This is a genomic window from Mesorhizobium sp. M0500, from assembly GCF_040321165.1.
In the GTDB taxonomy this organism is placed as follows: Bacteria; Pseudomonadota; Alphaproteobacteria; order Rhizobiales; family Rhizobiaceae; genus Mesorhizobium.
Window position 1 is genome coordinate 1 of the sequence record NZ_JAMYRB010000012.1, and the last position, 55,232, is coordinate 55,232.

Here is a 55,232-nt window from a genome sequence, read left to right on the forward strand (position 1 = left end):
GAAATCATGTGCGATTTGCGAAGCCGCGCCATCCGTCATGCGGAGGCAGGCGCGGCCGGCACGACGATCGAGCGCACCAGGATCGCTTCGGCCTCGATCCCGAAACGGTTGGCCGCCGGCAGTGGCTACGCCTCGGCCGAGATCCCCTTTGGCTGGTCCACGAGCGCGCGATCGAGCCTTACATCGCGGCTTCGACAAGCAGCGGCGCGCGGACGGGACCTTCGAACGGCACTACACCTGCGACCCCAAGGACTGAATGTTGACCGACGGGAGCTGGGGAGGATCTCAAAATGATCATGTCAGTTGTTAAGTCCCTCGCGCCTGTGACGCTCGGCACCGTGCTGATCGCAATCAGTCCGGCTTCATTGTCGGCTTCTGACGCTCAGGACCTCGCGTTCGCTCACGCTGACATGCCAATCAAACAGCTGAAAGACGTCTATTTGGATTGCGAGCGGGGAGGCCGCCGGTGCGCTGGGGACGGAAGACGTGATGTACTGTTCGATGCGCGAGTTCCGACTAGGCGCGCGATAGCAGTTTGCGCATAATCAACGATGCATGGCCTTCTGCACCGTGCGACGCGGCCCTGCGATCGACCACTTCAAACCATGTTTGCGGTAAAAGGCCATTGCCCGTCGTTTCCCTCGAGCACTTCGAGTGCGATGCTCGGGATGCCGGAATGGGCGGCAAAGACAGCGTGCAATATATTAGCGGCTAGCCCGGTGCCGTACTCGCTTTGATCGATGTGGAGCCGGTCAAGCATGACGTCGCCGGCTTCATTCATCTTAGCCATCGCGTAGCCGGCAATCGAGCCGTCTGGCCGTTCTGCCACGAACGACATTTTGTTGGTGTCTGTCAGTTCCGCCGCAATCCGCTGCAGCGTGTGATCTTCATCCGAAATCCGGGCCGCGGTCTCGGCACCCATGATTGGCGAGTACGTCCTGCGCCAAGACTCTCCAATGAGCAGCGATACCGAAGGCACGTCCTGCTCAGTCATGGCTCTGATTTGCGTCATCGATAACGTCCCCTGCCGGTCAATTATGGCGTTGCCGGACGGGCCGCTCAAAATCGGAGCGGCGGCCTACCGCCGCTTCATCGCATGGGGGTCACGCCGTTCCCTTACACCTACCATCAAGCATGGTCCGCAGGTCGACTCCTACCGATGAGCTAACGTCCGCTCTGGCGAAGCACCGCGAATGTCTGAACATGGCGCTCTGTGCTCATTCCCGCCGACTAATTCAAACGGCAAGTTCCGCCCATCTGGGCCATTGGCGGCAGCCAGTCTGATTGAGTTTTGACCCTAATCCTCAAACGCCGCCCTTAGCGTTTCGAACGTCGCAAACACGCCCAATGCAGCGCCCTCGGGATTCTTGGTCGGTGGCAGAGCTTCAGCTATCCGGCGCACCAAGGTCGTCTCAGAACCGGCTGGAGCGTTCTTTCGGCTGAGGCGACTTCAAGCCGTGACAGGAGCATTCCGGATCAGCGGGAAGTCGCGCGGCGGTCTCCAGCGCGACCCGCGAGGCTGTCATGGAGAGACTGGGCAGCACGTCCTCCTGCAGCAATTTCTGGCGATTGCGATCCATATAGTCGTTGAAGCCCGCCGTCACGAACGCGCAAGGCACGAAACACGCGCCGATCTCGCGCGACAAGGTCGCCTCAGGGGCGATGGAATGGTTGAGTACATCCGCCCCCATGCCCCGATATGCCAAGGCTTCGGCAGGCGTTGTCAGCCGGGGCCCATAACAATGGGCAGCCACCAACTGCTGTTCGATGCCATAAACGCGGCATTCGGCTGGCCAATGACGGCGGGCCGTTTCGACCAGAACCGCCGCACATCTTGGACACACGATTTGCTTGCCCGAACAGTCAAAGCTCTGACGGTCAGGAAGCAGTGAAAACGGGGTCTGCGTCAGTTCAATGATATCGGCGGTCACCACCATGTCGCCCGGCTGGATCGCCTTGTTGACGGCGCCTACAGTCGAGCAGGCGAGAACTTGCCGTACACCCGCCCGCATCAATACCCAGAACGCGCGGCGATGGCAGGAATGGTCGATACGGTCGCGGGGATTGCCGTGCGAATACATGCACAGCGCGCGTTTTGCTCTCCCTTCCGCGGTGATCGACGCATCGAACTCGAGCAGCTTCCAGTTGTCGGTGCGACCGAAAGGTGTTTCAAAACTCATGTCGCGCCGCAAGGTGCGCACACCATCGAATTCGACATCTTCCGGGAAGGCAAGCCCCCAGTTTGCCGACCCGGTGATGATGGCCAACCCTACCTGAGGGATGTCCGTCGAATGATCCGTCAGATCGTCGGCTGCATGGTAATTGGTGGGCATGTTTCCAGTCTCGGTCAGGATTCTTGGCGAAGGGTCACAATCAGGACCACGGCCACGACGATGACGGTCCACAATGTCGAGATCGCCGCAATGGTCGGATCGATCTGATCGCGCAGCGACAGGAACATAAGCTTCGGCATCGTGCTATTGCGACCACTTGCGATGAAGATCGAAATCACAGACTCGTCGAGCGAAGTCAGGAACGCCATCAATGTCGCTGACAGCAAGCTGATCCGAAGTTGCGGAACGATGATTCCGCCAATGGACCTGGCCCAGTTTGCACCGAGGCTGCGCGCCGCCTGAACCTGGTTCCAGTCAAAGCGGGCGAGAGCGGGTAGCAACACAATGCAGGCGACCGGAACGGCCAGCACCACATGTCCGACCAGCACACCGAATAGCGTTCCGATCAGATGTTGTGCGGCCAACACAAAGAAGAGACCGATCGCAAGCAGGATACCTGGGGTGATCGAGGGGGTCAGCAGGACGCTCTGGATGGCCGCAGCGGTCTTTCCGCCCAGCCGATTCATTGAAATGCAGGCGAGCAGCGCGAAAGGCACCGCGATCAACGCCGTCAACGTCCCAAGGATCAAACTCGTTCTGAGCGCGGCCATCCACGTTGCCGAGCCGAAGAAGTTCTCGTACCAGCGCAACGAGTAGGCGTGCGGCGGAAACTCGAGGAGATTCGACGCCGAAAAGGAAAGCGGCACCACCACGAGCGTCGGCAGCATCAGAAATGCCATGACAAGAGCGGCAAAGCTCCAGAGCAAAATGCGGGCGAGCCTGTTTTGCGGATAGGCTTCAAGCATGGGAGGCTTCCATGGTGTTCTGGGCCACCAGACGGCGTGCCGCCAGCAACATCACACCGATCAGCGCCATAAGAACGAGGAGCAGAATGCCCAGGACGCTTGCCGACCCCCAGTCCTGAAAGGTCGATAGTGTACGCTCGATCCGGGTAGAGAGCGGATTTACCTTGCCGCCGCCAAGCACCGCCGGCGTGATGAAAAAACCTATGGCGTAGATGAGGACGATGATCGAACCCGAGAAGATGCCGCCCGCCGAAAGCGGCATAATGACTGTGCGGATGACCTGCCTGAGAGTGGCCCCCATGCTCGCAGCCGCGCGAATGAGATTTGGGTCGATATCGCGCATCGCAGCATAAACAGGCAGCAGAAAAAGTGGCAGCATGTAGTGCACCATGCCGATGAGCGTTCCCGTGAAGTTGTAGACCAGCGGCAATGGCTCCGCCGTCAGGCCTGAACCGGTCAAAGCCGCGTTGATCAGGCCGTCGCGCCGCAAGAGCACGAGCCAACCATAGGTACGCACCAGAATAGAGGTCCACAGCGGCAGCATGACGAATGCCATGAGCACATTGGCCAGCCTTGGTCTGACGCTGGCCAGAGCCAGCGCCAGAGGAGTGCCGAGGAGAATGCAGCCCGCCAGCGTACCCAAGGACAGTTCGAGGGTCGTGACGAGCGCCGACCACGTCAGTCCGCTCGAAAGGACCTTCTGGTAGTTGCCGACGGTGTACTCACCCCCGGTGGTCAGGAAGGATTGCCGGATGATCCAAAGGATGGGCAGTATCGCCGCCAGTCCAACGATGAACAGCGCCGGGAGCGAAAGTGAAAGAAAAAACCGCCGCTCGCGCCGCGCATCCGCCGCGAGCGCCGGGTCCCGGACGACGGTCACGCCATCGCTCCCGGTATCGCGTGAACCTTCGCTGCTGGTGCATATGCGGTCATCCGCTGACCGGCGGCAAGCTCTGCGCAGCCGCCGGCCAGCGCTGCCGGAATGCAGACAAGGACCTCTTGCCCGCCGTCAAGCGCCAGCGTCAAAAGCCAGTTCTCGCCGCGGAACGCTTTGGCGCGCAGTATTCCTTCGAGAGCCACTCCGTCTCCCCCGACGAGCTTCGCATCAAGATGGAAGCTTTCGGCGCGGATCATCAGGGTTTCGCGTGATGCTTCGGCGCCGTCGATTCTGCGCGCTGAGCCCGGGGCCACAATGTTGGCCTCGCCCATGAACTCCGCGACGAAGCGGGTCGATGGACGATCATAAATCCGCTGCGGCGTATCTATCTGCTGGATGCGGCCAGAATTCATCACCGCAATCCGGTCAGACATAATCAGCGCTTCGCGCTGGTCGTGGGTTACATAGATTGTGGTGATCCGTAGATGATCATGCAGACGCCGGATCTCATACTGCATGGTCTCGCGCAGGTTCTTGTCGAGCGCCGACAGCGGCTCGTCCATCAACATCACGCGCGGTTCGAAGACGATAGCCCGCGCCAATGCCACCCGTTGACGTTGGCCGCCGGATAGTGCGGCAATATTGCGCTCCGCCAGACCATCCAGCTTCACGCGGGCCAAGGTATCAAGCGCCCGCTGACGCGCCTCCGCTCTCGGCACCTTGCGCAGCACCAGCGGATACGCGACGTTCGCCATGACATTCATGTGGGGAAACAAGGCGTAATTCTGGAATACTATGCCGATGTCTCGTTTGTTGGGCGGCAGGCGGGTGATGTCTCGATCGCCCAAGAAAAGTTTACCGGAATCCGGCCTGACAAAACCGGCCAGAGCCATGAGTAACGTGGTCTTGCCCGATCCCGATGGTCCAAGCAGCGTGAGGAATTCGCCAGCCTGAATGTCGAGCGAAACATCATCCAGTGCGACGTAGGACCCATAAGCCTTGTGCACGCTTTCGATGGTGATCGCGAGCGACTTCATCATGTGCTCCAGCCTTGAAGCGCGTCGCGTTCGACGGGCTTCACGCGACGCGCTTTAGGTTCTTGTTTTCATGCATGTCGTTGTCGCGCGCTGCACATTTTTGCGCGACATGCGTTAGAGCTGAGAGTCAGCGGGCCATCATTTCATCGAAGGCTCTTTGGGCAGCCTCGCCATTCTTGACCCACCATTCTGAATTGGAAAACACCGAAGTGCCAGCATTTTCAGGCGCGGTCGCAAGGGTCTTCAGACGGTCCTCGGGAATAAGGCCACCCTCATATGCCGCAGGATTGACGGGGCCGTAGGCAATGAAATCGGTCAGCTTGGCAACCCGCGCGGGCTGCGTCATCGCTGCGATGAGCTTCATCGCGGCTTCCTTGTTCGGCGCTCCCTTCGGCACCCCAAGACAGTCCGTGCCGATGACCGAACCCTTGAACGTGTAGTCAGCCGCGCCGCCATCGGCTTTCACGGTTTGGGCCCGTCCGTTCCAGGTAATGACCAAATCCGCCTCACCATCTTTCAGCAACTGCGCGGACTGAGCCCCCGAGGTCCACCACACGGCGACGTTTGGTTTGATCGCTTCAAGCCGCTTGATGGCGCGCTCTAGCCCTTCCGGCGTGCTGAGCACGGAATAGACGTCCGCCGGTGCCACGCCATCGGAGAGAAGCGCGATCTCGATCGAGTCTTGCGCATTGGCGCGCAACGCGCGACGGCCAGAAAATTTGGCAACATCCCAGAATTCCGCCCACGTCTTCGGCGGGTTCTCGCCATAGGTCTTGGTGTTCCACGACATGACGGTGCCATAGGAGTCAAACGGATAGCAGTAGTCGGACTTTGCACCTACCGGCACGGATTTCGGATCGATGATCTTGTAGTCGAGCGGCTCCAGCAGCGATTGTGCGGCCGCCTGGGCACCTTCCGGTGAGCCCAGGTGAATGACGTCGGTCGTGACCGCACCCGAGGTGACCTGCATCTTCAAGGCGGCCAGGCCGTCGCTTAGGGTCTCCTCGCGGACATCATAGCCAAGCTCTTTTGCAGCAGGGCCCCACATGGCTTCCTTCATGGCGTTACCATAATCCCCACCTGCGGTCGTGATGGTGACTGTTTGCGCATGAACGGGCAGGGCAGCCGAGATTGCGAATGCTGTTAAGGAAATGCGTAGCCAAGACATAGGTTCTCCTCCCCAACTTTATCAAACATCGCTCAAAAGAGCCATTATTTTGTAATCGTAACGTTACGATTGCATCTCAATGCGCTGGAGTCAAGCTGCTTCCTACGGGAGTTTCGATTGACCGGGATGTCGAATTCGGTAACGTTATGGCGGTCAGCAAATCAGCCGGCGCTTTCGCAAATGAAGTCGGGCGAACAATGGCCAATCTAAAGCAGATCGCCGCGGAACTTTCCCTCTCGGTGACCACGGTGTCCCGCGCTCTGAAGGATGGGCCGGAGGTGCAGCCCTCGACCATAGCCCGCGTCAAGGAGGCGGCTAAGCGGGTCGGCTATTTACCAAATCATCATGGTCGCGCGCTCAAAACCGGTCGAACGCAGACGCTGACGGCAGTACTCCCGATGGAAACACGAGACCATCTGTCCGATTTGTTGAAGCTTCCTTTGATCGAAGGCATGACGCTGGCGGCGCGGCAAGCCGGTTATAGTCTGTCCATCTATTCCACCACTCCCGACGACGATCCCGTTGAGAGTGTGCAGCGCCAGCTTCAGGCGCGCAACGCAGACGGCCTGATCATCACGCGTCTGGTGTCGGCTGATCCGCGCGTCAAGCTGCTGCTGGACAAACGCATGCCGTTCGTCGCGTTTGGAAGAACCGACCTGGATATCGCGTATCCTTATGTCGATGTCGATAATGAACAGATTGCCTACGAGGCGACCCGGCGGCTCATGGATAAGGGCTGTCGACGCATTGCGCTGCAACTTCTCGTTCCGGAGGACCAGACGAGTGCCATGCGTCTTTCCGGGTATGGAAGGGCAATGGCCGAGGCTGGTATTCCGATCGACCAATCGTTGATCGGTCATGGCATGTTCACCATGGAATCGAGCGCAGGCTGGTTCGATCGCTTGCTGGCGTCATCAGATCCGCCAACGGGCTTGGCGTGCGCCAACGAACTGGGCCTTCTGGGAGCGTTGCACGCTCTCGGCAAGCGGGGTCTTACACCTGGCCGCGACGTCCACATCGTCACCCGTGACAGCACGCGGCTGGCACGCTTCCTGCCGGCAAAGATCGGAGTTCATTCCGTGGATATGGCGGGTGTTGGACGCAAACTTATCGAAGTCCTGGAGAGCCGGATCATCAATCCGCTTGGGCCGGTGGAGACAGTCTTGGTGCAAGGCAGATTCGAGCCGGCCGAATAATCCGGGCTGCCCTCAGGAGGCCACCTCGTCTTGAACCGGCCGGATCAGCGCCTTTGCGGCAGCTGCTCCCGCCGCTAGGATACGATCCGATAATTCCGTTCCTTCCACGGCGCGCGCGAGTTGGAGCGCGCCGATGAGCGTTGCAAACATGCCCAACGCAGCGCCCTCGGGATCGTTCGTCTGCGGCAGAGCTTCAGCTATCTGGCGCACCAGGGATTGAGCGCGCTCGGCATAGAGGGCTCGCGTTTCAGGCGGCTGCCGCGCGATTTCCGGCAACAACGCGGCCGAAGCGCAACCCTTTCCAGGATTGTCCCGGTGCTCGGCCGATAGATACGTCTCTATGGCCATTTCCGGACCGCCGGCGGCCAATGCTTCCTGCACTTCATGCGACTGCGCGTCCAAGGCCGCCGCCACGCTTTCACGGACGAGCTCCGCCTTCGACTGGAAGTGCGGATAGAAGGCGCCGTTCGTCAGCCCGGCGTCGCTCATGATGGTTGCCAGCCCGGACGCCGCGATGCCGTCAGATCGAAAACGTTCGGCGGCGACCTCCATGATCCGGCTGCGTGACGCGTCTTTTCGGCCCTTTTCGTAGCGCATGGTCTTTCTTTCCTGTCCTGCTATTGCATTATGCTCATAATCTGATATTACGACCATAATTCAATTTGTGGAAATAAGCTAGACCTCTCGAACCTGGAACATCAAAAATGAATGGGAATTCTGAAAAAACCGCAATCGTGACCGGAGCCTCCTCCGGCATCGGCCGCGCCAGCGCCGAGGCCTTGGCGCGGGCGGGTTTCACTGTCTTCGGGACAAGTCGCCGCAAGACCAGTAATGGTCCGGGCGGAGTGACCATGCTGGCATGCGACGTGACCGATGATGCGGCCGTCAATGCGCTCGTTGCCACCGTGCTCGCGCAGACCGGCCGGATCGACCTCCTGGTCAACAATGCCGGTGTCGGTCTGCTAGGGGGCGCCGAGGAATCCTCGGTCGCCCAGGTACAAGCCCTGTTCGACGTCAATCTGTTCGGCGTCATGCGAATGACCAATGCGGTGTTGCCGTCGATGCGGCGGCGCGGCGAAGGGCGCATCATCAATATCGGCTCCATTCTGGGACTGGTACCCGCGCCATACTCAGCTCATTACTCGGCGGTCAAGCACGCGCTCGAAGGCTATTCGGAATCGCTCGACCACGAGGTGCGCGCCTTCAACGTCCGCGTTTCCGTCATCGAGCCGGCATTCGTCCGCACCGTCTTCGACCAGAACGGCATCGAGCCGGATTCGCTGTTGAAGGAATACGATCGGGCTCGAGCCGGGCTCAAGGCGCTGCTGGGCGATGTGATGCCCAAAGCCGATCGGCCGGAAGTGGTGGCGGATGTGGTTGTCAAGGCAGCGACCGATGCCCGCCCGCGACGGCGCTATACCGCTGGCAACGCAGCGCGCCAGGTCAGCCTGCTGCGCCGCTTTGCCCCCGCGGGGATTTTCGACAAGAGCCTGCGCAAGCAGTTCCGACTGCCGGTCTGAACAACGGCGAGCCAGAGGATTTCACGCACATGCGACTAGCAACTACGACACATTTGGCCAGGCCCTACGAAACGGAGGCGCCAAGCATGACACATAGATCCAATCGGTCGCCGCGTTCACCGGCGTTGTTCCATGACGCGCCAACGCGCTCCGTCGATGTCGGCGGCATAGCTTTTGCGTACAGGGAACTCGGGCCCAGGACGGGCGTGCCGGTGATCCTGCTCAACCATCTGGCTGCTCAGCTGGACAATTTTGATCCGCGCATCGTCGATGGCCTCGCTGCGACCCGGCGGGTAATTGCCTTCGACAATCGCGGAATCGGTGCTTCGGGTGGCAAAACTCCGTCGACCATTTCCGGCATGGCGCGGGATGCGGTCGCCTTTGTCCGGGCGCTGGGGTTCGAAGAAGTCGATCTCTTCGGCTTTTCACTCGGCGGCTTCGTGGCGCAAGAGATTGTGCTGACCGAGCCCAAGCTTGTGCGCAAACTCATCCTGGCTGGCACGGGGCCGGCCGGTGGGCAAGGCATCGACAAGGTGACGCCGCTGACGATCGTGGACATGATCAAGGGCGCGCTGACTTTTCGGGATCCGAAGTACTATCTCTTCTTCACAAGAACGCCGAATGGGCGCCGCGCCGCAAACGCATTTCTGCAACGGCTGAAAGAGCGCCGGAATAACCGGGACAAGGCGATATCGCTGAGCGCGTTCGGCGCGCAACTCAAGGCGATCAAGGCCTACGGACTCCAGGCGCCACAAGACCTGAGCACCATCCGCATTCCCACTTTGGTTGCGAATGGCGACCAGGACAGGATGGTGCCGAGCAGCAATACCTATGATCTCGCCGGGCGTATCCCGGGGGCGCATTTGGTCATCTATCCGGATGCCGGGCATGGCGGGATATTTCAGAACCACGCCGATTTTGTCCCGAAGGCGCTGTCCTTCCTCGAGGCTGAGGCCTTGCCGCAAGGCGGCTATGCAGCTGAAAACGTTCGGCTTGTTTCGTCCCGAACAGCAACAGGCATTCTTAGAAAGTAACTGCCATGAAGGCATTCGTTGTCGATAAGTATAACAAGAAGGCTATTCTGCGGCTGGCCGAAATGCCGGAGCCGGAGCTCCAGGACAGCGATGTCTTGGTCGAGGTCCATGCCGCAGGGGTGAACCTGCTCGATTCCAAGGTCAAAACCGGAGAATTCAAGCTCATCTTGCCCTACCGCCGGCCCTTCATCCTGGGCCACGACGTGGCTGGGAAGGTTATCCGCGTGGGATCGAAAGTCAGCAAGTTCAAGGTCGGCGACGAGATCTATGCGCGGCCGCGCGATGGCCGGATTGGGACATTCGCCGAATTCATTGCCGTGAATGAGGCCGACGTAGCCTTGAAGCCCGAGAATCTCAGTATGGAAGAGGCGGCGTCGATTCCCCTGGTCGGTCTCACCGCCTGGCAGACGCTCATCGAACGGGCAAACCTGAAGAAGGGACAGAAGGTCTTCATTCAGGCTGGTTCCGGCGGCGTCGGGACATTTGCTATTCAGTTGGCCAAGCACCTCGGCGCGACCGTTGCGACAACCGCGAGCGCGGCGAGTGCCGATCTGGTCAAAAGTCTCGGCGCCGATGTCGTCGTCGACTACAGGAAAGACGACTTGGAGAAAGTTCTGTCGGGCTACGATGTCGTCTTGAACAGCCAGGACGCCAAGACACTGGAAAAATCCCTGAGGGTGCTGAAACCGGGTGGCAAGCTCATCTCCATCTCCGGTCCACTGGATGCCGAATTTGCCAGGGAAAAGGGACTGAACTTAATGCTGAGGCTGGTGCTCAGCTTCCTGAGTCGCGGAATTCGGGCCAAAGCCAAGCGCCGCGGCGTGCAGTTTTCGTTCCTTTTCATGTGGGCGCAGGGCGATCAGCTGAGCAAAATCACCGCTCTCATCGAAGCCGGCGCGATCCGCCCGGTTGTGGATCGGGTCTTTCCATTCGAAGCGACCAATGACGCCCTGGCCTATGTCGAAACAGGACGCGCTAAGGGCAAGGTCGTCATCAAGGTCAGATAGCAGTTGCCTCGAACGCTGCCCTCAGCGTCTCGAACGGCGCCAGGGCGCCGCGCACCTGCACGACGGCGGCGGCAACGCGATGGGCGCGCAGCACCGCCTCTGCCGGGGCATGGCCGGCAAGTCGGGCGGCGAGGTAGGCGCCGTTGAAGGAGTCCCCGGCGCCGGTGGTGTCGACCGGCGCGGCGACATGCACCGCCGGAACCGATTGCAAGGTTCCGTTTTGCGCGATCAGCGCCGGTTCCTCACCGTTCTTGACCACGACTTCGCCGGCCAGCTTTCGCAGCCGTTCAGCTGTTTTCTGCGGTGTCGTATCACCAAACAGCATCTGCTCGTCGGGAAAGGTCGGGAGCGCGATGTCGGCGACGGCGAGCGCCTCGAGGATCGCGGCCTGCGCTTCCTCGCTTTGGCGCCATAGCCGCGGCCGGTAATTGGGGTCGAAGGCAATCAGCGAGCCGGCCGCGCGCGCCTTGGCCACGGCCGTCAGCAGCACCGTGCGTGCGTCGTCGTCGAGGATTGCCAAAGTGATTCCGGAAAAATAGACAAGCGCCTGGTTTTCAAGGCTTTTCTGCAAAGCGGCTGGGTCCGAAGCCAACTGCCTTGCGGCCGCATCGGCCCGCCAATAGGTGAAAGAACGTTCGGCGCCGGTCAGCGTGATCGCATAGAGGCCGGGGCGGGCGCCCGCTATCACCGGGCTGGCGCCGATGCCGATGCCGCTCTCGGCCAGGAACTTGATCTGGTCGCGTGAGAACGGGTCGTCGCCGAAGGCCGACACATAGGTCGCCCGCCGCTCGCCGCTCAAGGCATGCAGCGCCCACAAAGTGTTGAACGTGTCGCCGGCAAAGCCCATGCGCCAGTTCGGCCCGGCCTGGCCCGAAAGCTCTAGCATGCACTCGCCGATCGAGGCGATGCCGTTTCCTGCCATGAAGCACTCCTCCATCCCTGCAATTGCGGTGCTGTAGCTTTTTGCAGCCGGCAGCGCCATGCTTGGCGACGGCGGATTCTTGCACTGGGCGCGATTTCCCACAGGGGCGTGGGACGCGATCTGCCCAGCGAAACGTTATCCGCAGAACAGGAATGGGTTTGGCATCGTTATGGCGTTATCTTCTTGGAGGCCTCGGCCTGGCTGCCTTGCTCGCCGGCGTGCTGGCAATCGTCTATCTGACGGCGCCGCGTGCGCCGCAACCAAGCTCGGATGTCGGCCGTTCCAAGACGACGGCGAACAAGCTGTTCGCGGCGACTTTCGAGCCCGAGAAAGGCGTCATCCGGCAGGGCGAACTGGAATCCTGGCTGCTCACGCTCAAAACCGTCGAGGGTGCGCCGGTGGAAGGTGCTGCGATAACGATTTCCGGCGGCATGCCGCAGCACAAGCACGGTCTGCCGACCAGCCCGCAGGCGACCGATTACCTCGGCGCGGGGCGCTATCGCATCGACGGGGTCAAATTCACGATGAGCGGGTGGTGGCAATTGCATTTTGCCATTTCCGCTGCGGCCGGTTCGGACACTGTCGTCTTCAATGTGGTGCTGTGAGCCATAGATGAGCCGGTTTCCCAGTCTTCTCGCGTTGGTGGTGGTGGCCGTGCTTGCCGGCTGCGGCAGACCGGAGTTTTCCGATGCCGAAAAGCAGACCATCGCCTCACTGGCCCTGTCCAAGCTGCCGCCGCTGAAGCCCGATACCACCAATCGCTTCGCCGATGTGCCGGCCGCCGCGGCACTCGGCTCGACGCTGTTTTTCGACACCGGGATGAGCGGCGACGGCACGGTATCGTGCTCGACCTGCCACAAGATCGACCGGCAGTTCCAGGACGACCTGCCGCAAGCGGTCGGCGTCGGCCGCACCAACCGTCGTACCATGCCGTTGGCCGGCGTCGCGCATGATCCCTGGTTCTTCTGGGACGGGCGGCGCGACAGCCTGTGGGCGCAAGCGCTGACACCGCTCGAAAATCCGCTGGAGCAGGCCGGCAACCGCGCCGCCTTCGCACATTACATCAAGGCCCGCTTCGGCGAGCGCTACGAGCGCATCTTCGGGCCGCTGCCTGACCTTTCGGGCGTGCCGGCCAATGCCGGCCCGTTCGGCACCGATGCCGAGAAGGCGGCCTGGAACGCCATGCCCGCCAGCCAAGCCGAGGAGGTCAACCGCGTCTTTGCCAATATCGGCAAGGCGATCGCCGCCTTCGAGCGCTCGATCGCGCCGCCGCAGACACGCTTCGACCGCTTTGCCCTCGACCTGGCTGCGGGCGCCGAGCCGAAAGGCGACGCCGCCTTTTCGTCGGAGGAAATCCTCGGCCTGAAATTGTTCATCGGCAAGGCCAATTGCGTGACCTGCCACAACGGCCCGCGTTTTACCGACGGCAGCTTCCACAATACCGGCGTGCCGCCGGTCGCGGGCCTGCCGCCGGATCGCGGCCGCGTCGAGGCGGTGGCGCAGGTCGAGGCCGATCCGTTCAACTGTTTCGGCGCCTTTCGCGACGGCGATGCCAGCGCCTGCCGCGAGTTGCGCTTCATGGTCAAGACCGGGCCGGAACTCGTCCGCGCCTACAAGACGCCGTCGCTGCGCGGTGCCGCCACCCGTCCGCCCTACATGCATGCCGGGCAGTTTTCCTCGCTCGACGAGGTGGTGGCGCATTATTCCAAGGCGCCGGCAAGTGTCGAGGGTGTGTCAGAGGTCCACCCGCTGCAGCTTTCGGACCACGAGCGCGCGGCGCTGGTGGCGTTTTTGAAGACACTGGCGGAGTGACGTTGGGTTTGCCGGGACGTGAAGATAGATTTCGACTTTCCCGACTTGAAGCAAATTAAAAAGGTGGCAATCACAAAGCCTCGAGATTAGCTGAGACATCTCTCCACTTCGTCATCCCAGGGTCTGCGCCGCGTCGCTTCGCTCCTTGCTCCGCCCTGGGATGACGAAGGGATGGTGGGGATAGGCTAGTCGCCAGCGTTGGATCGGCCGCTGATATCGGTCTGTATGCAGAGATACTCACCGATCCTTCACCGTCTCCATCGCGACAAACGTCGAGGTCTGGGCTACGTGCGGCAGGGCGGAGATGCGCTCGCCAAGCACGCGGCGGTAGGCGGCGATGTCGGTGGTGCGGACCTTCAGCAGATAGTCGAAGCTCGATGCCATCATGTGGCACTGCTCGATCTCCGGCACCGCCTGCACGGCGCGGTTGAAGGCGTCGAGCGCGGCCGAGCGGGTGTCGGACAGTTTCACCTGGACGAAGGCGACATGGCCTTCGCCCATGCGCTCACGGTCGATGATCGCCTGGTAGCCCCTGATGAAGCCGTCCTTCTCCAGCCGTTTGACTCGTGCCTGCACCGGCGTCTTCGACAGGCCGACTTTAGCCGCCAGGTCCGACATGGAAAGCCGGCCATTGCTGCCCAGAGCCGACAGGATGTTCCTGTCGATCCGGTCCAATTGGTCTTCTGTCACTGGATTCCTGGTCGAATTGGAGGTGATCAGTCCTAATGATAGATCGATCGATCTGTTCTGTCGACTTCTTTGGACCGACTGCAATCCCTACTTATGTTAGCTTGCGCCGTTCGGTCCGGTGACCGCCGGCCCGCTCCCTTATGCTCGCTCTACAGGACCGCCATGCCAGCGCTCGACACCATCCGCCAGCAGATCCGTGCTAATTATTTGCCCGACGAAGACCAGGCGGTGAAGCGGCTGGCCGAGGCGGCCGGGCTGTCCGCGCAAGACCGCAAGGCGATTTCGGCCCGTGCCGCCGATCTAGTGCGGGCGGTGCGCGGCTCGTCCGATCCGCGGCTGATGGAGGTCTTCCTGTCCGCCTATGGCCTCTCGACCAAGGAGGGCGTGGCGCTGATGTGCCTGGCCGAGGCGCTGCTGCGCGTGCCCGACACCGAGACGATGGACGACCTCATCGCCGACAAGATCGCGCCGCACGACTGGTCGGCGCATTCGGGCGGCTCGAGCTCGATCTTCATCAATGCATCGACCTGGGCGCTGATGCTGACCGGCCGCGTGCTCGACGAAGGCGAGGGCGGCATCGAAGGCACGCTGCGCGCCATGGTGCGCCGGCTCGGCGAGCCGGTCATCCGCAAGGCGGTCGCGGCGGCCATGCGCGAGATGGGCGAGCAGTTCGTGCTTGGCCGCACGATCGCCGAGGCGGTCAAGCGCGGCCGGCCGATGACGCAGAAGGGCTATCTCTATTCTTTCGACATGCTGGGCGAGGCGGCCCGCACCGAGGCCGATGCGCTGCGCTACCTCAAGGCATATGCCGATGCGATCTCTTCGCTCGATGCCGGCGCCAACGGCCCCGACATCCGCCAGAACCACGGCATTTCGGTAAAACTGTCGGCGCTGCATCCGCGCTATGAAGTGACGCAGAAGGAAAAGATGCTGCCCGTCATGGCCGAGCGGCTTTGGTCGCTGGCGCTGGCGGCGCGCCATTCGCGCATGGGCCTCAACATCGACGCCGAGGAGGCCGACCGGCTCGACCTGTCGCTCGACGTCATCGAACGGGTACTGGCCGAGCCGGAGCTTGCCGGCTGGAACGGCTTTGGCGTCGTCGTCCAGGCCTACGGTCCGCGCGCGGCCTTCACCGTCGACTGGCTCTATGCGCTGGCGAAGAAATACGATCGCACCATCATGGTGCGGCTGGTCAAGGGCGCCTATTGGGACACCGAGATCAAGCGGGCTCAGACGCTCGGGCTCGACGGCTATCCGGTTTTTACCCGCAAAGCCAACACCGACGTCTCCTACCTGGCCTGCGCGAAGAAGCTTTTGTCGATGACCGACCGCATCTATCCGCAATTCGCCACCCACAACGCCCACACCGTCGCCGCCATCCTGTCGATGACGACGGAGCGCGATACATTCGAGTTCCAGCGGCTGCACGGCATGGGCGAAGCACTGCACGAGACGGTGCGCAAGGCCGAAGGCACGCGCTGCCGCATCTATGCGCCAGTCGGCGCTCATTCCGACCTGCTCGCCTATCTGGTCCGCCGGCTGCTCGAGAACGGCGCCAATTCCTCCTTTGTCCACCAGCTCACCGACGAGGAAGTCGAGCCGGAGGATATTGCTCGCGACCCGCTCGACACGGTGGAGAAACAAGGCCCCGCGGCCAATCCGGCGATCGTGCCGCCGTCGGCGATCTTTGGCCCCGGCCGGCGCAATTCCAAGGGCTTCGATATCACCGACACGCCGACGCTGGCGGCGATCGACAAGGCCAGGGCCGAGTTCGCCGGGCCGGACCGCTGGCACGCCAAGCCGGTCAGCCGCGCCGCCGGCTACGGCAAGCAGCGTCCGGTGGTCAATCCTGCGAAACCTTCGGAAGTGGTCGGCACGGTCAGCGAGGCCGGCGCCAAGCAGGTCGAGACCGCCGTGCGCATCGCCGTCGAGGCACAACCGGCATGGGCAAGACGCCCGGTCGCCGAGCGCGCTGCCATCCTCAACCGGGCGGCCGATCTCTACGAGGCGAACGCCGTCGAGTTCTTTGCGCTCGCCGCCCGCGAAGCCGGCAAGTCGCTCGCCGACGGCGTTGCCGAGGTGCGCGAGGCGGTCGATTTCCTGCGCTACTATGCGGCCGAGGCCGCCAATGCCGAGGCGGGCACCGAGGCGCGCGGCGCCATCGCCTGCATCTCGCCGTGGAATTTTCCGCTCGCCATCTTCACCGGCCAGATTGCAGCGGCACTCGTCACCGGCAATTCGGTGATCGCCAAGCCAGCCGAACAGACGCCGCTGATCGCCTTCCGCGCTGTCCAGCTGCTGCGCGAGGCCGGCGTGCCGGAAGACATCATCCAGCTTCTGCCCGGCGACGGCCCCACGGTCGGCGGCCCGCTGACCGCCGATCCGCGCATTGCCGGCGTCTGCTTCACCGGCTCGACCGAGGTCGCCAAGCTAATCGAAAAGCAGCTCGCCGACACCGCCGCGCCTGACGCCATGCTGATTGCCGAGACCGGCGGCCTCAACGCCATGATCGTCGATTCCACCGCACTTCCCGAACAGGCGGTGCGCGACATCCTCGCCTCCGCTTTCCAGAGCGCCGGCCAGCGCTGCTCGGCATTGCGCATTCTCTACGTGCAGAAGGACGTCGAGAAGAAGATGCTTGAGATGCTGAAAGGCGCGATGGAAGCGCTCAGCCTCGGCGACCCGTGGCGGATATCGACCGATGTCGGCCCGGTCATCGATGACGAGGCGCAAGCGTCGATCCGTGACTATTGCACCAAAATGGGCCTGCAGGGCCGGCTGATCGCCAAGCTCGAAGCGCCGAAGGACGGCCGCTTCGTTGCGCCGCACGTCTTTCGGGTCAAGGGCATCGAGGAGTTGGAGCGCGAGGTGTTCGGGCCGGTGCTGCATGTCGCCACCTTCGATGCCGACGAGATCGATGCGGTGATCGCTGCGATCAACCGCAAAGGCTATGGCCTGACCTTTGGCCTGCACACCCGCATCGAAGGCCGCGCCCAGCATTTCGTCGATGGCATCCATGCCGGCAACATCTACGTCAACCGCAACCAGATCGGCGCCGTCGTCGGCGCGCAGCCGTTCGGCGGCGAGGGCCTTTCCGGCACCGGGCCGAAGGCCGGTGGCCCACATTATCTCCGGCGCTTCCGCAAGGGGCCGGAAGCCGGCACCCATCTTGCCGAAGGCCGCAAGGTGACGGCGACCGAGCTCGCCGACAATCTGCCGGACCCGGCCTTTGGCGGCTGGTCGACGCGGCCGGATCGCGTCGCCATCCTGAGGAAACATCTGCGCGGCAAGGGTGCCGCGGCTATCGGCACTGCCGCCGGCATCGATTTCGGCCAGGTCGACCTGCCCGGGCCGACCGGCGAGGCCAACACGCTGTCGCTGTCGCCGCGCGGGCGCGTGCTGTGCCTCGGTCCCGACGCGGATACGCTGCTTGCGCAGACGATCCAGGCGCTGGCCGCCGGCAATGCCGTGCTCGCCGTCGCACCCGGCGCGCCGGCGGCACTTTCATCATTGACCGGCAAGGGCCTGCCGCTGGCGGCGATCGACGGCCGGCCGGACCCGGTCGAAGCGCGCTCGCTGCGGGTCGATGTCGTGGCCTTTTCCGGCACGCCCGAGGCCGCGCGCATCGTGCGCAAGGTCATCGCCGAGCGCGCCGGCCCGATCGTGCCGCTGATCAGCGAAGTCTATTATCCGGCCGCCTACGCCCACGAGCGCGCAGTCTGCGTCGACACCACGGCGGCGGGCGGCAATGCCAGCCTGCTGGCCGCGGCCTGAGGGTTTCGCCAGGGCTCGCGTGTCGCGGGCAGGGCAAATCGCTTGGGGTTGCGCTGTCCCTCACCCTTACCCTCTCGCTGTGAAGAACGGGGAGAGGGGTCGCCAGCGTTGCGTCCACGCCCCTTCTCCCCGGGGCGGCGCCGACTTTGATGCCTGATGAGAGCGATAGCTATCTGATACCGAGCGGCACTTCGAACTGCCAGGCCGAGCGACCGGCTCCGTCTGGAATAGGGGGAAAGGGAGAAGCCCGGCGGACTGCGTCGAGTGCGGCCTTGTCCAGCGCGGCAACACCCGAACTGCCCGTCAGCCTGGCCGACCGGACGCTGCCGTTCGAGCCGACGGTAAAGGCAACCGTAGCTGTGCCGGTGGCGCGCGTGCGTGTCGAATTGAAGGCCCGCACCAGTTTTGACCTGATCTTGCCGGGATAGTTCGTGACGGCTGCATTGCCGATGCCTGATTTGCCGCCCCTGCTGGCGGTCAGGATCTTGCCGTCCTTCCTGGCGTCGGCCATGCCGCGCGCGACATCCGTTTCGTCACGGCCGCCGGAGCCGGCTTTTTTCTTCTTGGTGTCGGCTTTGGCCGCAGCCTTGCCCGCCTTCTTGCGCAGGGCCGGCTTTTCAGGCTCGTTTGGTTCGACCTTCCTGGCCGGCTTGCTCTTTGCGGTTGCCTTCTTCGGCTGCCTGGGCTCAGGCTTGTTCGGCCTCGGTTCTTCCGCCGCGACGACGGTCTCGGCCGTCTCAACCGTTTCGGCCGGCGCCGGGTCGGCTGGTGCCGGTGCGCTTGTCTCGGCAGGCTCGGCCGTTTCGGCCGCGCTGACTGGCGGCGGCACGGCATTGTCGTCGGCAGGCACCAGCCTGTCGGTCGCAAGAACGTCGGGCGATGGGTCCTGGCGCGCCGGCTGGACAGGTTGCGCAGGCTCAGTCCGGTCGGCAACGGCAGCGGTTTCCATGGCGGCCTCGTTGACCGGCTCAACCACTTCTTTGTCCGATGTCTCCGCCGCATCGGTGACCGGCTGGAGCGTCTCCTCTGCCGCGGCCGCCTGCGCCTCGACCGTTTCGACCGGCTTGGCGTCGAGCATGGTCACCATCGTCACGTTGGCCACTTCCGGATCGTCTCCGACATCGCCGGCCGCCTGCTGCGGGTCGGCGCCGAGCAGCATTTCGCCTTGCTGGTCGGCACCTTCGATGCTTGGCCGGTCGTCCGGCAGCGTGAGGAAGGCCAGCGCCACCGCCACGTGGAATGCGCAAGAGCAGGCGATCGCCACCGTCCAGTTGCGGCGCCGCCGCGTCTGTCGTGCCTGCCGCAATGGCTCCATAGGTACCGCAGTCAAGTCGCCGTCGGCATCGGCGATGTAACTGTCTTCCGGCCTGTCGCGCGGCGAAACACGCAGCGCCCCGCGCGGGATGGCGAAATCCGGATCGTCCGGTTCCGGCGGCAGGAAACCGGCCAATGGCCACGCGACGGGGTTTCGTGCGAATGCGGGTTCCGGTCCCAAAATTCAGACCCCGAAGGCGATGCCGGTCCTGGTCTGCGTCTTCAGCCCGCGCATGCAGGCATTCGGCTCGGCGCCGGCGCATTCCGTGGCGCTGTTGATCAACACGCGGCTGACCTTGCCGCAATCCGTGCCGGCAAGATCGAAACGCGTCACCTTGGTCTTGCCTGCCGGCAGCTCCTTGAAATCGAGTACCGTCAGCCGGTCGACAACGCCGGCCCCGTTGAACAGCGCGATCTCGAACGCCGCCTTGGAAAGACCGGCGCCGAGATTGTTGGTGACCACGAAGGTAAGGCGGCAGCCCTTGTCGGAAGGCTGCGCGCCATTGAGCTCGAGGATCAGCGCCGGTGCTTGCTGCTGTGTCCATGCCGGAGCCGCCGCAAGCAATATTGCCAGCACCGCGGCGAACAGACGAAGGGATGCCGTCATGCCTGTCATTGTCGTCAGCCTCCAAACCTCATCGTCGCCGCCAGCTTCAGGGTGACGCCGGGCTCGTAGACGACGCTCGTCGTCGATGCGTTCAGCGGGTTGGCGTATTTGACGTCGAACAGATTGTCGGCGCGGAAATCGACCTTGAAATTGTCGGTCGCCTGGTAGCTGGCGAAGGCATTGACCAGTGTATAGTCCTTGGCCACCGGGTTGCCCTGCGGCTTGCCGTTGTACTGCACCTCGCCGCCGATGGTCAGCCTGTCCTCGAGGAAGCGAAAGCCGAGTTGCCCGGTGATCTGGGAGGAGGGGACGGTGACAAGGTCTGCCCGTTCGCCTTCATAGGAAATCGTGTGGCCATCGGTGAACGACGCCGAAAGCCCGGCAAAGCCCCAGGCGGCATCATAGACGCCCTCCATCTCGAAGCCGTGGATCCTGGCCTTGGCGAAATTCTGATACTGGAAGCAGATCGGTATGCCCGGACCGAACGGGCAGCCGCTGGTCGGGTCGAACGGCGAGAGCGTCACGCCGTCGATGTAATCGTCGACATTGTTGTTGAAATAGGCCGCCTTCAGCCGCAGCGCGTCGTCGGCCTCAATGACGCCGTTGGTACTGTAATTGACGCCGAATTCCACGGTCTTGCCGGTTTCAGGCTTGAGATCGGGATTGGGGAGGAACGGGAAGCTGACGCCGGCCGGATGATTGCCGCTGATCAGGGTCTCCGACAGCGACGGAGAACGGTAGCCTTCCGCATAGGTGCCGTAGAATTGCAGGCCGGAAAGGCTGGCGGTTTCGAAGGGCGAAATGCCCACTGTGATGCGTGGCGACAGCCGGTCGCCAGAGGTTTCGCCGACATCACTGTCGAGCTTATAGCTGTCGTAACGCAGCCCGGCGATGACCTCGAGCCAGTCCCAGGTGAGCTTGTCCTGAACGTAAGCGCCGGAGACGTTCCTGTTGCCCGAGGGCGTATAGAAGCTGTCGCCGCCCGCCGTGCCGCCTGTCTCGACATCGTCGCCAACCCAGTCGCCGCCATAGGTCAGCTCATGCGCGATTCCAACGGTCTCGAATCTCGACGTGTTCCAAATGTCGATGCCGGAGGTGCCGATGTCGAACGTCGATTTCGAACCCGCCGGCAAAACCACGGGCAGACCGGTGACCGGATCAAACCGGTTTTGCGCCACAAGGGTCGTCAGATCGAGCTTGGTCTTGTTGTAGGACGCGTTGATGTGGAGGTCGAGCCAGCTCTTGTCTTCGTCGGTGATGTTGTAGCGGGCCGTGAAGGTATTCGCCTTCAGGTCGGCGTCGTTCACCGGCGCGCTGCCGCTGGTCTCGGTCCATCCGTCGTTCGAGCCGATCCAGCCCAGCTTCAGCTCGCTGTTTTCGCTGGGGCGGATGGTCGTCTTGAGGAGGCCGCTCAAGACGTCGAAGCCGGTGCCCGCTACAGTGTCGCCGCCGCCATGCTTGTAGTCGTCATAGTCGCGGTAGACGATATTGCCGAGCACGTCCCAGTTCTCGTTGATCCGATAGGCGCCGGTGGCGCTGGTGGTCCAGCCTTTGCCGTTGGTTTCGTAGCGCCCAGTTGCGGATACCGCCCAGGTCTCGTCCGGCTTGAGGAAATCCTGCGCATCCTTGGTGTCGAAAAATACGACGCCGCCGATCGCCCCGGAGCCATAGGTGTTGGCGACCGGGCCGCGGATCACATCGACGGATTTGATCAATTCGGGATCGATGTAGAAGGTCGATTGCGTACCGTGATCCGAGCGCTGGAAATTCTGGCGGGCACCGTCGACGATGACGGAGACGCGGCCGAAATCCTGCAGGCCGCGGATGTTGATGCTGGAACTGACACGCCTTGCGTCGGCCTGGACGGCGACACCCGGCACACCGAACAGCATTTCGTTGGGCGTCGTCGCCATGCGGCGCTCGAGCTGTTCCTCGTCGACATGGCTGGCTGAAGCAAGCGACTCGATCGCCGTCTCGCCGGTACGGCTGAGGATCAGGATCTTGTCGAGCAGTGTGGTACCCGCCGGGGCCGGCTTTACCTTTTCGGGCTGTTGAGACGGGTCAGTCTGCTGCTGGTCGGCTGCCGGTTGGGCGGCCTGCTGGGCGCCGGCCGGTGTTGCGAGCAGCGGGATCGCCGCCGCGCCGGCCAGCAACGCGGCCATTTTGCTTGTCATAGAACAATGTGTCAGGCCGCTGCCCGCCAGCCGTCCCCAATTCGCCAACCCCATGCTGCAACTCCAAGAATCCATGTTCGATGCTGGCTGGCTTGGGGCTCGCTGGCATTTTTCATCGCGTCCGGCGTCTTAAATGTTGACTCATTTACTCCGGTATTGCACTGCTAGATAACATGATTATTCGAGTCAAGAATTGAATCGGCATTTCACGCAGGCGCCGAGCCAGATGCCCGGCACAGGAAAAGGGATCGAACCAATGAACACGCACAATCCCAGCGACTTTCGCTATCGCGTCCGCCGTTCCGACGAAAATTCCGTCCGTTTCGACCGGATCCAATCGGCCGTGAGAACGCTGTCCAGCAACACGCTGTTCCAGGGCGAGCACGAGATCGGCATCGAGCATCATGGTGCGCTGTACCGGCTGAAGATCACCCGGCAGGGCAAGCTCATCCTCAACAAGTAGGTGGTAGAAATGGACCAGCGCGTAAAACCCGCCCCACACGAGATCCGGCGGGCACGGGCAGACAATCCGAAAATGCGCGAGCGCGACCTCGCCGCCCAGCTCGGTATTTCGGAGGCCGAACTGGTCGCCGCGCATTGCGGCGACGGCGTCGTGCGCGTCGAGCCGCGTGTCAACGACCTTTTGACTTGCCTCGAAGCTGTCGGTGAGGTGATGGCGCTGACCCGCAACGAAAGCGCGGTGCACGAGAAGATCGGCGTCTACGACAAGGTCGTCACCGGCAATCACAATGCCATGGTGCTCGGTGAGAATATCGACCTGCGCATTTTCCCAAAAGTCTGGGCGCACGGCTTTGCCGTGGAAAAGCGCGATGGCGCCGACATCCGCCGCAGCCTGCAGTTCTTCGATACCGCAGGCGAGGCGGTACACAAGGTGCATCTCAGGCCAGCCTCCAACCTTTACGCCTATCAGAAACTGGTGGCCGGGCTGGAATCGCCGAACCAGGAGCCGACGGTGGCGATTTCAGCGGGCACGGCCGACGAGACCGAGACTGCGGACAACCCGGCGAGCATCGACGATCTGCGCGACCGCTGGAGCCATCTGACCGACGTGCATCAGTTCTTCGGCATGCTGAAGACACTGAAGATCAGCCGCCGACAGGCGGTGCGCATGGTCGGCCAGGACTACGCCTGGCTGGTCGACAAGGATGCGGTGAACGCCATGCTCAACCACGCCGCTGCTGGCGCCATGCCGATCATGTGCTTTGTCGGCAATCGCGGCTGCATCCAGATCCATTCCGGCCCCGTCGCCTCGATCAAGCCGATGGGACCATGGCTCAACGTGCTCGACGAGACCTTCCATCTGCACCTGCGGACCGACCACATCGATGAGGTCTGGGCCGTGCGCAAGCCGACCAAGGACGGCTATGTCACGTCGCTCGAAGTCTATGGCGCCGACGGCAAGATGATCATCCAGTTCTTCGGTAAGCGGCATGAAGGCGAAAGCGAGCGCGAAGACTGGCGCTTTCTGGCCGAAAACCTGCCGCGTATCCCAAGCCCGACCGCAGCTTGAGGAAAACGACGATGGTTCTTTTCTCCAGGCTGGCATCGGTCTCCAGGTCGGCGCTTGGTCCTGTGGCCGCTGTTTTCCTGGCCTTCGCCGCGCTGATGACGGCTCAAGCCGCCGAGGGCATCGCGACTTTCGCCGATCGCTCGAGGATCGTGGCTATTGGCGGCTCGATCACCGAGATCGTCTACGCGCTCGGTGAACAGGATCGTCTTGTCGCGCGCGATTCGACCAGCCGCTATCCGCAAGCGGCGGCGGAACTGCCTGATGTCGGCTACATGCGCCAGCTGTCGCCGGAGGGTGTGCTGTCGGTCAATCCGTCGGGCATATTGGCCCTGCACGGCAGCGGACCGAAGGAAGCCGTCGACGTCTTGAAGAAATCAAGCATCCCGTTCATCGAGGTGACCGAGCGCTATGATAATCAAGGCATTCTCGAAAAGATCCACATCGTCGGCAAGGCGCTCGGCACCGAGGCCAAGGCCGATGCGCTGGCGGTCCAGATCGATGCCAGGCTGAAGGCAGCCGAAAAGCAGACCGCCTCGATCAAGGATCGCAAGCGCATCCTGTTCGTGCTGTCGATGCAGGGCGGCAAGCTGCTTGCCGCCGGCAGCGACACCGCCGCCGACGGCATCATCAAGCTTTCGGGCGGCATCAACGCCGTCGACGGCATTGCCGGCTACAAGCAATTGTCGGACGAGGCAGTCATCACCGCCAGGCCCGACGTGATCCTGATGATGAACAATGCCGGACCGGCCACCGCGGATGACGAATTGTTTTCGAACCCTGCCGTGGCTTCGACGCCGGCGGGTGCCGCCCGCAAGCTGATCCGCATGGACGGCGGCTATCTGCTCGGCTTCGGCCCGCGCACGGCCGACGCCATCCACGACCTCGCCGTCTCGCTCTATGGCGGCCAGGTCACGGATTGAGCGCGATGGCCGATCATTCGATCGCCGGTGCGGCGGGCATCATGGCGACGGCAGCCGAGGGTGACCGTTCGCGGCGCGCCCGCCTCGTCGTCGTGCTGCTCTGCGTCGGGCTGGCTATCGCCGTGCTGTTGTCGCTGACCTCCGGCGCATCCGATGCCTCGGCCATCGGCGTCATGCATGACTGGCTGTTCGGCGCGTTGCCCGGCGACGCGGCGTTGAGCGCCCGCGACCACCTGATCATCCATGACATCCGTCTGCCGCGCATCATTATGGGCGTGCTGATCGGCGCATCGCTTGCCGTCTCCGGTGCCGTCATGCAGGGGCTGTTCCGCAATCCGCTGGCCGACCCCGGCCTGATCGGCGTTTCGGCCGGATCGAGCCTCGGTGCGGTCGCCGTCATCGTGCTTGGCTCGACCATGCTGGCGCCGCTGACTTCGGCGCTCGGCACGCTGGCTCTGCCGCTGGCTGCGTTCTGCGGCGGGTTGGCGACGACATTGCTGCTCTATCAGGTTGCGACACGGCAAGGCCGAACCTCGGTCGCCACCATGCTGCTCGCCGGCATCGCGCTGGCGGCGCTTGCCATGGCGCTGACCGGCATCCTGATCTTCATGGCCGACGACCGGCAATTGCGCGACCTGACCTTCTGGCAGCTCGGTTCGCTGGGCGGCGCAACCTGGCAGAAGATCGGCTCGGTCGGGCCGGTCATCGTGCTGGCGCTGGCGGCAATGCCGTTCCTGGCGCGCGGCCTCAACGCGCTGGCGCTCGGCGAGGCCACGGCCGGCCATCTCGGCATTCCGGTTCAGCGGCTGAAATACACCGCGATTGTCGGCGTCTCGGCAGCGGTCGGCGCGTCGGTCGCCGTCAGCGGCGGCATCGGTTTCGTCGGCATCGTCGTGCCGCATCTGCTGCGTCTGCTGATCGGCTCCGATAACCGTTACCTGCTGCCGGCATCGGCCCTGCTTGGTGCGGCGCTGCTGCTTTTGGCCGACGCCGTCGCCCGCACCATCGTCGCCCCGGCCGAATTGCCGATCGGCATCGTCACCGCTGTCGCCGGTGCGCCGTTCTTCCTGTGGATCCTGCTGCGCAAGCGCGGCGTCATCGACCTGTGAAAGTTTGCCTATGATCGAAGCGCGCGATGTCTCGGTGGCGATCGGCGGCAAGCGCATCGTCGCCAACGTCGATTTCGAGGCGCGGCCGGGCGAAGTCGCGGCCATCGTCGGCCCCAACGGTTCGGGCAAGACGACCTTCCTCCGAGCACTGTCCGGCGATCTTGGCTATTCGGGAGAGGTCACCGTCAGCGGCCGCAATCTATCCGCGATGAAGCCGGTCGAGGCGGCGACGGTCCGTGCGGTGCTGCCGCAGGCGACGACGCTGTCCTTCCCGTTCACCGTGCGTGAGATCGTCAGGCTAGGCCTGGTCGGCGGGCGCTCCGGCGCGTTGCCCGGCGAGGACCAGCGCCTGCCCGAACGGGCGCTGGCTCGCGTCGACCTCGACGGTTTTGCCGGCCGCTTCTACCAGGAGCTGTCCGGCGGCGAGCAGCAGCGCGTGCAGCTTGCCCGCGTTCTGTGCCAGGTCTGGGCGCCGGTGCTTGACGGCAAGCCGCGCTATCTGTTCCTCGACGAGCCGGTGTCCAGCCTCGATATCAAGCACCAGCTGATCATCATGGACATCGCCCGCGATTTCGCCAGACGCGGCGGCGGCGTGGTCGCCATCCTGCACGACCTCAATTTGACGGCGATGTATGCCGACCGGATTTTCGTCATGCATCGCGGCAGGCTCGCCGCTACAGGTTCGCCGCAACAGGTGCTCAGCGACGAGCTGATCGAAAAGGTCTTCGATTGCCGGCTGAAGGTCGGTGTGTTGCCGGCGGCAAACATGCCGTTCGTATTGCCGCAGTCGGTCTGTTGATATTCAGGTGATGCCGGCCTGCAAATGGCGGTTTCCTGCGCTTCCGGTACTCACGTACCCAAACGTACGCTCCGTTCCGGTTCTCGGAACCCACCATTTTCGGCTCGGCCTGACCTGAATCTCAACAGACCTCACCAACTGAGATGCGACCAAAATCAGGCGGCCGGCGCCCTTTGCACCAGCATGTCGATGCCGAGCAGGTGGCGCACATTCGGGCGCGCCGCCACCAGATCGGCGATCGTGTAGCGCGACAGCACGGCGAAGAAGGCGTTGAGCGCTTCGCGCAATGCCGAATTCAAGGCGCAGCTGTCGACCAGCGGACATTCGGCGGCGTCGTTCTCGAAGCACTCGGCCATGGCAAAGCTTTCCTCCGTCACCCGCACGACATCGAACAGGCTGATTGATTCGGCCGCGCGGCCGAGCCTGACGCCGCCATTCCTGCCGCGCACCGTTTCGATCAGGCCGTTTTCGACCAGCGGCTGCAGGATCTTGAACAGGAAAAGTTCCGATACCGAATAGGCGGCGGCGATCTCGGGGATGCGGCTCAACCGCTCGGTGTTGGCGGCGCAATACATCAGAATGCGCATGGCGTAGTTGGTCTGACGGGTAAGCCGCATTGTGTCCTCACATAACAGTGGTTGGCGTCAATATGGCCTATAGTTTGGAACAATTCCAGACTGGCGCTGCATAATAGATGAATTCCGGCGTCAAGTTTGCGTGCACGATTGCGCGCACCGGAACCAGCGGCGCGCTTTCTGGGGCAGGCGACACTAGATAAGTTCGCATACACGATCAGGAGCGGCCCATCATGTCACGACCAGCCCCGGCATTTGCATCCGTCGCGTCCGTCCGGTTCGACGCCGATGCCGACGCCAAGCTTTCGGCGCTCAGGCGCACCAAGTTCGTTGCCGCCGCAGCGCTTGCGTTTTGCGTGCTGGTCTTTGCGGTGGCGAAATCGCTCGAGAGCCGGCATGCGTGGTTGGGCTTCGTCGCCGCTTTCGCCGAGGCGGCGACGATCGGCGGCCTGGCGGACTGGTATGCGGTGGTGGCGCTGTTTCGGCGGCCGCTTGGCCTGCCGATCCCGCATACGGCCATCATCCCGGAAAACCAGAATCGCATCGCCGACAATCTCGGCCGCTTCATCGAGGTGAATTTCCTGGCGCCGGAACCGGTGCGCGAAAAGCTCGCCGAGGTCGACTTTTCCGCGCTGGTCGCGGACTGGCTGGCCGACCCGAACCGCGCCGCCGATTTGTCGCGCTTCGTCGGCCGGCTGGTGCCGCAGACGCTGGCGGCGGTCGAGCAATCCGGACTGCGCGGCTTCGTCACCAGCCGTATGCTGGAGCAGATCGAAAAGGTGCCGCTGGCGCCGCTCGCCGCCGAGCTGCTGTCGGCGCTGACTGACGATCGCCGCCACCAGAAATTATTCGACGAGTTCACCAAGGTGGTCGGCCGCTTCCTGAGCGACGAGCAGGCGCTGGCGACGATGCGCGAGAAGATCCGCGAGGAACTGCCGTCGCTGTTCAACCTGTTTCGCGCCGACGCCTATCTGTTGAAGAAGATCATTGCGTCGGCCGGCTCGCTGCTCGATGAGGTGCGGGCCGATCCGCACCATCCGATGCGAGCCGAATTCGACCTTTTCGTCGAAACCTTCGTCGAGCGGTTGAGGACATCCAAACAATATGCCAGGCGCGCTGAAAAGCTGAAGCGCGATTTCCTTGCCCGGCCAGAGCTCAGCGCGCTGGCCGGCGATATGTGGGACAGCCTGCGGCTGTTCATCGAACAGGACGCCAAGGCGCCGAATTCGATGATCCGCGACCATCTCGCCACCATGTTCGTCGAGGTCGGCCGCCATCTTGCCGACGACGCGCAGATCAGGGCCGACATGAACCAGGGGTTCATCGTGGCGCTGGCGTCCTTCGTCGAAAGCCAGAAGAGCGGCGTGTCGAAGTTCATCGCCGACCAGGTCAAGCGCTGGGACCTCGCGCAACTGACAAGGCTTATCGAAATGAATATCGGCAAGGACCTGCAATATATCCGCTTCAACGGCATGATCATCGGTGGCCTTGCCGGGCTCGTGCTCTACACTGCCGAACGGCTGTTTCTTGTCGGCTGACTCGTCCGAATGGACCGCTGAGCTTCGCTGCACTATCTTCCGTGCAGTGGCGGCGTTCACGGCAACAAGGGGAGAGAACCAGCATGGCAAAACGACCGGAGTCCGAGTCCTTCATCGACATGTTCGGCAAGTTCGGCCGCGACCTGAAGCTGCCGAATGTCGACGTCGAGGCGATCCTCGCCCACCACGCCAAGAACCTGGAAGCGCTGGAGAAGTCGGCACGGGCGAGCGCCGCTGGAGCCTCGGCGCTGTTGTCAAGGCAACGCGAGATGCTGCAGGACACGCTGCGCGAAATCACCGACATGGCACAAAGCTACAGAGCGCCCGGCAATCCGCAGGAAATGATGCAGAAGCAGGCGGCGTTCGCCAGGAAATCCTTCGAGACCGCGCTGAAGAATGCCGGCGAGATGGCCGAACTGGCGAGGGCGTCCGGCACCGAATCGATCGAAATCCTGCGCAGCCGCATCAAGGAGGCGATGGAGGAGATCCGCGCCGGCCACGACAAGAGGTAGCTGTTCCCCGGCAGCACACTTGCCGGCGGCGAAGACTGGCGGTTCGCGGGCCGAAGATTATGCGCTGGAATCGCATTGGCGAATTGACAGGGGCGGCCCGTCGTGGTCCGGAACAGGCAAGCGATCGGGAAAGCAGGAATGACGCAGATACGGCCGAGGACGCCGCCGACCTTCGAGCAACTCAGGGCGATGGCCGGGCAGGAATTAGGCGTCTCGGACTGGACGCTGGTCGATCAGCACCGCATCGACCAGTTTGCCGAATGCACGGGCGATCATCAATGGATCCATGTCGATCCCGAGCGGGCGAAGCGGCAAAGCCCGTTCCGCACCACGATCGCGCATGGCTATCTGACCCTGTCGATCATCGGCGCGCTGGCGCTCGAGATGGGGATCGTACCCGAAAACACGCAGGCCGCGTTCAATTACGGTTTCGACAAAGTGCGCTTCGTGGCGCCGGTCAGGGTCGGCTCGCGAATCAGGCTGCGCACCACGCTGTTGTCGATGGAAGACAAAGGTCCGGGGCAATATCTAATGAAGGCCGCCAATACGGTCGAGATCGAAGGCGAGCAGAGGCCGGCGCTGACCGCCGAGACGCTCGTCATGCTTTACGCACGCCGCAAGCGGGCCGGCACCTGAGAGGTCAGCCTCAGTTTTGCGGCAGCGCAATCAACGCGACATCGCCTCTTCAAGCGCCCTGAAAATCCGGTCATCTCCGGACTGCGCGACGTTGAAGCGCATGAAACGGCTGGCCGACCGAGACAGGCTGAACGCATTGCCGGGCGCAAGCACGACGTTGGCCGACAAAGCGTGACGGGCGACATCCGCGGCATCTATCCCCTCCGGCAGCCTGCACCACAAAAACATGCCGGCGGGCTGATCTATCCATGGCACGATGCCGATCGCCCTGAGGCGGGTGCCGGTTTCTTCCATGGCGCGCGTGAGCCGCGCGCGCAGCAGATCGACGTGCTTGCGATAGAGGCCGTCCTTCAGCAGCGTCAGTACCAGTTCGGATGCAAGCCGACCGCTGCCAAACGACGTGGCGATCTTGAGATCGATCAATCCTTCCATCCAGTTGCGAGGAGCGGCGATGAAGCCGCAGCGCACCGATGCCGACAGCGTCTTGGAAAAGCTTCCGATATGAATGACCCGGCTGAGGCCGTCGAAGGCCGCCAGCCTGGGCGCGGACGTGTGTTCGAAATCGGCGAAGATATCGTCCTCGATGATCGTCAGCCCCGACGGGTCGGCGAGCTTCAGCACCCGATGGGCAACGACCGGGGACAATATGGCGCCGGTCGGATTGTGGAGCGCCGAATTGGTGATGTAGAGGCGCGGCCGATGCTCGTTCAGTGCCTGCGCGAACAGCTCGATGTCCGGACCCGAGCGCGTGTAGGGGACGCTGATCACCTTGGCCCGATGGGCGCGCAACAGGGCATGGAAGTTGAAGTAGCAGGGATCGTCGACCAACACCGTGTCACCCGGTTCGAGCAGGAACCGGCACAGCAGGTCGATCGCCTGGGTGCCCGATTCCGTCAGCATGATCTGGTCCGGAGAGGCTTCGATGCCGTGCTCGGCCATGCGCCGCGCCAGCAGATTGCGTAGCGCCGGCAAGCCGAGCGGCGTGCCGTAGTCGGTCAGCGCGGCGTCGTCGGCGCGGGCCGTCGTCCGCAGTGCCCGGCGCAATCCAGCCTCGGGCATCCATGTTGCCGGCAGCCAGCCGCAACCCGGTTTCAGGACGCCGTCGCCGGCTTCCAGCGATTGGCGCGAGACCCAGAGCGGGTCGACGGCACGGTCAAGCCTGGGGCCGATCTCGGCCAGCGACAACGGAGCCAACGGTCCGGCGGCATAGAAACCCGAGCCGGGCCGCGAGCGGATCATGCCTTCCGCCGCAAGACGCTCATAAGCTTCGACCACGGTGGATTTGGAAACCTGCATGGCCTTGGCGAACGCCCGGATCGAAGGCAGCCGCATTCCCGGTGTCAGGCTGCGCGCGGCGATCCTGTGCCTGATCGTCGCCATGACGCTTTCGACAAGCGTCCGGCTGCCTTCATCAGTTGTCGTCTGCTCGTCCATCCGTACTGCTCGCCCTACCATGACGGTTTTATCAAACTGTACCTGATTGTCTCTGGCGGAGCCATACGCCCGGCCCGATAGAGGGCGAAATCAGCGGGGCATCGATGGACAAGGCGGCGAGTAGTTGGGCGGCGAGTGGCTGGATCAACGGGTTCATAGGCGTGCTGATCTTCAGCGGTTCGCTTCCGGCGACGCGCGTGGCGGTGATGGATTTCGATCCGGTGTTCGTAACGGTCGCCCGTGCGGCTTCGGCGGGCATCCTCGGCCTGGCGCTGCTGCTCGTTTTTCGTCAGAAGCGCCCGGAGCGGCGAGATCTGTTCCCGCTGGCGATCGTGGCGCTTGGCGTCGTGGTCGGTTTTCCCCTGCTGACGGCGCTGGCGCTCAAGCACATCACGTCGGCTCACTCCATCATTTTCGTCGGCCTGTTGCCGTTGGCGACCGCGATCTTCGGTGTGGTTCGAGGCGGCGATCGCCCGAAGCCGGCGTTCTGGCTGTTCTCGTGCCTCGGCAGCGCCCTTGTCGCCGGTTTCGCAGTCACGCAAGGCCTGTCGGTCTCGCCGCTCGGCGACATCTTGATGCTGGCCGCCATCATCGTGTGCGGATTGGGCTATGCCGAAGGAGCGGCGCTGTCGCGCAAACTCGGCGGTTGGCAGGTGATTTCGTGGGCGCTGGTGCTGTCGCTGCCCCTCATGCTGGCGCTGACGTTCATCACCATGCCGCCGTCGCTCGAAAGTGCCGGCAGGGGCGCATGGATTGGTCTGGCCTATGTCTCGCTGTTCAGCATGCTGATCGGTTTCGTGTTCTGGTATCGCGGCCTGGCGCAAGGCGGCATCGCCGCGGTCGGGCAGTTGCAACTGCTGCAGCCCTTCTTCGGCCTGGGGCTGGCGGCAGCGCTGCTGGATGAGCAGGTCAGTCCCGCCATGATCGCCGTCACCGCCGCCGTCGTGCTTTGCGTCGTCGGTGCCAAGAGATATGCGAGATAGGTGCGCCGGCTGCCGGAGTTGCATGCGAACCGGGTGGAATCCTCAAGGATGCTTGGCAACGATATCAGTTCGCCCGGCAGTGGCGCGGGCTGAAAATACCGCAAGGATCAGCGCCATCAGCACCAGGCCCGTCGCCACCTGGAAGGTGACCTGCATCCCTCGTGCCGCTGCCGCAGGTGCCAACACTGCCAAGCCAGTGCCTTCCCCAGCCGATGCGAAGGCAAACACTGCGCCCATCACGGACGCACCGGTGATCAGGCCGAGATTGCGCGACAGATTGAGCAGGCCGGAGACGACGCCGCGCTGGTCGGATGCGACGCCCGTCATCACGGCCGAATTGTTGGAGGTCTGAAACAGGCTGTAGCCGGTGCAGACGATGATGATCGGCACGACATAGCCGGCAATACCGAATTCCGCCCGCGACAGAGCAAAGGTGCCAATAGCGAGATCGAACAGGCCGACGATCATGATCCGGTTCGCCCCGAAACGATCGACCAGGCGTCCGGCCGGCAGCGCCGCCAATGCGGTAACCAGAGGGCCGGTCGACAGAACCAGCCCGACCATGGCTGCGTCCAGCCCGAGCGCGCGCGACAGATAGAATGGTGCGACCACCAGCGTCGCCATCATCACCGTGGCGACGATCAGGTTCATGGCGAGGCTTGCGTTCAACGCCTGGTCGCGGAACCTCGCAGGTTGGATCAAAGGGTTCTGGACCCTTGTCTGCGCAATGACAAACAGCAGGCCAGCCACGGTTGCGGCAATCAGCAAGCCGACATTGAGAGAACCAAAACTGCCACGCCCAAGGGTCATGGCGAGCGCATAGGCGGCTAGCGTCAGCGCGAGCAAAGCCGTGCCGATCCCGTCGAAACCGCGCCGACCTGGCGTCTTTTTTCCGGCCGACAGGAAGCGCCAGGCAAGCGCAAAGACCAGCACCCCCAACGGCAGATTGATGAGGAAGATCGCGCGCCAGCCGAGGCCGGCAATCAACAGTCCGCCAAGCGAGGGGCCAAGCGTGGTGCCGATCGCCGACATGGCGCCGAGCAGGCCCATGACGCTGCCGGTTTTATCCCGGGGAACCGCGTCGGCGACAAAGGCCAGCGTCAGAGCCATCATAATGGCCGCGCCGAGCCCCTGTGCCGCCCGTGCGGCGATCAGCAGCCAGAGCGTCGGCGCGAGCCCGCAAAGCACCGATGCGAAGGTGAACAGGGCAATGCCGCCGAGCAATAGCGGTCGGCGGCCGAATATGTCGGCGAGCCGCCCGGCGCTGACAATCAAGGTGGTGATGGCGAGCAGATAGGCCAGGACGACCCATTGCACGAGCTGGAACGATGCGCCGAACGCCTGCATCAGCGATGGCAGCCCGACGCTGGCGATGCTGGTGGCGAGCGACGACAGCAGCGTTGAAAGCGACAGGCTTGCCAATGCCCATCGGGCCGAGCGGACGCTCACCGGGGCCACGTCATTCCCGATCTTTTCAGCCCCGGCCTTTTCAGCCCAAGTCTTTTCAACGATCGATGCCACGGTGAACTCCTCTGCCGGCAAGCCCCAAACCGGAGCTGTCGGAAGCTATTCCCTCGCATGATGTGGCGGAAGGCGCAGTATCTGCATCTTATTCGTGCACGAAACGCCACATCACGGCCGAGCTGTGCTATGGTCCTTCCATGTCGTCACCCGATCTCAATCTGCTTGTCGCCCTCGAAGTGCTGCTGAGCGAGGGCAGTGTGGCGCGTGCTGCCGCGCGGCTGCGCCTCAGTCCCTCGGCGATGAGCCGGACGTTGGCGCGGTTGCGCCAGGCGACAGGCGACCCATTGTTGGTCCGGGCCGGCCGTGGCCTGGTTGCGACGCCGCGCGCGCTCGAATTGCAGCAACAGGTAGGCCGAGTCGTCCAGGATGCGGAAACGCTGCTGCGCCCGGCCAAGCTCCTCGACCTCTCTGCTCTCGACAAGGTCTTCACGCTGCGCGCCAACGAAAGTTTCGTCGAGGAGTTCGCACCGCGTCTTCTGACCAGTGTCGAAGCGGATGCACCTGGCGTGCGGCTGCGTTTTGCGCCGAAATCCGACAAGAACGACATGTCGTTGCGTGACGCGGCGGTTGATCTCGAAATCGGGGTTGCCAGTGAAACGAGTCCTGAAATGCGCATTCAGGCGCTGTTTCGCGACCGCTTCATCGGTGCGGTGCGAACGGGTCACAGGCTGGGCGAGGGCCCAATGACGCCGGAACGCTATGCGGCCGGCCGCCACATCAGCGTTTCGCGGCGTGGCCGCGAAAAGGGCCCGATCGACGAGGCCTTGAAACTGCTCGGTCTCCAGCGGACGATCGTGTGCATGGTTTCCAGCTTCTCGGCCACGCTCGCCATGGCGCGCGCCTCCGATCTGATCGCCAGCGTCCCCGAACGGCACACGCTGGGCGCGCGCACGGGCATGTACAGCTTCCCGTTGCCGGTCGATATCGAGGAGGTCACCATTTCGATGCTGTGGCATCCGCGACTCGATGCCGATCCGGCACAACGCTGGCTGCGAGCCTGCGTGCGGGAGGTCTGCGCGTCGTTTCGCTGATCCAGACTCAGGGCGTGATCTAGAATCTGGTCACCACGCCGATGCCTATGCCTTCGAAGCCGCCCATCGCCATCAATGCGGCCGGCGCTTCTTCGAGGCTGATCTTCTTGCCGACCAGCAGTTCGGGTTTCAGCTTGCCGGTGCGGATCATCTCCATCATCGCCTGGTAGCGGAAGGCCTGCATGCCGTGGCTGCCGCGGATTTCGAGCTCGAATGCGATCACCTTGTCCATCGGTATCTGCGGCCTGGCATGGTCGCCGAGCATCAGGCCGACCTGCACGTGGCGGCCGCGGCGGCGCAGGTTTGCGATCGAGTTGAACGAGGTACTGGGGTGGCCGAGCGCGTCCATCGACATGTGCGCGCCGCCATTGGTGATCTGCTTGACCGCCTTGACCACGTTCGGCGTCTTTGCCGCGTTGATCGTCGCCACCGCGCCGATCTTTTTGGCAAAGTCCAGCTTCTCGTCGGTGAGGTCGATGGCGACGACATTGGCGCCCATGGCGCTGGCGATCATGATCGCCGACAGGCCGACGCCGCCGCAGCCGTGCACCGCCACCCATTCGCCGGGCGTCACCCGGCCCTGGTCGACGATGGCGCGGAACGAGGTGACGAACCGGCAGCCGAGGCTGGCGGCGGTGGCGAATTCCATCTCGTCGGGCAAGCGCACGAGATTGGTGTCGGCATGATCGATGGCGACATATTCGGCGAACGAACCCCAGGCGCTGAAGCCGGGCTGGAACTGATGTTCGCACACCTGGTGGTTGCCCGACGTGCATTCGAAGCAGCGGCCGCAGCCGACGGCAAACGGCACGGTGACGCGCTCGCCGCCCTTCCAGCGGGTCACCTGGTTGCCTGCGGAGACCACGACGCCGGCCAGTTCGTGGCCCGGCACATGCGGCAGGCGGATGCTGTCGTCGTGGCCCATCCAGCCATGCCAGTCGCTGCGGCAGAGGCCGGTCGCCTCCACCTTGATGACGACGCCTTCCGGTGCCGGCTCCGGATCGGGAACGGTCTGGATCGTTGGCGTTTCGCCGAACTTTTCGAAGACGACGGCTTTCATCGGCAGTTCCTCATCACTTCATGCAATTTGCGGTCTACTCGGCATCGATCTGGTTCTCAGGCGCGGCCTTCTGGAACGCCGGCAGCGCCATGCAGGCGGCATTGATGCGCGAGATCGTCGGGTAGGGCGTCATGTCGACGCCGAAGCGGGCATTGCTGGTGACCTGTGCGACCAGGCAGATGTCGGCCAGCCCCGGCGTGTCGCCATGGCAGAATGTCTTGGTCTCGGGCGAGGAAGCCAGAATCTTTTCAAGCGGCTGGAAGCCTTCATTGACCCAGTGCCGGAACCAGTTGACGACATCCTGGTCGCCGGCGCCGAACAGTGTGCGCAGCGAGGTCAGCACGCGCAGATTGTTCACCGGATGGATGTCGCAGGCGATCATCTGCGCCAGCATCCTGACGCGGGCGCGGCCAGGCGCATCCTTGGGCAGCAGCGGCGGCTCAGGCGTGGTCTCGTCGAAATATTCGATGATCGCCAGCGATTGCGTCAGCAGCGTGCCGTCGTCCAGGACCAGTGCCGGCACCAGCCCTTGCGGATTGACCGCGAGGTAGGCGGGTTCGAGATGCTCGCCGTGGCGCAAATGATGCGGCACGTAGTCGTAGGACAGGCCCTTCATCTCCAGCGCGATCCGCACCCGGTAAGAGGTCGAGGAGCGGTAGTAGTTATGGAGGACGATGTCGCTCATCGGATCGGTTGGCCGATGGTCAGTTCGATTTCGCCGATGCCGTCGACGCCACCGGTGATCTTTTCGCCCGGCCCGACGGCGCCGACGCCAGCCGGTGTTCCGGTGAAGATCAGGTCGCCGGGCTTAAGCTCTAGCGCCTCGCTGCAAATCGAGACGATGTCGGGAACCGGCCAGATCAGTTCGGCAAGGTCGCCGTCCTGCCTGATCTCGCCGTCGACCGCGAGCCAGATGCAGCCCTTTTCGGGATGACCGGATTTTTGCGCCGGGACCAGCGGGCCGCAGGGCGCTGAACGGTCGAAGGCTTTCGACCAGTCCCACGGCCTTGCCGCCTTTTTCGCCTCGTCCTGAAGGTCGCGGCGAGTCAGGTCGACGCCGACGCCGTAGCCCCAGACATGGTCCAGCGCGCGCTCGCGCGGGATGCGAAAGCCGGCTCTGCCGATCGCGACGACCAGCTCGATTTCGTGATGCAGGTTTTGGGTCAGTGGCGGGTAGGGGATCGTGGTGCCCGAACCGACCACCGAGTCGACCACTGCGTCGCCTGGTTTGGTGAAGAAGAAGGGAGGGTCGCGCTCGTCATTGCCGAGCTCGCGGGCATGGGCTGCGTAGTTGCGGCCAACGCAGAAGATCCGGCGCACCGCAAAACGCTCCGGCGAGCCGGCCACGGCCACCGACGGGGTTGCGGGCAAGGGAAGGACGAAGCCGGTCATGCACTGTCTCTGTTTCAGTGGATATGTCGCCGGCACATTCGACCGATTTGGCCGGTCGGGCAAGGCATTGCATCGCGCAAAGGCTAGGCCTGCCGCACGGTGCCGCGGAAATCGCCGGTACATTTTGCTCTGCCGGCCAGATGGCAATGTACCATTTGGGAATAAGCCGGCCACGGCGCGAAGCGCCTGCCGCCAACGCCTGAGACTGTCGACCGTTGGTTTCGGGGAACGGACGTGACAGCCCCTTTCGGTCCGTCCTGTGCTTCGGGCGTGTCGTTATCTCGCACTTGCACAAAGTTCTGGTGCGCTGCAATATAGCTGGAGGAATGCGGCCTCCAGCCCGCCTTTCGCAGGTTCAATGAAGGGACCGGCATGACGGACATTTCCGCGACGCGTCTTGTCGTATCCAGGCCTGTGGCCGACAGCTCGGCAAGAACCAGGCTTGCCTATCTCGACGGCTGGCGCGGCCTGTCGATCGCGCTGGTGCTGATCGGCCATTTCTTCCCCGTTCCCGGCATCAATCTCGGCGTCCTGGGCGTCGAATTCTTCTTCGTGCTCAGCGGCCGGCTGATGGCCGAGATCCTGTTTGTCGAATACTATCCGCTGAAGAAATTCTTCAAGCGCCGGTTCTCCCGCATCTACCCGGCACTACTCATCTTCGTCGTCGCCGCGATGGTTGCCTTGTCCGGCACATTCATCGCCTTCAAATGGAAGGCGGCGCTGACGGCGCTGACGTTCACCTACAACTATGCCGGAATTCTCGTCACCCGCGCCGGCGCGCTCGACCATATCTGGTCGCTCTGCGTCGAAGAGCACGCCTATATCATCCTGGCGCTGATCAGCGTCGTCGTCTCGGGGCGGTCCCGGGTCATCATGTTGCTCGGTGCATTGTCGGTGCTGGCCATGGCAAACGGCGCCATCTCCTACTGGGTGCTCGCAATAGGCTACGAGGGCACCTATTGGCGCACCGACGTGCACATCGCCTCGATCCTGCTGTCGGCGGTGATATGCCTGCTCAAGGCCGACGACAGGCTGCCGGCGCTGCTCAAGGGGCCGCATGTCGCCCCGGCGGCCTCAGTAGTGGCTGTGCTCCTTTTCATGGCTGCCGTGCCAACCCCGATCCACTATCTGGTCGCGGTGCCGCTGTTGGCACTCGCCGTCAATTTGCTCGACTTCAGCAGCCGGTATCTGACCGGGTTTCTATCGTCCCTGCCGATGACGATGCTGGGGCTGTGGTCGTATTCGCTCTATCTTTGGCAGCAGCCCTTTTATCAAATCGTCGACATAAAAGGCAGTTCGCCGTGGTTGATGCTTGCGGCGGCGTTCGCTTGCGCGCTGTGCAGCTACTACATCATCGAAAAGCCGGCCCGCTCCTGGCTGAACCGCAATTGGTAGGGCGAACGGCGCCCGCCGTTCAGCCGGCGATCCGTCTTGCATAATACCGCACGGCTTTCCTGCCGCCGTGGATTACCGCGTCGCCCACTTCCGCAAAGCCGAGTGCGGCATGGAAGGCGTCCGAAGCCGGATTGGGTGGCTCGGCATTGACTTCGCAGGTGACGATCGCCTGGCCCGCGCGTGACGCCTGCTCGAACAGATCCTCATACAGCCGGCGGGCATGGCCGCGGCCGCGCGCTTTGGCGCCGACCACGACGCGGTCGACGTAGACGAACCGCGGATAGCGCTCGCGAAACCACAGGAAGTTGGGGCTGTCGTAGCTCGCGTCCTGGTCGAAGGTCATGATGAAGGCTTCGAGTGCACCGATGCGGCGCGTGTAAAACGCTTCGCCGAGCAGGAAGGACAGGCGCTCAGGTTCGAGCCATGATAATTCCGCAGCGTGCTCGTTGTTGAGCGCGAGGATGGCGGGCTCATCCTGCGGCGAAACCCGTTCGATCGGCAAACGCATTTCGATCATGTTTTTTCTTCGATCTTCCAGGATCATGTCCGGGCAGCGGCGATGGTCGCCGCCACCAGCGCCTCGTCGGTCACGGTGTTGCGGTATTCGCGGTCGAGGTCGGTGCCGCCCATGCCGACTTTCGGGTTGCGGTAGCGCATGGCACTCGGCACGTCCTTGAGCGCGGCGAAGTGCATTTCGCTCAACCCGGTTTTCCTCCGCACCTTGCTGATGTTCTCGGGATCAAGCCCGCCGCAGCCGAGGATGATGATGCGGTCGCCGGCCTGCCTGACAAGCTCGGCGAGCAGGTCCGCGCCTTCCAGTGCCGTGTCGCGCTGGCCGCTGGTCAGCACGCGGCCGACCTTGCAGCGGATCAGCGCTTCCAGCGCCTCGGTCGGGTCGCGGGTCATGTCGAAGGCGCGGTGGCAGGTGACGTTCAAGCGTCCCGCCGCCTTAACCAATTCGCTCATGCGCTGTTCGTCGATAGTGCCGTCGGCAGCGAGGCAACCGACGACGACACCGGCGACGCCGAGCTCGGCAAGCGCGCCGACATCGGCGAGCATCGAACGATATTCGGCTTCGCCATACAGAAAATCGCCGCCGCGCGGCCGCACGATGACGTGGAACGGGATCGTCGCCAGCTCGAGCGCGGCGCGCACCGTGCCGAAGCTCGGCGTGATGCCGCCCTCGATCAGGCTGGCACAGAGCTCGACACGGTCGGCGCCTGCGGCTTGCGCGGCCAGCAGGCCGTCTATGCCTTCGACGCAGATCTCGATCAACGGGAGGCGAGGGCGTTCGGTCTCGGTCATGGGCGATCCGTCGATGATTTCAGCTGGCCAGCGGTAGCATCGGGCATGGTGCGATGAAAGCCGGAAGTGTTGGCTCAATGTGCTTGCGGGCGCGCCTGCCATTCCGCCGCTTGACACATTCATAACTTAAGCGTTATACGTAACTCATAGCTGGTGGGTTATTGGTTCTCATGGAGAGCGCGTTGTTGATAGCCCAGCCAAACCGCAAACAACGGGTCCGAAGTCATGACTGAAGCAACCACAATCGAAACCAAATCCATTGTCGTCGAGCGTCTGATCCCGCATGCGGCTGAAAAGATATGGCGCGCACTGACCGTGCCGCATCTAGTTGCCGAATGGCTGATGGAGAACGACTTTGCGCCTGAGCAAGGCCATCGCTTTACCTTTCGCGCGACGCCGGTGCCTGGCTGGTCCGGCGTGACGAACTGCGAGGTGCTGAAGATCGAGCCGCCACGCCTGCTAGCCTACAGCTGGGGCGACGGCACCGAATCCGACAGCGGTCTGAAGACCGTGGTGACATGGTCGTTGACGCCCGAAGGTACAGCGACGCGGGTGCGCATGGAGCATTCCGGGTTCCGGTCCGAGGACGAGCGCGGCTACATCGGCATGGGAAGCGGTTGGCCGCGCATTCTCGAGCGGCTTGAGCGGGTGACTGCCTCGCAAAGCTGAAGATCCCGGCGCTCGCCTTGCCGCAACGCGGCGGCCGGCGAACTGACAGAACCAAGACATATCGAGACCCCGGATGTTCGTCGTCCGGGCTTGAAAAAACACGCCCGAAGGAGACCACTATGCAAGCACGATTGAAAAACCCGGTGGTGCTCATTCCCGGCGCCTTGCAGGCGCTGCTCGCGCTGGACAAGTCTACGGAAACGGCTGACCTGTCCTATGTGACGCGCAAGCTCGTCCATTTGCGCGCCAGCCAGATCAACGGATGCAGCCTCTGCGTCGATATGCATGCGCGCGAATTGAAGAAGGCCGGCGAAAAGGACGAACGCATCTTTGCCGTGTCCGCATGGCGGGAGACACCCTACTTCACCGACGCCGAACGCGCCGCGCTGGCACTGACCGAGGCGGCAACCCGGTTGGCCGACCGGCCGGATCCGGTGCCGGATGCAGTCTGGGACGAGGCCGCCCGGCACTATGACGAAAAGGCGCTTGCCGCCCTGGTCGTCCAGATTGCCCTGATCAACGCATTCAACCGGCTCAACGCAACCACCAGGCAGATGGTCGGCGCCTGGGGCTGAACGGGGCCGGATTCTCGAAAAGCCACATCAGATCCGCAGCTTGTGCGAATTCGCGCGGACGAAGTCGATGAAGGCCCGCAGCTTCGGTGGCACGAGGCGGCGGCTGGGATAATAGAGGTGGAGCGGCTCGTAAGCGGGACAGAAAGGCTCCAGCACCTTGACCAGCGCGCCTGAGGCGAGAAGCGGCGCGGCGAGGCCCTCGACCGCGAAGGCGAGGCCAAGCCCTTGCGCGGCGGCGGTAATGCACAGCGGAAGCGTGTTCACGACCAGGCATGCGTCCGGCGTGAATGCGACTTCGCGTCCCTCCACAATGAACTCCCAGGGCGAAATCGCGCGCGTGCGGGTCAGGGCGAATGCGATGCAGCGATGGGCGGCGAGGTCGGCCGGCCGCTTCGGTGTGCCGTTGCGCGCCAGATAATCGGGGCTACCCACCGCGACCATCTGCAGTGGCCCGCCCAGACGCGCGCCGATCATGTCTTTCTCGAGAAGTTCGCCGATGCGCAGGCCGGCGTCGAAGCCATCGGCGGCGATATCGACGAAGCTGTCGTCGAAAATCAGACTAAGCCGCACTTCGGGATAAGCATCCATGAACGGCCGCATCAGCGGCTCGATCAGCAGCGGAGCGGCGATCCACGGCAGGCTGAGCCGCAGCGTGCCGGCGGGACGATCGCGGCTGTCGCGCAGAGCCGCACCAGCCGCCCAGATATCTTCGGCTGCCGGACGCACATGGTCGAGGTATTGGGCGCCAGCTTCGGTCAAGCCAACGCTGCGGGTCGTCCGGTTGAGCAGCCGCACCCCCAGGCGCTCCTCGAGCCCCTTGACCGCCTCGCTCAACGAGGCCGGAGCGACGCCGAGCTCGGCGCCGGCGCGGGTGAAGCTTTTGGCCTCCGCAACCTTGACGAAGGCGACGATGCCGCTGAATTGGTCGAGGCGCATTGTAAGGATTTTCCAAATAGCCCTATCGAACTCTACTGGTTTTTCCGGCGAACGAAAGGCGTCATGTTGGGTCCGACGAACGGGCCTCGGTGTTGGGAACGGCTCGAACGGGCAAGGAGACAGGACCGATGACCAGGCTTGCTTTACTCGCCGCCGGCACTCTTCTGGCGGTGTCTGCCGCCCCGGCGCACAGCGGGCCACTGGAAGACCGCAATATCCAGCTCATCAAAGACTACTACGCAGCTTACGCGACCGGCAATCCCGAGGCCGTGCGGCCCTTCCTCGCGCCCGACATCGTGTGGCGCATTCCCGGTCATCATCCGCTCGCCGGCGACAAGCGCGGGCCGGACGAGGTGGTCGCCTTCTTCCGCGGCCTGGCCGATGGCAAGTTCAAGGCCGAGCCGATCTTCTTCCAGGCGCAAGGCGACCTCGTGGTCGACGTCCATCGCGGCTGGTCGAATGTCGGCTCAGGTCCCGAGATCGACCAGTTCTACGCGCTGATGTTCCGCATCACGGACGGCAAGATCGCCGAGGCACAGAATTTTTTGACCGACATGTACCAGTCGGACGCTTTCTACTGGGCGCATTACCCGCTGAAGCCACTGCCCAGCCGACTGGCTGGCGAGCGCTGAGACGGCGGTCTTTCTCGCAACGCGCCGCGCTTCTCATTCCAAGCCAAAGGAGACTTGCGATGCTTAAAACCCTGACACTTGCCGTAGCAACCACCGCCGCGCTCGCCGCCTCCAATGCCTTCGCCGCACCGCGCGTCGAGCGCGTCGCTTTTGCCTCGTACGGTGAGCAGATCATCGGCGAGCTCTATCTCCCGGAGGATCTGGACGCGGCGAAACCTCGGCCGGCGCTGGTCGTGACCGGCGCCTGGATGACGGTGAAGGAACAGATGCCGGCCCGCTACGCCCGCGAGATGGCCGATCGCGGCTTCGTCGCCTTGACCTTCGATTTTCGCGGCTGGGGCGAAAGCGGCGGCGTGCGACGCCAGTACGAGGATCCTTACGCCAAGATCGCCGACATCGAAGCGGCGGTTGCCTATCTCGCGAGCCGGCCCGAAGCCGATCAGGACCGCATCGGCGGGCTCGGCATTTGCGCCAGCTCCGGCTACATGGTCACCGCCGCCGCCGAAAACGCCGCGATCAAATCGGTCGCCCTCGTTGCGCCCTGGTTGCAGGATGCCGAAGTGGTCGAGCAGGCCTATGGCGGCCGGAATGGCGTCTTCAGGCTTGAGGCCGTGGGCGATGCGGCCAAGGCTGAGTATCGCCGCACCGGCAAGCAAGCGTTCTTGCCGGCCGCGAGCCTGACCGACGAGCGCGCGATCATGTTCAAGGTGCCTTACTACACCGAACCCGATCGCGGCATGATCCCGGCGTGGCGCAACGAGGCCGATCCGGCGTTCTGGCGCGGCTGGCTGACGTTCGACGCCATCCAGGCTGCTCCGCGCCTGCACCAGCCTTTTTTGATGGTGCACAGCGAGGCGGCTGCCATTCCGAAGGGGGCGCACAAATTCTACACGCGGCTGACCAGTTCCAAGCGGGAGCTGTGGCTCGACAATGTCACCCAATTCGATTTCTACGATCGTGCCGCGCCGGTGAAGGCGGCGAGCGATGCCGCCGCCGCGCACTTCCGCGCGACGCTCGGCAGTGCGGGGGAGGCGGGACAATGAGCCTCGTCACGCGCCGGCATGTCCTGGTCTCGGCGATTTCCGCTGCGATGATTTCCGCCGTCTCGGCGCCCGCCTCGAGCGCGCCGGGAGATGCGCTGACGGTCAAAGACAGGATCGCAATCACCGAGGCAGTGGCCGGGATCGGCCTCTATGCCGACCTGCGTGAATGGAACCGGGTCAGATCCTATTTCGCGGCCCGTGTCACGACCGACTATACCAGCCTCTTCGGCGGCGAGGTCACGACCAGCGGCCGCGACGCGCTGATCGCCCAATGGCAAGGGCTGCTGCCGGGCTTCGACGCCACCCAGCACCTCATCACCAACATCATTGTCGAAGACGCGGACAACGGTGCGGTTGCACGCAGCCATGTCCGCGCAACCCATTGGATCGGTTCCCGGTTCTGGACGGTTGGCGGCAGCTATCTCCACCGGATGGTGCGGACGCCTGAAGGCTGGCGCGTCAAGGCAATCTCCATCCGCCGCTTATACGAAGAGGGGGATCGCGCGGTGCTGGCCGCCGCCGCCGACCGGGTGAAAGCTGCGGAGTGAATCCGGTGTTCCTTGCTGGAGTGCCCGACGACCGCAGTTACTGGCGCAACACCGTGTTCTTGGTACCTTCTTCGACCTGGTCGATGACAAGCAGCTTGACCGGATCGGCGCCGACATTGGTCGCCTGATGCCATTGCCCGATCATCTCGATGATGAAATCACCTGTTTGATAGGTGTTGCTCTTGCCGGTCTCGACGTTGGTGACCTGAAGCGTGCCGGCCTCGACATAGGCATAGCGCGGAAACGGATGCTTGTGGACCGGCAAGGTCGCGCCCGGCGCGATCTGATAGGCCGAGACCAGGACCTGGACGTTCTTCTGCGGCAGCGTGATCGGCTGGCCGGACGCGGTCTCGGTGTGAGAGGCAAGCGGGGTCACGATGACCGGCGTGCCGCTGGCATCCAGCGCCTGGGCGCTGTTTGCAAACAGTGGAGCCGCGAGCAGCAGCATCGATGCCAAGATTTTTCGCATGATTCCCCCCGAGCTGCGTCAGCATTGCGCAGCAAGCATTGGCGCGCAAGCTTGTCTGTTCAGGAGCGCCTTATCCCGCTCTTCTGAACATGCCCGGCGTCATGCCATGCATAGCCCGGAATGTACGGGAAAGATGGCTCTGGTCGGCGAAACCCGCCGCGATGGCGGCGTCGGCGAGGCCAAATCCCTGTTCGATCAGCGCACTCGCCCGGCGCAATCGCCGGTCGCGGATATAGGCCGCCGGCGTCAGGCCGATCGCCTTGTTGAAGTCGCGGATGACCTGGAATCGGGTCACGCCAGCCGCGCCGGCTAGCCGCTTGAGGTCGAGCTGCGAGCCAAGCTCGCTTTCGACAAGATCGCGGTAGAGCGAGAACCGCCGCTGCGATCCGGAGCTTTCGATCTCTTCGGCCTGTCCGCTCGAGTCGCCATGCCGAACGATCAGCCGTCGCAGCGCCACGAGCAGGGACGTCTCGGCCGTCATTGTGTCCGGGGATGTCGAGCCCTGGTGTGCTGCCATCAATGCTGCGGCGAGACTGCTGTCTTCGATAGTCGCGCGCGAAAATACTGGAGCGCCGTCGCGGCCGAGTTCGCGGGTAAGCGCGGTCATCATCGGCACCGAAGGATAAAACGTCCGGTAGGCCCAGCCTTCATCCGCCCCGCGTTCGCCGTCATGCCACTCCTCGGGATTGACGACGGCAATGGTGCCTGCCGGAGCGAGAACGCTTTTGCGGCCGATGCGAATGCGCTCGCAGCCAGAGGTGATCAGGGCGATCACATAGGTCGGGTGCGTGTGCAAGTCATAGCGGTGCCGGGTGAAGCGCGCCTCGAACAGGCCCAGGTCGGGGAAGCACGGATGGCGCCAGTATTTCCCGGTCTCTGCCGCTTCGTTTGTCCTTGCCATGGTCAATCCGGTTCAAGACGCCTCTCGCCGGGCCTTCTATGGCAGGCAAACCAAGCCGCTTTTTGTCGGCGGAAAGGAGGCATCATGTTGCATAATGACCCCGTCGCCGCGCTGACACCAGAGGTTATAGGCTGGCGGCACCATATCCATGCCAATCCGGAACTCGCATTCAATGAATACGAAACGGCGCGTTTCGTTGCAGAGAAGCTGCGCTCCTTCGGCGTCGACGAGGTGCATGAAGGGATCGGCGGCACCGGCGTCGTCGGTGTCCTGCGCAGCGGTGGCGGCGCACGCGCCATCGGCCTTCGCGCCGAGCTCGACGCGCTTCCGGTGCTGGAGAAAACCGGCTTGGCCTATGCCTCCAGGAAAGAAGGAGTAATGCACGCCTGCGGCCATGACGGCCACACCGCCATGCTGCTCGGCGCCGCCAAACTGCTCAGTCAATCGCGCACCTTCGACGGCACCGTCACTTTCATCTTTCAGCCGGCCGAGGAAAACGAGGGCGGCAGCATGCGCATGATCGAGGACGGCCTGTTCAAGCGCTTTCGGGTCGAAGCGGTCTATGCGGTCCACAACTGGCCGGGCATCAGGCTGGGGACGATCGCCGCCCGCGTCGGGCCGCAAATGGCGGCCGTCGATAATTTCGAACTGACCTTCGAGGGTCTTGGCGCGCATGCCGCGATGCCGCAGCTCGGCGACGACCCGATCCTGGCCGCCAGCGCCTTCGTGCAAGCCGTCCAGCGCATCGTCAGCCGCTCGGTCGACCCGCAGAGCGCGCTTATCGTCAGCATCACGCAGATCCATGGCGGCAATGTCGGCAACATCGTGCCGGGCAAGGTCTGGCTGCAAGGCACCTGCCGCTTCTTCGAGCACGGCCTTTCCGACCATTGCGAGAGGCTGATCGGCGAGATCGCACAAGGTATTGCCGCCGCGCATTCGCTCAACGCCAGGCTCGACTACAGGAAGGGCTATCCGCCGCTGATCAATACGGCGGATGCGACGGCCCGCGCCGTCGAGGCCGCCGCCTCCGTCGTCGGCCGGGAGAATGTCTTGACCGAGTTCAGCCCCAGTCTCGGCTGCGAGGATTTCGCTTTCATGATCCGCGCCGCCGGCGGCTGCTATGCGTGGATCGGCGCCGGCGAGGTCGGCCCGGGCGAAAGCCTGCACGGCGACCGCTACGTCTTCAACGACGAGATCGTGCCGACGGTAATGCGCTATTACGTCAACCTCGTCGAGCAGACGCTTCCGCGGGCCGATCCTTCTACAGCAGTTTTTCCGGCGTGATCGGCAACTCCCGGATCCGCTTGCCTGTGGCGTCGAAGACGGCGTTGGCAACAGCAGCGGCAACGCCGGTGGCGCCGAGTTCGCCGATGCCTTTGCCGCCGATCGGGCTGGCATGCTCGTCCACCTCATCGACGAAGTGGATTATGATGTCGCCGGGAATGTCGGCGTTGACCGGAATGGCGACCCCGGAAAGGTTCTTCGACAGGAACCGGCCAAGCACCGGTTCGTGCCTGCTCTGCTCCATCGCCGCCATGCCCCAGCCCCAGATAATGCCGCCCGTCATCTGGCTGCGTGCGGTGCGGGGGTTGACGATGCGGCCGGCGCTGTAGCTGCCGACGGTGCGACGAAGCCTGAGCAGGCCGAGCCCCGGATCGACGCCGACCTCCATGAAAATCGCGCCGAAAGTGCGCATGGCGAGGCCTTTGCCATGCTGCGCCGGATCGAACGAGCCGGAGCCGGTGATCTCGCCGATGTCGGTATGGCTCATCACGTCGGCGATCGTCTGACCGCCGGCAGCGCCTTTGCGGCGAATATAGCCGTCTTGCATCTCGACCTCGTCGGGCAGCAGATTGGCAAGACGGGCAAGCTGCGAACGCGCATCTTCGGCGGCTGCGAGCACCGCCGCGCCCACCCCCATGGTCGATGACGAGCCATAGGTCGGCCCCGCCTCCGGCAGCTGTGTATCGCCCATTTCCAAGTCCACCTTCTCCATCGGCAGGCCCAGCACGTCGGCCGCGATCTGCGGAAAGATGGTGAGTGTTCCGGTCCCTATGTCCTGGGTGCCGGTGCGGATGAGCACCGTGCCGTCCCGGCGCAACCTGACTTCGGCTGCAGGCGTCGGGTTGCGGAAACAGCCCATGCTGCAGGTTGCCATTCCGTAGCCGATCAGCCAGTCGCCGTCGCGTTGCGGCTTGCGCGGGCGCTCGCGCCAGCCGAACAGGCGGGCGCCTTCCTCATAAGCCTCGCGCAGCTTCTTCGACGACCAGGGCTGGCCGGTGGCCGGATCCGTGTCCGCATGGTTGACCAGACGCAGGTCGAGCGGATCGATGCCGAGGCGGTGGGCGAGCTCGTCCATCGCGCTTTCAAGCGCCCAGGTACCCGGACCCTCGACCGGCGCACGCAGCGGCGTCGGCATGGCGACGTTTGCGCGCTCCACGCGCTGGCTGAGACGCATGGCCGGCGTGGCGTAGAGACCCTTCGAGGCTTCGGTGGCGAACTCGACGAAATCGTCGGTCACGGTGGTCAGGTTGACCACGTCCTGCTGCACGGCCGTCAGCTTGCCCGACCTGTCCGCCGCCAGCACGATCTTCTGTGCCATGCGCGGCTGATAACCGAGGCAGGAATAGGCATTGGCTCGGCTTAGCGCCAGCCTGACCGGGCGCTGCATGATGCGCGCGGCGGCGGCGGCCAGCACCTGATGCGGCCAGATCCAGCCCTTGCCGCCGAAGCCGCCGCCGGTATGGCGGGAAATCACGCGGACCTTCTCGGCCGGGACATTCATGCGGGCGGCAACCACCTGGCGGACACCGTAGACGTGTTGCGTGGCGTCGTGTAGCGTCAGCTCTCCGTCATTCCATTCGGCGAGCGTCGCCGAGGGCTCCATGGCGTTGTGATGGCGCGACGGCTGCAAATAGACGGCTTCGACCGTGGCGGCGGCGTCAGCAAGGCCGCGGTCGACCTCGCCCTTCGTAAACGTCGGCTCCAGGAACAGGAAGCCGCTCTCCCTCGGCGAGACAGCAGCCTTGTCGATGGCGGTCCACTCGGGGGGTGCCGGCAACTCCGGCTCGGCGAACTCGTAGCGCAACGCGACGCGGCGAGCGCCGGCCTCCGCCGCCTCCAGCGTCTCGCCCAGCACAATGGCAAGCGGCTGGCCCTCGTGACGTATCTCGTCGCTCTGCATGGGCATGAAGCTCTGCGCCGCGGGCGGGCCTTCGGCTTGCTGCATCTGCGTATCGGGCTCGGCCCTTGGCGATACGAACCGGCCGAATTTGGGCATGTCCTCATGCGTGAGCACACGCACGACGCCGTTCTCGGCGAGCGCGTCGTCGACCATGATCGACGTCACGCGGCCGGCCGGAACGGGCGCGGTCACGAGTACCGCATAGAGCAGGTCGGGGGCGAAATAGTCGGCCGCATAGCGGGCGCGGCCGGTGACCTTGACGCCGCCGTCAGGGCGGGCAACAGGCTGGCTGATCATCATGACGGCATCCTCGCTGCTCTTTCGATCGCCCGCAAAGCGGCGGTCTTGGCCAGTTCGATCTTGTAGGCGTTCTGCGACAAGGGACGCGCTTCGGCGAAGGATTGCTCGATAGCGGTGCTCAACGCCTCGCGATCGCCGATTTCGGCACCGGCGAGCTGCTGGTCGGCGGCGCTCAGCCGCCACGGCCGCAGCGCGACGGACCCCAGCGCCAGGGCCGCCCGACGGATGGTTTGGCCGTCCATCTCCAGCACAGCGGCGGCAGAGACGATGGCGTACTCGTAGGATTCGCGCTCGCGCACCTTGAGGTAAGCCGATCGCGGCGCCGGCGCCGGCAGCTCGATTGCCGTGATCAGTTCGCCTTGCTGCAACACATTGTCTGCCTCGGGCCGCGTGTCGGGAAGCAGGTGGAATTCCGCTGCCGGAATGCGCCGGCCGCCGCTGCGGTGCGCGGTGACGATGACCGCATCAAGTGCTGCCAGCGCCACCGCCGGGTCGGATGGCTGGGTGGCGACGCAATCCTCGGTCCAGCCGAATATCGCGTGATTGTCGTTGATGCCATGCAATGCCGAGCAGCCGGAGCCGAGCTGACGCTTGTTGCATGGCAACTGCTCTTCGGCACGGAAATAGGCACAGCGCGTCTTCTGCAGAAGATTGCCGCCTATCGTTGCTAGGTTTCTCAGCTGCGGCGATGCGGCGTTGAGGATCGCCTGGCTCAACACCGGATAATCGCGCATCACCAGCGCATGCTGCGCGACATCGTTGAGATGCGTCAGCGCGCCGATCGTCAAGCCGCCGCCGGGCAGTGCCTCGATCTGATCCAGCCCGTCGAGGCGGGAGATATCGATGATCCGCGCCGGCCCGGCAATTCCAAGGCGCAGCCAGTTGAGCAATTCGGTGCCGCCGGCGAGAAAGGCGCTGTCGGGCGCGGCACCGGCTGCGATCGTGTCGCCCAGGCTGTCGGCGCGCGCATAGACGAATGGGGTCATTGGCTCGCCCTCCCGGCCGCTGAGCGCACCGCCTCGACGATTTGCGGATAGGCCGAGCAGCGGCACAGATTACCGCTCATCCATTCGCGGATCTCGGCATCGGAGCCGGTATGTCCCTCCTCGATCAGTGCCGCCGCCGACATCACCTGTCCGGGCGTGCAGAATCCGCACTGGAACCCATCATGATCGATGAACGCCTGCTGCACGGGATGAAGCGCATCGCCGTTTGCCAAGCCTTCGATCGTCGTGACCTCGCGTCCCTCGCAGGACACGGCAAGTATCATGCAGGCATTCACACGCCGTTCGTCGAGATGCACGGTGCAGGCGCCGCACTCGCCGAAATTGCATCCCTTTTTCGTTCCGGTCAGATGAAGCCGCTCGCGCAGCAGGTCGAGCAGCGTGACGCGGGGATCGAGATCGGAAAGGCTGTGATCCTCTCCGTTCACCCGCAACCGCAATAGGTGCCGATCGTGGAAGTCCATTGGGGGTTACCTCGAAGCACATGCCGTACTCGTCGCAGGGACTCGTCCAGCAAGCAGCCACCCACCTGTCGAGGCGAAATAGGGCGGTCGATTCCGGTGAAAAGGCGCTGCCGGTCAGGGAAGGCTAAAAAACGCGCATTTGAGATTTGCGGCGGAGCGGAAAGGCCCTGCATAACTGTGGTTCACGGCCGTCCCAACATGAGCCGAATGCAGACGGTCCCCTTTAGGGACGATTACCATGAGCTGAAGTCACCTGGTGAGGTCTAAGACTATCTTTCCGGGAGCGTGGCCGGTGCGATTGCGCTCGATCGCGGATGCCAGATCGTCGAAGCCGACCACTTCTGCAATCGTGGACCGCAGCGAGCCGTCAGCGATCTCTTGAGCGATTGTGGCTAGGCGCGCGGTGTCAGGTTTGACTGACAACCAGATGCCACGACGGCCTGCCGGGGCGCGCGAAACCACATCAGTTGCAGCGATGCTGGCCAGGACGCCGCCAGGCGATAGGACCGACCAAGATTTGTCCAAGACCTGGCCCCCGACAAGATCGACGATAAGGTCAATGTCGCTCGCAAGAAGCTCGAAGTTCTGTTTCTGGTAATCGATCACTTCGTCAGCGCCCAAGGCTTGGACATGGGCCACGCTCTTGGTTGAGGCTGTAGCATAGACGGTCGCTCCAGCCGTCTTGGCGAACTGGACAGCGAAGCTGCCCACCCCACCAGCCGCGCCGTGGATCAACACCCGCCGCCCCCGAAGGTTGAAATCGGCGACCTGAAGGACTTGCCATGCCGTCATCGCCGCCACCGGTACTGCCGCCGCGTCAATGTCTGACAGGACCGCAGGCGTCTTGACGAGTTTTTCGGCATTTATCAGCAAGTGGTCAGCATAAGCGCCCAGGCCACCCAGCGCGGCCATGACCCGGTCTCCGACCCTCACGCCTTCGACGTTGGAGCCGGTCCGCAGCACGACCCCCGCCATTTCGATGCCAAGCGTCGCGGGCAAAGATAACTTGAACTTGTCGCGGACGTAGCCTTCACGGATTTTCCAGTCGATTCCGTTTACTCCGGCAGCCTTGACCTGGACGAGCACTTGGTCGGGACCAGGCTCGGGGGCGGATAGCCAATCGACTTTCAAGCTCTCAGTGCCGCCATATGCTTGAAGACGTAGGGCCCGGCCGGAGCCAAGCGGTTCAGCCCGGCCGGGGGCGCTTTGGAAGTCATTGTGTTGGTTCATCAGGCTTCTCCTTCCTGTTGGACGATATAGTTTGAAGTCTCTCAAGAAGAACTTCGAATTATGCAGTCCACCTCGGGTGAGAAATGTTATTCGACTGCCGGCGCTTGGGGATTTACTTGCTTGCGCTTTACGCGCTCAAAGCGGGATAGTCGGTGTAGCCCAGGGCGGTGCCACCATAGAAAGTGGCTTGGACTGCCGCATTCAGCGCCGCATTGGTCTTCAACCGTTCCACAAAGTCCGGATTGGCCAGGACCATCTGGCCGTAGGACTCCTGATCGGCCAGCCCCGAAGCTACGTCGGCGCCGATCTGGTCACGCGGACGACTTGGCCGATTGAGGGTCAGCGATTGGTGCCAGAGCTTGCGGATATCGGCCAGCAGCGCCTCGTCGCCCTGGTGCATGATGTGCACGTAAGCGAGCCCGAGCTTGTCGAGTTCGGCGACCAGATAGCGGTAGAGGTCCGGCCCTTCGGCGCCTTCGTCGATCCCCCATATCGTCGTCCCGGGTGACAGGCGGATCGCGGTGCGGTCCGCGCCGATCTCCTCGGCGATCGCCGTGGCGACTTCGATGGCGAAGCGCGCTCGGTTCTCGATCGACCCGCCATATTCGTCCGTGCGCGTGTTGGCGCTGGGCGCGAAGAACTGCTGGACCAGGTAGGCGTTCGCGCCGTGAATCTCGATGCCGTCGGCGCCCGCCTCGATCGCCGAGCGGGCCGCATGGCGGAAATCGGCGACCGTCTGGCGCACCTCTTCGGTCGTAAGCGCGCGTGGCGCAGGAATATCCTGCATCCCGGTCATCGTGAACATACCCGCCGCCGGCGCGATTGCGGAAGGCGCGACGGCTTGGCGGTGATGCAGCGTATTGTCGGGATGCGACATGCGCCCGGCGTGCATCAGCTGGATGAAGATGCGGCCGCCCTTGTCGTGCACGGCGGAAGTGATCTTCCGCCAGCCGGCGACATGGGCAGGCGTGTAGATGCCCGGTGTGGTGAGATAGCCCTGGCCGTCATCCGAGGGCTGGGTGCCTTCGGTGACGATCAGGCCGACGCCGGCGCGCTGGGAATAATATTCGGTGGCCAGCTCGCCCGGCGTACCGTCGAAGCCGGCGCGGCTACGGGTCATCGGGGCCATGACGAGGCGGTTCGGCAGAGTGTAGCGACCGACGCGGACAGAGGTGAATAAGGGACTCATTGGGATCTCCATTCTTTTGCTGGAGCCCTTGTCCACTATTCCAATGTCGGGATAAATCCGGCAAAAGTGAAATCAATATTCCAAATATGGAGCAATAGCGTGAGCCACTTGAACGACATGGCGCTGTTCGTGGAGGTGGCGAGAGCGAGGAGCTTCCGGAAGGCGGCTGAGGCTCTGGGCATGCCCAACTCGACTCTGTCGCGACGTATCAGCGCGCTGGAGAAGGCGATCGGCCTGAGGCTTCTGCATCGAACGACGCGCAAGATCGAGCTCACCGAGGCCGGCCAGCTCTATTACGAACGAAGCAAGCGCATCGTCGACGAGGCACGGCTCGCACACGAGCAGCTCGGCGCCATGCTGGAGCAGCCGAGCGGTGTCCTGCGGGTCTCGCTCCCGGTCGACTTCGCCACGCTTTACCTGACGCCGATCATCGTCGATTTCGTGCGGCACTATCCCGGCATCACCTTCGAGTTCGACCTGACCCCGCGCCGCGTCGATTTGGTGGCCGAGCCGTTCGATGTAGCGATCCGCATCGGCGAGCTGGAAGACTCCAGCCTGATCGCTCGCCTGATCGGGCGCCACGCGCGCCACCTCTATGCATCTCCTGGCTACATCGAAGCGTCCGACGAGCCGGCGACACCGGCGGATCTGGCGGAGCATGAATGCATCTGCATGCCGAAGATCTGGGCCCTGCATCAGGGGATGAACAAGGTCGAAGTCGAGGTTGGAGGCCGCTTCACAGTCAACAGCGTCGGGATGATCCGCGCCCTGGCGGTCAACCACCAGGGCATCGCCCTGCTTGCCGAGAAGATCGTCGCCGAAGATTTGGCCTCGGGCAGGCTCCGGCGTGTCCTGCCCGAATGGCAGGGATCGTCGGTCAGCATTCACGCCGTCACCGAAACTCGCCTCATTCCAGCCAAGACCCAGCGCTTCATCGAATTCTTGTCCGCCAGGCTGGTGGAAACTTGACCCAGATCGTTACGCGGAGAAAAGTCGGACGGCGGCGCGCTGCATCGCGCCTCAGCGTAGAAAAGACGTTGGCTCGCCGGAGTCGATGAAGCTGAGAAATACGAATTTGCCATACCCCTACACCAGAATGCACCAGAGTCGCCAAAAATGCGCAAACGTGACCGGACGGCGCAGAAGCCCTACGCCTCGCCGGCGGGCCGACACCGACGCTCAGGGAGCGGGCCATCGCTCTACCGCGAGGGCGGGGCGAGGTGCGCACGGCTGAACTCACGGCCATCGGCATCCCCGATGCTATCTATCCAGGATGTGCGACGAGCGACTGCTCGTGAAGGTGGGTTCGGCATCACAAGGCTTCCCTGTGAGGTGAGATGGCGAGGGCCGGCAAACGGATCGATTCCGACCCTCACCGAAATGCTCGCCATCCCGGCCCGAATCAGCCTTCGCTCGGCACAGGCGTCTTGAGGAGTTGTTGCTCCCACAGGAAGGCGATGCCGCTGCCGCCGAAGTGCTGGATGAGAATCTCGGTCAGCTCTTCGACATGCTCGGTGCGCGCCCAGTCGCGCTGCCACTCGCCAGCGAGCGCCATCACGGTCATCATGTTTGCGCCAGCCGCGATCATCCGCTGGATGGCGATCTGGTGGGACTCGGTCGAAACGCCGCCCGACGCATCGGTGATCACGGACACGTCCCAGCCTTCGCCGAGGGCTTGGATGACAGGCATCGCGACGCAGACTTCGGTCCAAAGGCCTGCGATAATCAGTTGTTTGCGGCCGGTCGCCTTGACCACGTCCACCACCTTCTCGTCCTGCCAGGTGTTCACCCAAGTCCGGTCGATCACTTCCTGCCCCGGGAAGACGTCAGTGATCTGCTTGAAGAGGATGCCGCCACGACCCGCGATCACGCTGGTGAGAATGGTCGGAACATTGAAGGCTTTTGCTAGCTTCGCCAGCGCGGTCGCGTTGTTGACCACAGCTTGCGGATCGTGGCTGTTCAGGTTCGCGAGTTGGTAAGGCTGGTGGTCGATCAGAACGAGTACCGAGTCTTCAGGACGAAGAAGCGAATCAAGGCCGTTGCGAGGGGTCATCAAGACTTCCTTTCTCTGCC

55 protein-coding genes are annotated in these 55,232 nt (G+C 63.4%); 26 read left to right on the forward strand and 29 right to left on the reverse strand.

The window, feature by feature from the left end; translation table 11 throughout:
• Positions 1-294: hypothetical protein (locus NKI70_RS20730; RefSeq protein ID WP_352724863.1), on the forward strand; the 294-nt coding region annotated here is incomplete at its 5' end.
• Between the two features lie 304 nt (positions 295-598).
• Here the strand turns inward: NKI70_RS20730 and NKI70_RS20735 are convergent.
• From NKI70_RS20735 to NKI70_RS20760, 6 genes are all read right to left on the reverse strand, one after another.
• On the reverse strand, positions 599-1,012 hold the full coding sequence (locus tag NKI70_RS20735) for a GNAT family N-acetyltransferase (protein WP_352724864.1): 414 nt from the start codon (positions 1,010-1,012) through the stop codon (positions 599-601).
• 400 nt (positions 1,013-1,412) lie between these two features.
• On the reverse strand, positions 1,413-2,333 hold the full coding sequence (locus NKI70_RS20740) for a phosphorylase family protein (protein ID WP_023676454.1): 921 nt from the start codon (positions 2,331-2,333) through the stop codon (positions 1,413-1,415).
• 14 nt (positions 2,334-2,347) lie between these two features.
• Entirely contained in the window at positions 2,348-3,139 is a 792-nt protein-coding gene (locus tag NKI70_RS20745; protein WP_352724865.1) for an ABC transporter permease, read from the reverse strand.
• Positions 3,132-4,019, reverse strand: a complete 888-nt coding sequence (locus NKI70_RS20750; RefSeq protein ID WP_352724866.1) for an ABC transporter permease — start codon at positions 4,017-4,019, stop codon at positions 3,132-3,134. The genes NKI70_RS20745 and NKI70_RS20750 overlap by 8 nt, the downstream gene beginning before the upstream one ends.
• Positions 4,016-5,053, reverse strand: coding sequence for an ABC transporter ATP-binding protein (locus NKI70_RS20755; RefSeq protein WP_352692328.1), 1,038 nt, complete (start codon positions 5,051-5,053; stop codon positions 4,016-4,018). The genes NKI70_RS20750 and NKI70_RS20755 overlap by 4 nt, the downstream gene beginning before the upstream one ends.
• A 127-nt stretch (positions 5,054-5,180) precedes the next feature.
• The gene (locus NKI70_RS20760) at positions 5,181-6,221 is read right to left on the reverse strand and encodes an ABC transporter substrate-binding protein (RefSeq protein ID WP_352568912.1); all 1,041 of its coding nucleotides are present in this window, start codon (positions 6,219-6,221) and stop codon (positions 5,181-5,183) included.
• Positions 6,222-6,367: 146 nt separating this feature from the next.
• On the opposite strand from NKI70_RS20760, the gene NKI70_RS20765 reads away from it, so the two are divergent.
• Positions 6,368-7,417, forward strand: coding sequence for a LacI family DNA-binding transcriptional regulator (locus NKI70_RS20765; protein WP_352568911.1), 1,050 nt, complete (start codon positions 6,368-6,370; stop codon positions 7,415-7,417).
• A gap of 12 nt (positions 7,418-7,429) precedes the next feature.
• Here the strand turns inward: NKI70_RS20765 and NKI70_RS20770 are convergent, their stop codons facing one another.
• Positions 7,430-8,014, reverse strand: coding sequence for a TetR/AcrR family transcriptional regulator (locus NKI70_RS20770; RefSeq protein ID WP_352451959.1), 585 nt, complete (start codon positions 8,012-8,014; stop codon positions 7,430-7,432).
• Positions 8,015-8,121: 107 nt separating this feature from the next.
• On the opposite strand from NKI70_RS20770, the gene NKI70_RS20775 reads away from it, so the two are divergent.
• The 3 genes from NKI70_RS20775 to NKI70_RS20785 all read left to right on the forward strand — a co-directional run bounded on the left by NKI70_RS20775 (position 8,122) and on the right by NKI70_RS20785 (position 10,978).
• On the forward strand, positions 8,122-8,937 hold the full coding sequence (locus NKI70_RS20775) for an oxidoreductase (RefSeq protein WP_352451958.1): 816 nt from the start codon (positions 8,122-8,124) through the stop codon (positions 8,935-8,937).
• 86 nt (positions 8,938-9,023) lie between these two features.
• Positions 9,024-9,971, forward strand: a complete 948-nt coding sequence (locus tag NKI70_RS20780; RefSeq protein WP_352724867.1) for an alpha/beta fold hydrolase — start codon at positions 9,024-9,026, stop codon at positions 9,969-9,971.
• Between the two features lie 5 nt (positions 9,972-9,976).
• Positions 9,977-10,978 carry an NADP-dependent oxidoreductase gene (locus NKI70_RS20785; RefSeq protein ID WP_352724868.1) on the forward strand — a complete coding sequence of 334 codons (1,002 nt, stop codon included), beginning with the start codon at positions 9,977-9,979 and terminating at the stop codon, positions 10,976-10,978.
• Here the strand turns inward: NKI70_RS20785 and NKI70_RS20790 are convergent.
• On the reverse strand, positions 10,971-11,900 hold the full coding sequence (locus NKI70_RS20790; RefSeq protein ID WP_352568906.1) for a sugar kinase: 930 nt from the start codon (positions 11,898-11,900) through the stop codon (positions 10,971-10,973). The two genes, NKI70_RS20785 and NKI70_RS20790, sit on opposite strands and share 8 nt — an antisense overlap.
• 158 nt (positions 11,901-12,058) lie before the next feature.
• Between NKI70_RS20790 and NKI70_RS20795 the strand changes: the two genes are divergently transcribed.
• Together NKI70_RS20795 and NKI70_RS20800 are read left to right on the forward strand one after the other, a co-directional pair.
• Positions 12,059-12,505 carry a FixH family protein gene (locus tag NKI70_RS20795; RefSeq protein ID WP_352568996.1) on the forward strand — a complete coding sequence of 149 codons (447 nt, stop codon included), beginning with the start codon at positions 12,059-12,061 and terminating at the stop codon, positions 12,503-12,505.
• 7 nt (positions 12,506-12,512) lie between these two features.
• Positions 12,513-13,712: a cytochrome-c peroxidase gene (locus NKI70_RS20800; protein ID WP_352644741.1), complete on the forward strand. Its 1,200-nt coding sequence runs from the start codon at positions 12,513-12,515 to the stop codon at positions 13,710-13,712.
• Between the two features lie 237 nt (positions 13,713-13,949).
• Here the strand turns inward: NKI70_RS20800 and NKI70_RS20805 are convergent, their stop codons facing one another.
• A complete protein-coding gene (locus NKI70_RS20805) occupies positions 13,950-14,402 on the reverse strand; it encodes an Lrp/AsnC family transcriptional regulator (RefSeq protein ID WP_352568904.1) in 453 nt (150 codons plus the stop codon).
• Positions 14,403-14,564: 162 nt separating this feature from the next.
• On the opposite strand from NKI70_RS20805, the gene putA reads away from it, so the two are divergent.
• Entirely contained in the window at positions 14,565-18,176 is a 3,612-nt protein-coding gene (gene putA / locus NKI70_RS20810) for a bifunctional proline dehydrogenase/L-glutamate gamma-semialdehyde dehydrogenase PutA (protein ID WP_352568903.1), read from the forward strand.
• 169 nt (positions 18,177-18,345) lie between these two features.
• Here the strand turns inward: putA and NKI70_RS20815 are convergent, their stop codons facing one another.
• From NKI70_RS20815 to NKI70_RS20825, 3 genes are read right to left on the reverse strand one after another with little or no spacing between them, the layout of a single operon-like run.
• The gene (locus NKI70_RS20815; protein WP_352568902.1) at positions 18,346-19,626 is read right to left on the reverse strand and encodes an energy transducer TonB family protein; all 1,281 of its coding nucleotides are present in this window, start codon (positions 19,624-19,626) and stop codon (positions 18,346-18,348) included.
• Between the two features lie 48 nt (positions 19,627-19,674).
• Positions 19,675-20,106: a hypothetical protein gene (locus tag NKI70_RS20820; RefSeq protein ID WP_352568901.1), complete on the reverse strand. Its 432-nt coding sequence runs from the start codon at positions 20,104-20,106 to the stop codon at positions 19,675-19,677.
• A 5-nt stretch (positions 20,107-20,111) separates the two neighbouring features.
• Complete coding sequence (locus NKI70_RS20825) at positions 20,112-22,325, reverse strand: TonB-dependent hemoglobin/transferrin/lactoferrin family receptor (RefSeq protein ID WP_502894570.1); 2,214 nt, start codon at positions 22,323-22,325, stop codon at positions 20,112-20,114.
• Positions 22,326-22,527: 202 nt separating this feature from the next.
• Here NKI70_RS20825 and hemP point away from each other — a divergent pair, with 202 nt between their 5' ends.
• From hemP to NKI70_RS20850, 5 genes are read left to right on the forward strand one after another with little or no spacing between them, the layout of a single operon-like run.
• On the forward strand, positions 22,528-22,734 hold the full coding sequence (gene hemP / locus NKI70_RS20830) for a hemin uptake protein HemP (protein ID WP_352587787.1): 207 nt from the start codon (positions 22,528-22,530) through the stop codon (positions 22,732-22,734).
• A gap of 9 nt (positions 22,735-22,743) precedes the next feature.
• A complete protein-coding gene (locus tag NKI70_RS20835) occupies positions 22,744-23,802 on the forward strand; it encodes a hemin-degrading factor (protein ID WP_352697828.1) in 1,059 nt (352 codons plus the stop codon).
• 11 nt (positions 23,803-23,813) lie between these two features.
• Positions 23,814-24,722 carry a heme/hemin ABC transporter substrate-binding protein gene (locus tag NKI70_RS20840; RefSeq protein ID WP_352587793.1) on the forward strand — a complete coding sequence of 303 codons (909 nt, stop codon included), beginning with the start codon at positions 23,814-23,816 and terminating at the stop codon, positions 24,720-24,722.
• A 5-nt stretch (positions 24,723-24,727) separates the two neighbouring features.
• Positions 24,728-25,831 (forward strand): FecCD family ABC transporter permease, encoded by a 1,104-nt coding sequence (locus tag NKI70_RS20845; protein WP_352697826.1) that lies wholly within the window; start codon positions 24,728-24,730, stop codon positions 25,829-25,831.
• A 10-nt stretch (positions 25,832-25,841) separates the two neighbouring features.
• The gene (locus NKI70_RS20850; RefSeq protein WP_352724869.1) at positions 25,842-26,630 is read left to right on the forward strand and encodes a heme ABC transporter ATP-binding protein; all 789 of its coding nucleotides are present in this window, start codon (positions 25,842-25,844) and stop codon (positions 26,628-26,630) included.
• 155 nt (positions 26,631-26,785) lie between these two features.
• Here the strand turns inward: NKI70_RS20850 and rirA are convergent, their stop codons facing one another.
• Positions 26,786-27,247: an iron-responsive transcriptional regulator RirA gene (rirA, locus tag NKI70_RS20855; RefSeq protein WP_023676431.1), complete on the reverse strand. Its 462-nt coding sequence runs from the start codon at positions 27,245-27,247 to the stop codon at positions 26,786-26,788.
• Between the two features lie 191 nt (positions 27,248-27,438).
• Here rirA and NKI70_RS20860 point away from each other — a divergent pair, with 191 nt between their 5' ends.
• From NKI70_RS20860 to NKI70_RS20870, 3 genes are all read left to right on the forward strand, one after another.
• Positions 27,439-28,743, forward strand: a complete 1,305-nt coding sequence (locus NKI70_RS20860) for a DUF445 domain-containing protein (protein WP_352454554.1) — start codon at positions 27,439-27,441, stop codon at positions 28,741-28,743.
• Positions 28,744-28,826: 83 nt separating this feature from the next.
• The gene (locus NKI70_RS20865; RefSeq protein WP_023676429.1) at positions 28,827-29,255 is read left to right on the forward strand and encodes a phasin family protein; all 429 of its coding nucleotides are present in this window, start codon (positions 28,827-28,829) and stop codon (positions 29,253-29,255) included.
• A 138-nt stretch (positions 29,256-29,393) separates the two neighbouring features.
• Entirely contained in the window at positions 29,394-29,891 is a 498-nt protein-coding gene (locus tag NKI70_RS20870; RefSeq protein ID WP_292664992.1) for a MaoC family dehydratase, read from the forward strand.
• 30 nt (positions 29,892-29,921) lie between these two features.
• Here NKI70_RS20870 and NKI70_RS20875 read toward each other — a convergent pair whose 3' ends face one another.
• The gene (locus NKI70_RS20875) at positions 29,922-31,325 is read right to left on the reverse strand and encodes an aminotransferase-like domain-containing protein (protein ID WP_352697823.1); all 1,404 of its coding nucleotides are present in this window, start codon (positions 31,323-31,325) and stop codon (positions 29,922-29,924) included.
• A 104-nt stretch (positions 31,326-31,429) separates the two neighbouring features.
• Here NKI70_RS20875 and NKI70_RS20880 point away from each other — a divergent pair, with 104 nt between their 5' ends.
• The gene (locus NKI70_RS20880; RefSeq protein ID WP_352697821.1) at positions 31,430-32,308 is read left to right on the forward strand and encodes a DMT family transporter; all 879 of its coding nucleotides are present in this window, start codon (positions 31,430-31,432) and stop codon (positions 32,306-32,308) included.
• Positions 32,309-32,350: 42 nt separating this feature from the next.
• Here NKI70_RS20880 and NKI70_RS20885 read toward each other — a convergent pair whose 3' ends face one another.
• Entirely contained in the window at positions 32,351-33,778 is a 1,428-nt protein-coding gene (locus NKI70_RS20885; RefSeq protein WP_352724881.1) for an MFS transporter, read from the reverse strand.
• 191 nt (positions 33,779-33,969) lie between these two features.
• On the opposite strand from NKI70_RS20885, the gene NKI70_RS20890 reads away from it, so the two are divergent.
• Positions 33,970-34,863, forward strand: a complete 894-nt coding sequence (locus tag NKI70_RS20890) for a LysR family transcriptional regulator (RefSeq protein WP_352697819.1) — start codon at positions 33,970-33,972, stop codon at positions 34,861-34,863.
• Positions 34,864-34,882: 19 nt separating this feature from the next.
• Here the strand turns inward: NKI70_RS20890 and NKI70_RS20895 are convergent, their stop codons facing one another.
• Genes NKI70_RS20895 through NKI70_RS20905 form a run of 3 tightly spaced genes read right to left on the reverse strand, consistent with a single transcriptional unit; the run spans position 34,883 to position 37,315 of the window.
• Entirely contained in the window at positions 34,883-35,923 is a 1,041-nt protein-coding gene (locus tag NKI70_RS20895; RefSeq protein ID WP_352468726.1) for a zinc-dependent alcohol dehydrogenase family protein, read from the reverse strand.
• 34 nt (positions 35,924-35,957) lie between these two features.
• Complete coding sequence (maiA, locus tag NKI70_RS20900; protein WP_023676422.1) at positions 35,958-36,608, reverse strand: maleylacetoacetate isomerase; 651 nt, start codon at positions 36,606-36,608, stop codon at positions 35,958-35,960.
• Positions 36,605-37,315, reverse strand: a complete 711-nt coding sequence (locus tag NKI70_RS20905; RefSeq protein WP_023676421.1) for a fumarylacetoacetate hydrolase family protein — start codon at positions 37,313-37,315, stop codon at positions 36,605-36,607. The genes maiA and NKI70_RS20905 overlap by 4 nt, the downstream gene beginning before the upstream one ends.
• A 372-nt stretch (positions 37,316-37,687) precedes the next feature.
• On the opposite strand from NKI70_RS20905, the gene NKI70_RS20910 reads away from it, so the two are divergent.
• Positions 37,688-38,710 carry an acyltransferase family protein gene (locus NKI70_RS20910; protein WP_352644719.1) on the forward strand — a complete coding sequence of 341 codons (1,023 nt, stop codon included), beginning with the start codon at positions 37,688-37,690 and terminating at the stop codon, positions 38,708-38,710.
• A 19-nt stretch (positions 38,711-38,729) separates the two neighbouring features.
• On the opposite strand, the gene NKI70_RS20915 is transcribed toward NKI70_RS20910, so the two are convergent.
• A complete protein-coding gene (locus NKI70_RS20915; protein WP_023676419.1) occupies positions 38,730-39,218 on the reverse strand; it encodes a GNAT family N-acetyltransferase in 489 nt (162 codons plus the stop codon).
• A gap of 32 nt (positions 39,219-39,250) precedes the next feature.
• Positions 39,251-40,015, reverse strand: coding sequence for a copper homeostasis protein CutC (locus NKI70_RS20920; protein WP_023676418.1), 765 nt, complete (start codon positions 40,013-40,015; stop codon positions 39,251-39,253).
• A gap of 225 nt (positions 40,016-40,240) precedes the next feature.
• Here NKI70_RS20920 and NKI70_RS20925 point away from each other — a divergent pair, with 225 nt between their 5' ends.
• Both NKI70_RS20925 and NKI70_RS20930 read left to right on the forward strand, forming a co-directional pair.
• Positions 40,241-40,684, forward strand: coding sequence for an SRPBCC family protein (locus NKI70_RS20925; protein ID WP_023676417.1), 444 nt, complete (start codon positions 40,241-40,243; stop codon positions 40,682-40,684).
• Between the two features lie 119 nt (positions 40,685-40,803).
• Positions 40,804-41,259 (forward strand): carboxymuconolactone decarboxylase family protein, encoded by a 456-nt coding sequence (locus tag NKI70_RS20930; protein ID WP_023676416.1) that lies wholly within the window; start codon positions 40,804-40,806, stop codon positions 41,257-41,259.
• A 27-nt stretch (positions 41,260-41,286) separates the two neighbouring features.
• Here NKI70_RS20930 and NKI70_RS20935 read toward each other — a convergent pair whose 3' ends face one another.
• Entirely contained in the window at positions 41,287-42,195 is a 909-nt protein-coding gene (locus NKI70_RS20935) for a LysR family transcriptional regulator (RefSeq protein ID WP_023676415.1), read from the reverse strand.
• Between the two features lie 128 nt (positions 42,196-42,323).
• On the opposite strand from NKI70_RS20935, the gene NKI70_RS20940 reads away from it, so the two are divergent.
• Genes NKI70_RS20940 through NKI70_RS20950 form a run of 3 tightly spaced genes read left to right on the forward strand, consistent with a single transcriptional unit; the run spans position 42,324 to position 44,418 of the window.
• A complete protein-coding gene (locus NKI70_RS20940) occupies positions 42,324-42,827 on the forward strand; it encodes a nuclear transport factor 2 family protein (protein ID WP_051406120.1) in 504 nt (167 codons plus the stop codon).
• 59 nt (positions 42,828-42,886) lie between these two features.
• Positions 42,887-43,870 carry an alpha/beta hydrolase gene (locus NKI70_RS20945; protein WP_352697817.1) on the forward strand — a complete coding sequence of 328 codons (984 nt, stop codon included), beginning with the start codon at positions 42,887-42,889 and terminating at the stop codon, positions 43,868-43,870.
• Positions 43,867-44,418 (forward strand): nuclear transport factor 2 family protein, encoded by a 552-nt coding sequence (locus NKI70_RS20950; protein WP_352697815.1) that lies wholly within the window; start codon positions 43,867-43,869, stop codon positions 44,416-44,418. Before NKI70_RS20945 ends, NKI70_RS20950 begins: the two co-directional genes overlap by 4 nt.
• Before the next feature lie 37 nt (positions 44,419-44,455).
• Here the strand turns inward: NKI70_RS20950 and NKI70_RS20955 are convergent, their stop codons facing one another.
• Positions 44,456-44,887 (reverse strand): cupin domain-containing protein, encoded by a 432-nt coding sequence (locus tag NKI70_RS20955; RefSeq protein ID WP_352635535.1) that lies wholly within the window; start codon positions 44,885-44,887, stop codon positions 44,456-44,458.
• Between the two features lie 70 nt (positions 44,888-44,957).
• Positions 44,958-45,788 carry an AraC family transcriptional regulator gene (locus NKI70_RS20960; protein WP_352635533.1) on the reverse strand — a complete coding sequence of 277 codons (831 nt, stop codon included), beginning with the start codon at positions 45,786-45,788 and terminating at the stop codon, positions 44,958-44,960.
• Between the two features lie 84 nt (positions 45,789-45,872).
• Between NKI70_RS20960 and NKI70_RS20965 the strand changes: the two genes are divergently transcribed.
• Positions 45,873-47,072, forward strand: coding sequence for an amidohydrolase (locus NKI70_RS20965; RefSeq protein ID WP_352724870.1), 1,200 nt, complete (start codon positions 45,873-45,875; stop codon positions 47,070-47,072).
• Here the strand turns inward: NKI70_RS20965 and NKI70_RS20970 are convergent.
• The 5 genes from NKI70_RS20970 to NKI70_RS20990 all read right to left on the reverse strand — a co-directional run bounded on the left by NKI70_RS20970 (position 47,050) and on the right by NKI70_RS20990 (position 53,171).
• Entirely contained in the window at positions 47,050-49,272 is a 2,223-nt protein-coding gene (locus NKI70_RS20970) for a xanthine dehydrogenase family protein molybdopterin-binding subunit (protein ID WP_352724871.1), read from the reverse strand. The genes NKI70_RS20965 and NKI70_RS20970 overlap by 23 nt on opposite strands.
• On the reverse strand, positions 49,269-50,258 hold the full coding sequence (locus tag NKI70_RS20975) for an FAD binding domain-containing protein (protein WP_352451925.1): 990 nt from the start codon (positions 50,256-50,258) through the stop codon (positions 49,269-49,271). The genes NKI70_RS20970 and NKI70_RS20975 overlap by 4 nt, the downstream gene beginning before the upstream one ends.
• Entirely contained in the window at positions 50,255-50,740 is a 486-nt protein-coding gene (locus NKI70_RS20980) for a (2Fe-2S)-binding protein (protein ID WP_352587828.1), read from the reverse strand. Before NKI70_RS20980 ends, NKI70_RS20975 begins: the two co-directional genes overlap by 4 nt.
• A 249-nt stretch (positions 50,741-50,989) precedes the next feature.
• Positions 50,990-51,970 carry an NADP-dependent oxidoreductase gene (locus tag NKI70_RS20985; RefSeq protein ID WP_352587831.1) on the reverse strand — a complete coding sequence of 327 codons (981 nt, stop codon included), beginning with the start codon at positions 51,968-51,970 and terminating at the stop codon, positions 50,990-50,992.
• Between the two features lie 127 nt (positions 51,971-52,097).
• Positions 52,098-53,171 (reverse strand): alkene reductase, encoded by a 1,074-nt coding sequence (locus NKI70_RS20990; RefSeq protein WP_352587834.1) that lies wholly within the window; start codon positions 53,169-53,171, stop codon positions 52,098-52,100.
• Between the two features lie 87 nt (positions 53,172-53,258).
• Between NKI70_RS20990 and NKI70_RS20995 the strand changes: the two genes are divergently transcribed.
• Positions 53,259-54,128 (forward strand): LysR family transcriptional regulator, encoded by an 870-nt coding sequence (locus tag NKI70_RS20995; protein WP_352587837.1) that lies wholly within the window; start codon positions 53,259-53,261, stop codon positions 54,126-54,128.
• Between the two features lie 433 nt (positions 54,129-54,561).
• On the opposite strand, the gene NKI70_RS21000 is transcribed toward NKI70_RS20995, so the two are convergent.
• Positions 54,562-55,212, reverse strand: coding sequence for a hydrolase (locus NKI70_RS21000; protein WP_352451920.1), 651 nt, complete (start codon positions 55,210-55,212; stop codon positions 54,562-54,564).
• Between the last annotated feature and the right edge of the window lie 20 nt (positions 55,213-55,232).

Bases quoted from the DNA above. Each gene is read 5' to 3' on its own strand.
- NKI70_RS20735 (WP_352724864.1), bottom strand. From the start codon at position 1,012: ATGACGCAAATCAGAGCCATGACTGAGCAGGACGTGCCTTCGGTATCG.
- NKI70_RS20740 (WP_023676454.1), bottom strand. From the start codon at position 2,333: ATGCCCACCAATTACCATGCAGCCGACGATCTGACGGATCATTCGACG.
- NKI70_RS20745 (WP_352724865.1), bottom strand. From the start codon at position 3,139: ATGCTTGAAGCCTATCCGCAAAACAGGCTCGCCCGCATTTTGCTCTGG.
- NKI70_RS20755 (WP_352692328.1), bottom strand. From the start codon at position 5,053: ATGAAGTCGCTCGCGATCACCATCGAAAGCGTGCACAAGGCTTATGGG.
- NKI70_RS20760 (WP_352568912.1), bottom strand. From the start codon at position 6,221: ATGTCTTGGCTACGCATTTCCTTAACAGCATTCGCAATCTCGGCTGCC.
- NKI70_RS20765 (WP_352568911.1), top strand. From the start codon at position 6,368: ATGGCGGTCAGCAAATCAGCCGGCGCTTTCGCAAATGAAGTCGGGCGA.
- NKI70_RS20770 (WP_352451959.1), bottom strand. From the start codon at position 8,014: ATGCGCTACGAAAAGGGCCGAAAAGACGCGTCACGCAGCCGGATCATG.
- NKI70_RS20775 (WP_352451958.1), top strand. From the start codon at position 8,122: ATGAATGGGAATTCTGAAAAAACCGCAATCGTGACCGGAGCCTCCTCC.
- NKI70_RS20780 (WP_352724867.1), top strand. From the start codon at position 9,024: ATGACACATAGATCCAATCGGTCGCCGCGTTCACCGGCGTTGTTCCAT.
- NKI70_RS20785 (WP_352724868.1), top strand. From the start codon at position 9,977: ATGAAGGCATTCGTTGTCGATAAGTATAACAAGAAGGCTATTCTGCGG.
- NKI70_RS20790 (WP_352568906.1), bottom strand. From the start codon at position 11,900: ATGGCAGGAAACGGCATCGCCTCGATCGGCGAGTGCATGCTAGAGCTT.
- NKI70_RS20800 (WP_352644741.1), top strand. From the start codon at position 12,513: ATGAGCCGGTTTCCCAGTCTTCTCGCGTTGGTGGTGGTGGCCGTGCTT.
- putA (WP_352568903.1), top strand. From the start codon at position 14,565: ATGCCAGCGCTCGACACCATCCGCCAGCAGATCCGTGCTAATTATTTG.
- NKI70_RS20820 (WP_352568901.1), bottom strand. From the start codon at position 20,106: ATGACAGGCATGACGGCATCCCTTCGTCTGTTCGCCGCGGTGCTGGCA.
- NKI70_RS20825 (WP_502894570.1), bottom strand. From the start codon at position 22,325: ATGGGGTTGGCGAATTGGGGACGGCTGGCGGGCAGCGGCCTGACACAT.
- hemP (WP_352587787.1), top strand. From the start codon at position 22,528: ATGAACACGCACAATCCCAGCGACTTTCGCTATCGCGTCCGCCGTTCC.
- NKI70_RS20835 (WP_352697828.1), top strand. From the start codon at position 22,744: ATGGACCAGCGCGTAAAACCCGCCCCACACGAGATCCGGCGGGCACGG.
- NKI70_RS20840 (WP_352587793.1), top strand. From the start codon at position 23,814: ATGGTTCTTTTCTCCAGGCTGGCATCGGTCTCCAGGTCGGCGCTTGGT.
- NKI70_RS20845 (WP_352697826.1), top strand. From the start codon at position 24,728: ATGGCCGATCATTCGATCGCCGGTGCGGCGGGCATCATGGCGACGGCA.
- NKI70_RS20850 (WP_352724869.1), top strand. From the start codon at position 25,842: ATGATCGAAGCGCGCGATGTCTCGGTGGCGATCGGCGGCAAGCGCATC.
- rirA (WP_023676431.1), bottom strand. From the start codon at position 27,247: ATGCGGCTTACCCGTCAGACCAACTACGCCATGCGCATTCTGATGTAT.
- NKI70_RS20860 (WP_352454554.1), top strand. From the start codon at position 27,439: ATGTCACGACCAGCCCCGGCATTTGCATCCGTCGCGTCCGTCCGGTTC.
- NKI70_RS20865 (WP_023676429.1), top strand. From the start codon at position 28,827: ATGGCAAAACGACCGGAGTCCGAGTCCTTCATCGACATGTTCGGCAAG.
- NKI70_RS20870 (WP_292664992.1), top strand. From the start codon at position 29,394: ATGACGCAGATACGGCCGAGGACGCCGCCGACCTTCGAGCAACTCAGG.
- NKI70_RS20875 (WP_352697823.1), bottom strand. From the start codon at position 31,325: ATGGACGAGCAGACGACAACTGATGAAGGCAGCCGGACGCTTGTCGAA.
- NKI70_RS20880 (WP_352697821.1), top strand. From the start codon at position 31,430: ATGGACAAGGCGGCGAGTAGTTGGGCGGCGAGTGGCTGGATCAACGGG.
- NKI70_RS20890 (WP_352697819.1), top strand. From the start codon at position 33,970: ATGTCGTCACCCGATCTCAATCTGCTTGTCGCCCTCGAAGTGCTGCTG.
- NKI70_RS20895 (WP_352468726.1), bottom strand. From the start codon at position 35,923: ATGAAAGCCGTCGTCTTCGAAAAGTTCGGCGAAACGCCAACGATCCAG.
- maiA (WP_023676422.1), bottom strand. From the start codon at position 36,608: ATGAGCGACATCGTCCTCCATAACTACTACCGCTCCTCGACCTCTTAC.
- NKI70_RS20905 (WP_023676421.1), bottom strand. From the start codon at position 37,315: ATGACCGGCTTCGTCCTTCCCTTGCCCGCAACCCCGTCGGTGGCCGTG.
- NKI70_RS20910 (WP_352644719.1), top strand. From the start codon at position 37,688: ATGACGGACATTTCCGCGACGCGTCTTGTCGTATCCAGGCCTGTGGCC.
- NKI70_RS20915 (WP_023676419.1), bottom strand. From the start codon at position 39,218: ATGCGTTTGCCGATCGAACGGGTTTCGCCGCAGGATGAGCCCGCCATC.
- NKI70_RS20920 (WP_023676418.1), bottom strand. From the start codon at position 40,015: ATGACCGAGACCGAACGCCCTCGCCTCCCGTTGATCGAGATCTGCGTC.
- NKI70_RS20925 (WP_023676417.1), top strand. From the start codon at position 40,241: ATGACTGAAGCAACCACAATCGAAACCAAATCCATTGTCGTCGAGCGT.
- NKI70_RS20930 (WP_023676416.1), top strand. From the start codon at position 40,804: ATGCAAGCACGATTGAAAAACCCGGTGGTGCTCATTCCCGGCGCCTTG.
- NKI70_RS20935 (WP_023676415.1), bottom strand. From the start codon at position 42,195: ATGCGCCTCGACCAATTCAGCGGCATCGTCGCCTTCGTCAAGGTTGCG.
- NKI70_RS20940 (WP_051406120.1), top strand. From the start codon at position 42,324: ATGACCAGGCTTGCTTTACTCGCCGCCGGCACTCTTCTGGCGGTGTCT.
- NKI70_RS20945 (WP_352697817.1), top strand. From the start codon at position 42,887: ATGCTTAAAACCCTGACACTTGCCGTAGCAACCACCGCCGCGCTCGCC.
- NKI70_RS20950 (WP_352697815.1), top strand. From the start codon at position 43,867: ATGAGCCTCGTCACGCGCCGGCATGTCCTGGTCTCGGCGATTTCCGCT.
- NKI70_RS20955 (WP_352635535.1), bottom strand. From the start codon at position 44,887: ATGCGAAAAATCTTGGCATCGATGCTGCTGCTCGCGGCTCCACTGTTT.
- NKI70_RS20960 (WP_352635533.1), bottom strand. From the start codon at position 45,788: ATGGCAAGGACAAACGAAGCGGCAGAGACCGGGAAATACTGGCGCCAT.
- NKI70_RS20965 (WP_352724870.1), top strand. From the start codon at position 45,873: ATGTTGCATAATGACCCCGTCGCCGCGCTGACACCAGAGGTTATAGGC.
- NKI70_RS20970 (WP_352724871.1), bottom strand. From the start codon at position 49,272: ATGATGATCAGCCAGCCTGTTGCCCGCCCTGACGGCGGCGTCAAGGTC.
- NKI70_RS20975 (WP_352451925.1), bottom strand. From the start codon at position 50,258: ATGACCCCATTCGTCTATGCGCGCGCCGACAGCCTGGGCGACACGATC.
- NKI70_RS20980 (WP_352587828.1), bottom strand. From the start codon at position 50,740: ATGGACTTCCACGATCGGCACCTATTGCGGTTGCGGGTGAACGGAGAG.
- NKI70_RS20985 (WP_352587831.1), bottom strand. From the start codon at position 51,970: ATGAACCAACACAATGACTTCCAAAGCGCCCCCGGCCGGGCTGAACCG.
- NKI70_RS20990 (WP_352587834.1), bottom strand. From the start codon at position 53,171: ATGGAGATCCCAATGAGTCCCTTATTCACCTCTGTCCGCGTCGGTCGC.
- NKI70_RS21000 (WP_352451920.1), bottom strand. From the start codon at position 55,212: ATGACCCCTCGCAACGGCCTTGATTCGCTTCTTCGTCCTGAAGACTCG.